The 49,263-nt window shown below is 36.2% G+C and carries 35 protein-coding genes and 2 pseudogenes; 34 read left to right on the top strand and 3 right to left on the bottom strand.

What is annotated here, in order from left to right:
• The 3 genes and pseudogenes from GZ996_RS07235 to GZ996_RS07245 form a co-directional block, all read left to right on the top strand.
• Positions 1-136 (top strand): annotated as a pseudogene (locus tag GZ996_RS07235) (phosphoketolase family protein); the annotation flags it as partial.
• A gap of 132 nt (positions 137-268) precedes the next feature.
• Entirely contained in the window at positions 269-2,209 is a 1,941-nt protein-coding gene (locus GZ996_RS07240; protein WP_162011703.1) for a glycoside hydrolase family 127 protein, read from the top strand.
• A gap of 9 nt (positions 2,210-2,218) precedes the next feature.
• Complete coding sequence (locus GZ996_RS07245; RefSeq protein ID WP_156806596.1) at positions 2,219-2,458, top strand: DUF6171 family protein; 240 nt, start codon at positions 2,219-2,221, stop codon at positions 2,456-2,458.
• A 40-nt stretch (positions 2,459-2,498) separates the two neighbouring features.
• Here the strand turns inward: GZ996_RS07245 and GZ996_RS07250 are convergent, their stop codons facing one another.
• Entirely contained in the window at positions 2,499-3,389 is an 891-nt protein-coding gene (locus GZ996_RS07250; RefSeq protein ID WP_156806597.1) for an ArsR/SmtB family transcription factor, read from the bottom strand.
• A gap of 306 nt (positions 3,390-3,695) precedes the next feature.
• Between GZ996_RS07250 and GZ996_RS07255 the strand changes: the two genes are divergently transcribed.
• The 11 genes from GZ996_RS07255 to GZ996_RS07305 all read left to right on the top strand — a co-directional run bounded on the left by GZ996_RS07255 (position 3,696) and on the right by GZ996_RS07305 (position 17,432).
• A complete protein-coding gene (locus GZ996_RS07255; RefSeq protein ID WP_156806598.1) occupies positions 3,696-5,030 on the top strand; it encodes an ABC transporter substrate-binding protein in 1,335 nt (444 codons plus the stop codon).
• A 117-nt stretch (positions 5,031-5,147) separates the two neighbouring features.
• A complete protein-coding gene (locus tag GZ996_RS07260; RefSeq protein ID WP_156806599.1) occupies positions 5,148-6,053 on the top strand; it encodes a carbohydrate ABC transporter permease in 906 nt (301 codons plus the stop codon).
• Positions 6,054-6,062: 9 nt separating this feature from the next.
• Positions 6,063-6,896, top strand: a complete 834-nt coding sequence (locus tag GZ996_RS07265; protein ID WP_156806600.1) for a carbohydrate ABC transporter permease — start codon at positions 6,063-6,065, stop codon at positions 6,894-6,896.
• A gap of 18 nt (positions 6,897-6,914) precedes the next feature.
• Positions 6,915-7,505, top strand: a complete 591-nt coding sequence (locus GZ996_RS07270; protein ID WP_162011704.1) for a DUF624 domain-containing protein — start codon at positions 6,915-6,917, stop codon at positions 7,503-7,505.
• A 77-nt stretch (positions 7,506-7,582) separates the two neighbouring features.
• The gene (locus tag GZ996_RS07275) at positions 7,583-8,929 is read left to right on the top strand and encodes a glycoside hydrolase family 43 protein (protein ID WP_238386415.1); all 1,347 of its coding nucleotides are present in this window, start codon (positions 7,583-7,585) and stop codon (positions 8,927-8,929) included.
• A gap of 3 nt (positions 8,930-8,932) precedes the next feature.
• Positions 8,933-9,892, top strand: coding sequence for a glycoside hydrolase family 43 protein (locus GZ996_RS07280; RefSeq protein ID WP_162011706.1), 960 nt, complete (start codon positions 8,933-8,935; stop codon positions 9,890-9,892).
• 76 nt (positions 9,893-9,968) lie between these two features.
• Positions 9,969-12,377, top strand: coding sequence for a glycoside hydrolase family 43 protein (locus GZ996_RS07285; RefSeq protein WP_162011707.1), 2,409 nt, complete (start codon positions 9,969-9,971; stop codon positions 12,375-12,377).
• Positions 12,378-12,404: 27 nt separating this feature from the next.
• Positions 12,405-13,598, top strand: a complete 1,194-nt coding sequence (locus GZ996_RS07290; RefSeq protein WP_162011708.1) for an arabinan endo-1,5-alpha-L-arabinosidase — start codon at positions 12,405-12,407, stop codon at positions 13,596-13,598.
• A 39-nt stretch (positions 13,599-13,637) separates the two neighbouring features.
• Complete coding sequence (arfA, locus tag GZ996_RS07295; RefSeq protein ID WP_161980538.1) at positions 13,638-15,149, top strand: arabinosylfuranosidase ArfA; 1,512 nt, start codon at positions 13,638-13,640, stop codon at positions 15,147-15,149.
• A 15-nt stretch (positions 15,150-15,164) separates the two neighbouring features.
• The gene (locus tag GZ996_RS07300) at positions 15,165-16,601 is read left to right on the top strand and encodes an alpha-N-arabinofuranosidase (protein WP_162011709.1); all 1,437 of its coding nucleotides are present in this window, start codon (positions 15,165-15,167) and stop codon (positions 16,599-16,601) included.
• Between the two features lie 12 nt (positions 16,602-16,613).
• Positions 16,614-17,432, top strand: coding sequence for an aldo/keto reductase (locus tag GZ996_RS07305; RefSeq protein WP_162011710.1), 819 nt, complete (start codon positions 16,614-16,616; stop codon positions 17,430-17,432).
• A gap of 72 nt (positions 17,433-17,504) precedes the next feature.
• Here the strand turns inward: GZ996_RS07305 and GZ996_RS07310 are convergent, their stop codons facing one another.
• On the bottom strand, positions 17,505-18,710 hold the full coding sequence (locus GZ996_RS07310; protein WP_162011711.1) for a helix-turn-helix transcriptional regulator: 1,206 nt from the start codon (positions 18,708-18,710) through the stop codon (positions 17,505-17,507).
• Positions 18,711-18,833: 123 nt separating this feature from the next.
• Here GZ996_RS07310 and GZ996_RS07315 point away from each other — a divergent pair, with 123 nt between their 5' ends.
• From GZ996_RS07315 to trxA, 5 genes are all read left to right on the top strand, one after another.
• Positions 18,834-20,291 carry a family 43 glycosylhydrolase gene (locus GZ996_RS07315; RefSeq protein ID WP_162011712.1) on the top strand — a complete coding sequence of 486 codons (1,458 nt, stop codon included), beginning with the start codon at positions 18,834-18,836 and terminating at the stop codon, positions 20,289-20,291.
• A 10-nt stretch (positions 20,292-20,301) separates the two neighbouring features.
• Positions 20,302-22,311 (top strand): beta-galactosidase, encoded by a 2,010-nt coding sequence (locus tag GZ996_RS07320; protein WP_162011713.1) that lies wholly within the window; start codon positions 20,302-20,304, stop codon positions 22,309-22,311.
• A 27-nt stretch (positions 22,312-22,338) separates the two neighbouring features.
• On the top strand, positions 22,339-23,736 hold the full coding sequence (locus GZ996_RS07325) for an MFS transporter (RefSeq protein ID WP_202913578.1): 1,398 nt from the start codon (positions 22,339-22,341) through the stop codon (positions 23,734-23,736).
• A gap of 90 nt (positions 23,737-23,826) precedes the next feature.
• Complete coding sequence (locus GZ996_RS07330) at positions 23,827-24,732, top strand: ROK family protein (protein ID WP_232323241.1); 906 nt, start codon at positions 23,827-23,829, stop codon at positions 24,730-24,732.
• A 292-nt stretch (positions 24,733-25,024) separates the two neighbouring features.
• Complete coding sequence (gene trxA / locus GZ996_RS07335; protein ID WP_121835710.1) at positions 25,025-25,342, top strand: thioredoxin; 318 nt, start codon at positions 25,025-25,027, stop codon at positions 25,340-25,342.
• Between the two features lie 1,056 nt (positions 25,343-26,398).
• Here trxA and GZ996_RS07340 read toward each other — a convergent pair.
• On the bottom strand, positions 26,399-27,562 hold the full coding sequence (locus tag GZ996_RS07340) for an ROK family protein (protein ID WP_161980542.1): 1,164 nt from the start codon (positions 27,560-27,562) through the stop codon (positions 26,399-26,401).
• A 174-nt stretch (positions 27,563-27,736) separates the two neighbouring features.
• Between GZ996_RS07340 and xylA the strand changes: the two genes are divergently transcribed.
• The 15 genes and pseudogenes from xylA to GZ996_RS07415 all read left to right on the top strand — a co-directional run.
• Positions 27,737-29,044, top strand: a complete 1,308-nt coding sequence (gene xylA, locus GZ996_RS07345; protein WP_156806613.1) for a xylose isomerase — start codon at positions 27,737-27,739, stop codon at positions 29,042-29,044.
• 77 nt (positions 29,045-29,121) lie between these two features.
• Positions 29,122-30,597 carry a xylulokinase gene (gene xylB, locus GZ996_RS07350; RefSeq protein WP_162011714.1) on the top strand — a complete coding sequence of 492 codons (1,476 nt, stop codon included), beginning with the start codon at positions 29,122-29,124 and terminating at the stop codon, positions 30,595-30,597.
• 92 nt (positions 30,598-30,689) lie between these two features.
• Positions 30,690-31,730 carry an NAD-dependent epimerase/dehydratase family protein gene (locus tag GZ996_RS07355; RefSeq protein WP_162011715.1) on the top strand — a complete coding sequence of 347 codons (1,041 nt, stop codon included), beginning with the start codon at positions 30,690-30,692 and terminating at the stop codon, positions 31,728-31,730.
• A gap of 236 nt (positions 31,731-31,966) precedes the next feature.
• Positions 31,967-33,916 (top strand): alpha-glucuronidase, encoded by a 1,950-nt coding sequence (locus GZ996_RS07360; RefSeq protein WP_162011716.1) that lies wholly within the window; start codon positions 31,967-31,969, stop codon positions 33,914-33,916.
• Positions 33,917-33,930: 14 nt separating this feature from the next.
• Positions 33,931-34,803 carry a carbohydrate ABC transporter permease gene (locus GZ996_RS07365; protein ID WP_161979302.1) on the top strand — a complete coding sequence of 291 codons (873 nt, stop codon included), beginning with the start codon at positions 33,931-33,933 and terminating at the stop codon, positions 34,801-34,803.
• Positions 34,803-35,666, top strand: a complete 864-nt coding sequence (locus tag GZ996_RS07370) for a carbohydrate ABC transporter permease (RefSeq protein WP_162011717.1) — start codon at positions 34,803-34,805, stop codon at positions 35,664-35,666. The genes GZ996_RS07365 and GZ996_RS07370 overlap by 1 nt, the downstream gene beginning before the upstream one ends.
• A 663-nt stretch (positions 35,667-36,329) precedes the next feature.
• Positions 36,330-39,686 (top strand): glycoside hydrolase family 2 TIM barrel-domain containing protein, encoded by a 3,357-nt coding sequence (locus GZ996_RS07375; protein WP_162011718.1) that lies wholly within the window; start codon positions 36,330-36,332, stop codon positions 39,684-39,686.
• A 27-nt stretch (positions 39,687-39,713) separates the two neighbouring features.
• Positions 39,714-41,051: an ABC transporter substrate-binding protein gene (locus GZ996_RS07380; RefSeq protein ID WP_162011719.1), complete on the top strand. Its 1,338-nt coding sequence runs from the start codon at positions 39,714-39,716 to the stop codon at positions 41,049-41,051.
• A gap of 63 nt (positions 41,052-41,114) precedes the next feature.
• Positions 41,115-42,728: a mannitol dehydrogenase family protein gene (locus tag GZ996_RS07385; protein ID WP_162011720.1), complete on the top strand. Its 1,614-nt coding sequence runs from the start codon at positions 41,115-41,117 to the stop codon at positions 42,726-42,728.
• On the top strand, positions 42,725-43,792 hold the full coding sequence (gene uxuA, locus GZ996_RS07390) for a mannonate dehydratase (protein WP_162011721.1): 1,068 nt from the start codon (positions 42,725-42,727) through the stop codon (positions 43,790-43,792). The genes GZ996_RS07385 and uxuA overlap by 4 nt, the downstream gene beginning before the upstream one ends.
• Before the next feature lie 3 nt (positions 43,793-43,795).
• Positions 43,796-44,587: a Nif3-like dinuclear metal center hexameric protein gene (locus GZ996_RS07395; protein ID WP_162011722.1), complete on the top strand. Its 792-nt coding sequence runs from the start codon at positions 43,796-43,798 to the stop codon at positions 44,585-44,587.
• 118 nt (positions 44,588-44,705) lie between these two features.
• Positions 44,706-45,407 (top strand): MIP/aquaporin family protein, encoded by a 702-nt coding sequence (locus tag GZ996_RS07400; RefSeq protein ID WP_161979309.1) that lies wholly within the window; start codon positions 44,706-44,708, stop codon positions 45,405-45,407.
• A gap of 83 nt (positions 45,408-45,490) precedes the next feature.
• A complete protein-coding gene (locus GZ996_RS07405) occupies positions 45,491-46,471 on the top strand; it encodes a Gfo/Idh/MocA family protein (protein ID WP_162011723.1) in 981 nt (326 codons plus the stop codon).
• Positions 46,468-48,510 (top strand): right-handed parallel beta-helix repeat-containing protein, encoded by a 2,043-nt coding sequence (locus tag GZ996_RS07410; protein WP_162011724.1) that lies wholly within the window; start codon positions 46,468-46,470, stop codon positions 48,508-48,510. Before GZ996_RS07405 ends, GZ996_RS07410 begins: the two co-directional genes overlap by 4 nt.
• Positions 48,511-48,608: 98 nt before the next feature.
• Positions 48,609-49,263 (top strand): annotated as a pseudogene (locus GZ996_RS07415) (phosphoketolase); the annotation flags it as partial.

A 49,263-nucleotide genomic window follows, 5' to 3' on the forward strand; every position in this document is an offset into this window, starting at 1 on the left:
TGCACTAGGAGACAGGGCGTCAGCCTTTGCCCAAGAAATGGACGAGAAGGTTGCTTACCATACCGCTTACATCCGAGAAAACGGAGATGACATCCCAGAAGTCCGGGATTGGAAGTGGGAGAATATTGGTAAATAGCAGATTGATGCTACTAAGCAAATTTATAATCTAATAAAGTGAGAGGAGAACGTTACTTGTTAATATTACCAAGTCTCCTCTTTCTTTATATTAATATTGGTATTCGTAGATGATCGTTAAGGAGAAAAGACGATGAGAGAGGTTCTATTAAAACAAGTAACCGTTGAATCTGAATTTTGGAAAAGCTACTTGAACCTCATTAAAGAGGAAACGATTCCGTATCAATTAAGTGTATTGAAAGATGAGATAGATGTAGATGTCCAAGCTGAGCGAAAAGATGAAGAATTACCATCTGGAAAGAGTCACGCTATTGAAAACTTCAAGATAGCAGCAGGAATATCACAGGGAGAGCATTTTGGATGGTTTTTCCAAGATAGCGATGTCTATAAATGGTTGGAGTCGGTAGGGCTATTGCTTCAGACTACTGAAGATCCTCAGTTAGAAGCTCATGCAGATGATGTCATTGCTATTATTGAGAAAGCTCAAGAAAAAGATGGTTATTTAAATACTTATTTTCAATTGAAATTTCCTCAGCTAAAATACCGGCAACTTTATTTTAGTCATGAATTGTATTGCGCAGGGCATTTAATAGAAGCTGGGATAGCTTATGATAAGGGAACTGGTAAATCTCAACTGCTAGACATTGCCAAACGTTTCGTGAAACATATTGAAGACCATTTTGGTTACGAAAATAGAAAGATTCAAGGTGCAGACGGGCATCAAGAAATTGAGTTGGCCTTGGTTAAGTTATATGATTACACAGGTGATGATACTTACCTTAAATTAGCTCAATTTTTTGTTAATGTACGCGGTGAGGATCCTAAGTTTTATCAGAAAGAAATAGAATCCAATCTTAAATTAGGACTCTCTGCAGACAATCCCCGTGTTGACTTAACTTATCTACAAGCTTTTACGCAACCAAAATATCAGACGAAAGCAGTTGGGCATGCTGTCAGAATGCTTTATATGGCTACTGGGATGGCAAAAATTGTAAATCGAGAATTTGATGATGAACTATATCAAGCCTGCTTGGCTATTTGGGACGATATTATTAAGTGTAAAATGTACATTACTGGTGGTGTGGGATCAACAGTTTTTGGAGAGTCTTTCACGGGTCCCTATGATTTGCCAAATGATACGATGTATTGTGAAACTTGTGCGGCAATTGCACTATTAAATTTTGCTTATGAATTATTCCAACTATCTCCAAAGGTAGAATATCTGGATGTAATTGATCGTTTAATTTACAATGGGATTCTATCGGGAGCCTCCTTAAATGGAAAGCAATTTTTCTATGTGAATCCTTTAGAAGTTGATGTTGATTCTTGCCATCATAATCCAGGGAAAGGCCATGTCAAAACGCAAAGACCAGACTGGTTGGGCTGTGCTTGTTGCCCGCCTAACTTTGCAAGGACAGTTGCATCAATAGGACGCTATGTTTATCTAGAAGATGACGGTAAACTATTTGTCAACCTTTTCATAGCAAGTCGATTATTAGGAGAAGGCTATATTATTGAACAAAAAACGGGATTTCCGTTTGAAAATAGTGTTGATATTAACTATCAGGGACCGGAAAAAATAATCATTATTCATGTGCCATATTGGGCTAAAGGGTTAGAAGTAACTTGTGATAAGGGTGAGGTTATTAAGAAAAATACGCAGCAAATTGACGTATTAGTTCGTGGTAATAGTTGTCTAAGGATAAGGTTTGAACAGCCTATCTACAGTGTAAGCTGCCATCCGGAAGTACGATCTAATATTGGGAAAGTAGCCATTCAAAGAGGCCCCTTCATTTTCTGTTCACAAGCTTTGCAAAATCCAGATATGAAAAAGTACCGAGTTGATCGTCAAAAGTTACCTCAAGCGACGTGTGAGATTCAAAATGATAACTTAGGAAAGTATATACAATTACATCTTCCTTGCCAAAAGATAAAAGGCTGGCCAAACGAGGCATTGTATTTGTTTGACTCGGAAAATCAATTTGTCTCTTCTGATATGACCTTAATACCATATTATCTTTGGGGTAACCAAGGTGAAACAGATATGCAAGTATGGTTTTCGGAAGTAATGTAGGAGGTTGAAATGGAGGCATGTCCGGGATGTTCTGTGAAAGAAGTGTTGTCAGAAGATGATATAGAGCTACTTATTCAAGAACAACTAGCCTTAGAATTTAATTTAGTCAGTGATGCAGAATGGGAAAAGCGTCAAAAAATCTGTCGGCAATGCCCGTTTAAGGTAGGGGCAACTTGTGGTAAGTGTGGTTGCTACTATAAGTTTAGAAGTGCATTACTTGTCAAATCTTGTCCTGTTGGAAAATGGTAAAAAACTCCTTGAGCCTATAGTGTTCAAGGAGTTTTTTAAATCAGCTATAAAATAATTTAATTTTAATGTCTTGATTATGGTTGCCAAATTCTCGACCGAATAAGGTACACCCACCGATATTTTCAGCATTGTCTTTAACTTCAATACGGAATTTCCAAGTTGTTGTTGAAGTGTCTAAATCAGAAATGTTAAATGTTGACAAAAAATCACCATCAATATTGGTTCCATGTTCAGTAATCCGGATTGTTTTTAATAGACCGTACTGATTGAGGTTGTCAGGATACCATTGAGGAGTGTATTTACCACGAGTATCTGCAAAATCACCAGGGCTAGTCCAAGCCCCTAATTCATGATCATTAAAGGAAAATGTAATATCAGATGGCCAATTATTGTTAGCAAACGGGAATTCAGATGAAATTTCAAAAGATATTTCAATCATTTTTAGAGTATCCGTCGATTTTAATAGATTTGGAGACTGGTATTCTAAGAATCCTTTGGTAAACCAAACAATCTGTGCACTCATACGTTCAGGAACCATAAAAAAGCGAGGTTCATCCACAGGGCCGATGAAATCTTCCCCACTTGCTAGGCCACAAGTTGGTTCTACCTTATAATCAGTGTAGTGCCCTACGGGAATAAAAGTTTCAATTGTAGAATACGCATTAAAAATTTTATGTGGAAAATTAATTTCAATTCGATCAACAGCCAGACGTGCAATTTTTTGATGACCGACACGCTCCGTTTTGATGATATGGGCTGTTTCGAGTTTTTTAATGTGTTGGGTGATGATGGCACTGCTCAAATTTAAAGCAGTAGCAATTTCTTTGACATTCATCTTTTCATTGGATAATAGTTGAATGATTTGTAATCTGACGTTACTAGCTAATGCTTCGTATACTGGCAGTGCACTTGTGTTAATTTCTAATTGCATAGGTTTGCTCCTTTTTTTAATGATAACATATTTATTAATATATGTAAACACTTTCTGTTAAAGATTAATGATTTTATGAATCTTAATTAAAAAGATGTTTTTTAAAATAATTATATAAAATGCTTGACATTAGGTTTTTGTAGGTATATAATTAAACCACAGAAACATGAAAGCGCTTCAAAAAAATAAAAACAAAAGGAGGAAGTTGTTAATAAAAATATAAATGATACATAGCCAACGTTTTATAAGATTAACTTTTTAGTAAATTGAAAAATATTTATAATTGACGCATAAGGAGAAAGCAAAATGAAGAAATGGTTTAAACTTGCTACAGTAGTAACAACTTTTAGTGCAATGGCCTTAACAGGATGTGGCAATAATTCAGAAAGTAGCGGTGGCTCGGATTCGGAAACTTTAACATTCATGTTCCGTGGAGGAGAAGATGAGAAAAAAGCTTATCAGGCTGCCATTAGTGAATTCGAGAAAAATGAAGACGTGAAAGTAAAAATTGTTGCGACTGATGCGGATCAGTATGCAACAAAATTACAAGCTGCCATTTCTGGTGGTAAAGTTCCAGATGTTTTTTATGTAGAACAAGGTAGTGTGATGGCTTATGTTGATAATGGTGTATTGCAAGACATTACTAAGTATGTAGAAAATTCTGATTTTGATTTAGATAATATTTGGGAATATGGGGTCAATAGCTATCGTTATGACGGTGAAAAAGTAGGATCTGGTCCAATTTACGGGCTTCCAAAAGATGTTGGTCCGTTTGCTCTAGGCTACAACAAAAAAATGTTTGAAGAAGCGGGAATTCCACTTCCAGATAAAGATAAACCATACACTTGGGATGAGTTTGTCGAAGTATCTAAAAAATTGACTAAGGACACAAATGGAGATGGTATTTTAGATCAATGGGCAACTGGTTTTAATGTTAACTGGAGCTTACAAGCATTTGTATGGAGTAATGGCGGTGATTGGGCTAATGAAGCTAAAGATAAGGTAACTATTGATACTCCAGAATTTGCAGAGGCTTTACAATATTTTGCAGATCTTCAAAATGTTCACAAAGTCACACCATCAATTGCAGATGCTCAAACATTAGATACCTACCAGCGTTGGATGAATGGTGAAATTGCTTTCTTCCCTGTGGGGCCGTGGGATATGAGTACGTACGCAAAACTTGATTTTGAGTATGATTTGATGCCATGGCCAGCAGGAAAAACTGGTAAATCTGCTACTTATATTGGGTCACTGGGTATTGGTGTATCAAGTACAACTAAGAATCCGGAGAAGGCAGCTAAATTAGTACAATATCTTGCGGCGTCTGAGGATGGTCAAAAACAATTAGTTGATGCGCAAATTCAGATTCCAAACCTTAAAGATATGGCAGCTGAATGGGCATCAGATACTTCTTCTGTACCAAGTAATAAACAAGAATTTATCGATGTTGTCGAAGATTATGGACGTGCACTCCCTGGTGCAAATACTTATAATCCTGAATGGTATGATGAATTCTTTATTAACATTCAATCAGTACTTGATGGGGATATGACTGCGAAAGAATATCTTAAAGAAACACAACCAAAAATGCAAGAAAAATTAGATGCTACAAATCAGCAAAAGGCTACAGCTAAATAATACGGTGAATAAACATAGAAGTAAAAATTTAAAGTAGTGTTTAATTCCTAAAGTATCAGTTAATGATAAAGTAGGCGGCTGAAAAGTCGCCTACAATTTTTACAAGGAGATGTTAGAATGGCGAGAATACATACAAAGAAAAAAAGCAATCTATATGCTCATGAGCATCGTGTAGCTTTCATGTTTGTTATATTACCAGTAATTGGATTTTTAGTATTTTCTTTACTACCATTTTTATATTCTGTCTATGCTTCGTTGACAGATTGGAATGGTTTAGGGAGAATGAACTTTATCGGATTAGAGAATTTTCAAAGGTTAGTACGAGACCCATACTTTTATCAAACGATGGGAAATACTATTTTTCTCATGATAGGTATTCCTATTGGTTTATTGGTCTCTTTTGCTTTAGCATCAGCATTGAGTAGAGGAATTAAGGGGACAACTATTTTTAGGACAGTGTACTATATACCAGTGATTTCATCTCTAGCAGCAATTTCTATATTGTGGCAATGGGCTTATAATGGTGATTTTGGTCTTATTAATCAAGTACTTGATATTTTTGGAATTGACGGTCCAAACTGGTTACAAAATCCTGTGACAGTAAAACCAGCCATTATTTTAATGACAATTTGGAAAGGTTTGGGATACTCAATGTTATTGTATTTAGCCGCTATCCAAAGTGTGCCTAAAACGTTTTATGAGGCAGCAGAATTAGACGGTGCCTCCCCGTTTCAAAAGTTTACCAATATTACGTGGCCAATGGTTCGTCCAGTAACGTTTTTCTTAATTGTGACTAATATTATAGGTGGAGCTCAAATCTTTACAGAGATTAATATTATGACACCTACTGGGGGTCCAAAATATAGTTCAGCAACTGTTGTATGGTACATCTGGCAAAAAGCTTTTAAAAATTGGCAAATGGGATACGCTAGTAGTATGGCTCTAGTTCTAGCAGTAATTGTATTTATTGTTACTGCTATCCAATTTTGGATGAATAGTCGTTCAGAATATACAATTGACTAGGAGGTTACCATGAAAAAAATAAAAATATCACATGTTTTGATTTTTGCGATCTTACTATTAGGATCAGTTGTCATGATTGGGCCTCTTCTTTGGATGGTGTCAACATCATTAAAAGATAAAACAGGCGTCTTTCAATTACCACCACAATGGATACCGAATCCAATAAAATGGGATGCTTATCAACGATTATTGGAATTAGATACTCTAGGATCAGGGATAAAAAATACAATTATTGTATCTTTGACGGTAACAATAATTGGTACTGTCACCTCAAGTATGGCTGCTTTTTCTTTTGCTAAATTGAAAATGCCATTCAAAAATCTATTGTTTTTAGTATTGTTAACAGCAATCATGATTCCTTATCCAGCTGTTATGATTCCACAGTTCATGCTATTCTCAAAAATTGGTTGGGTAGATACATTATTGCCATTGATTATTCCAGGTTTATTTGGAAACATTACAATGATATTTTTCTTGAGACAGTATCTATCAAATATTCCAGATTCTATTATTGAAGCAGCTAAAATTGATGGCGCAGGCTATTGGAAGATATTCTCTAATTTGATTTTTCCACTTATTCGACCAGCAGTTGCAGCACAGTTTATTTTATGGTTTATGGGAGCGTGGAATGATTATTTGGCACCATTGATTTATTTAAATTCACCAGAAAAACAAACACTGCAAGTTGTTATTGCTAATTTGAATGCGGCATATGCTATTCAGACAGACTATCCATTGATTATGGCCGCATCAGTGATTTCATTACTTCCAGTATTAACAGTGTTTATTATTTTCCAAAAACAAATTATCGAATCCGTTGCGATTTCAGGTATGAAAGGTTAAAAAATGTGGGAAAGAGCGATGAAGTGGCTACATGTAGCTGTATTATTTGTCTTTTTAAATGTTTTGTGGTTGTTGGGGACATTACTAGGAGGAGTGGTATTTAGTCTTATTCCAAGTACGATTGCTATATTGAAAGTACTTCAACTTCCAAGAATTTTTGATAATGATTATAGTTGCCGTGAAATTATAGGTAGTTACTACCGATTTTTTAAAGAAGCATATAAGCATAACAAGGTCTTCCTTTTTTTACCGATTATGATTGCCACTATTGCAGTGTTAGAGCTTCAAATGATCACTCAAAATGTTTTTCTTCAAGCGACTTTCCAAATTCCTTTAACGATTTTACTTGTCTACGTTGTTATAATAATATTCCATGTCAGTTATTTAGCAACGCAGTTGGAACTTATAACGTCTAAACAGTATAAATTACTATTATTAAGTCCGTTGATTTTTAATCGTTCCACTATATTGATACTAGTCGTAATTATGACTTTAACAATTATTGCATTGGTAAAAGGTTGGATACTGATGGTTTTCTTCTCGCTTGTTATTTATGCCGCGTCACAATTAGTTGGACATGATTATAAAAGTAAAGGGCTGATTCGATGAAGAAAAAGTATTGTCTATTATCTCTAATAGCTTTAGTTACTCTGACCGCCTGTCAAAATATAGCTGTGGACCAAGTTTTGAAAAAACCAAATTTTGAAAATGTCTCGGTACATGATCCATCAATCATCAAAACTAATGATTCTTATTATATTGTTGGTTCTCACGCAATGTTTGCTAAGTCTTATGATCTTATCCAATGGGAACAGTTAGCCTCCTCAATCAATACAGATATCATGTTTGAGAATGTTAGAGAAGAGCTAGTAGAAGATTTTAAATATGCCAAAACAAACACTATGTGGGCAAGTGATTTAGTCCAGTTAAAAGATGGTAAATATTATTTATATTATTGCCTTTGTGAAGGGAACTCCCCTCTTTCAGCACTAGGAGTTGCGGTCTCAGATTCAATAGAAGGGCCTTATAAAAAGGTTGAAACCTTCCTACATTCTGGAACCTCTCCGCAGTTTGGTAAAACTTACGATGCGACTAGACACCCCAATGTTATAGACCCTAATGTTTTTTATGATAAAGATGGTAAATTATGGATGGTTTATGGTTCTTATTCAGGTGGGATATATATTCTTGAAATGGATGAAACGACGGGCCTTCCCAAAGAACGTAATACTTACGGGAAACATTTACTGGGTGGGAATCATGCACGTATTGAAGCACCTTATATTCAATATCATTCAGAAACAGATTACTACTACTTATTTACATCTTTTGGAGGTTTAACAGCTGATGGTGGTTATAATTTGCGTGTGGCACGATCTAAAAATCCTGATGGACCTTATGAAGACATATCAGGCAATAAGATGGATAGTGTTAAGGGAAAAGCAGGAACCACATTTGATGATTTGAGTATTCAAGATTATGGTAATAAAGTAATTGGTAATTTTCTTTACGAACCAGATGATGGATTAACAAATGCTGGTTATGTTTCACCTGGTCATAATTCAACTTATTGTGATGAAAAGAGTGGTAAATATTTTGCGATTTTCCATACACGTTTTCCAAATTCTGGAGAAATACATGAGGTCAGAGTTCATCAATTACTCTTTACAGAGTCTGGTTGGCCAGTAATGGTACCGCTCCGCTATGGTGAAGAAACGATCGCAGACTATAAGAAGAATCAGATTGGTTTAGAGTTTAAGGCTATTCTCTTTGAAAAAGAAATTTCAGATGCTGTCTCAGAGCCCCAGATGATTCATTTAACATCAGATGGTAAAATTCAGGGAGAGCTAGAGGGGAACTGGCAATTATCGGATAAAAATACTAGTAAAGATTCTATAATTACTATCAATAATACAACTTACAAGGGTAGGTTTATATCGGCTTGGGATGAATACCAAGAACAGCAGGCTATGACATTTACAGGCCTATCTGATAATGGCTTGCCAATATATCTAATTGAAGTGAGGAAATAAATAATGTCAAAACAACTAATTTATCAAAACCCTATTGTATTGGAGCGGGCCGACCCGTGGGTCTACAAGCACACGGATGGTTATTATTATTTTACAGGATCTGTACCTGGATACCAGACGATTGAGTTACGCCGTGCTAAGTCATTAAATGATTTAGGTGAAAAAGCTGAAGTAGTAACCGTGTGGTATGCGCATGAAACAGGGCCTCTGAGCGAACTGGTTTGGGCGCCAGAAATTCACTATCTAAGAGGTAAGTGGTATATTTATTTTGCTGCAAGTGATGATGCAGTGGAACGCAATCAATATCATCATCACCGCATGTTTGTACTGGAGAATGAAAGCGCTAATCCGATGAAAGGTGAGTGGATTGAAAAAGGTCAAATTAGAACTCAGTATGAAAGTTTTAGCATTGATGCAACAGTCTTTGAATTAGAAGACGAGCTCTATTATATATGGGCACAACTTGACCCAAGGATTCCAGGTAATTCAAACCTTTACATTTCTAAAATGGTTAATCCTTGGACGTTGACAGGTCCTCAAAAATTATTGACCATTCCAGAATACGATTGGGAAAAAATTGGGTTCTTAGTTAATGAAGCGCCAGCAGTTATCATTCGTAATGGCAAAGTATTTGTGACTTATTCTGCCAGTGCGACTGATGAAAACTATGCTATGGGCTTATTGTGGGCTGATGCTAATTCGGACTTGTTGGATGGTTATTCTTGGCATAAGTCTGAAAAACCGGTCTTTGTTTCTTCAGAAAAAAATCGTCTTTTTGGTCCAGGTCATAATTCGTTTACACGAAATGAGGATGATACGAAAGATGTTTTGATTTTCCATGCACGTCCTGAAAAAAATAAAGAAGGCGATCCGCTAGATAATCCTAATCGCCATGCCAATGCTCAGGTGTTTTCATGGGATGAAAATGGATTCCCAGTATTTGGAGAACCGGGGGCAGGCTAAATCATCAAATATAAGAGTTTAGGAACAATATTTTTATACTTTTAACGATATCAGTGAGATATCTAGAGGAGTTTGAATGAAAGACAATCGTTATTTAAATGCAGAATGCCATCAGCGTTTTTCAATTAGGAAAAGTCATTTAGGAGCAAGTAGTGTCTTGCTCGGCGTATCGTTATTGTTACTTTTTGGTGCAGCACCTGCTGCAGCAAATGAATTAGAAAACTCATTAGAAAGTCCTCCATATACTGTTCTGACAACAGAGGCTGATTCAAATAGTGTGGTAGATAAAGTTACAGATCAAGAAAATGAAGCAGAACAGACAGTTACTCCAGAGGTAGAGGCAAACCAAGCTCTTGCTGAGGAAGTGAACGACCTAGAAACTATTCAGATGGTTGATGACAATATGACAGTAACATTACCAGATACAAGTGAGGAAGCTACTGAAACATCTATTGATGAAGAGTTTTCACGTGTTTCTGTTCATGACCCATCTATTTTTTATGATGAGGCTTCAGGAACTTATTATGCATTTGGTTCACACTTAGCTCAAGCAAAATCAGATGATTTACAGAATTGGGCACCATTGTTTAATCATGAATATGAAAATCCATCAAGTGTCCTAGGAAATCTCAATGAAAATCTTGCTAAACCTTTTGAATGGGCAGGTTATGATGATGCTGATACGGCTAACGGACGTTATTCGGTTTGGGCACCGGATGTTATCTGGAATCCGGCTTATCAATGGGATGATGGCACGACTGGTGCTTACATGTACTATTTCTCAAATTCATCGACTTGGCGCCGTTCGGTTATTAGTTATGCGGTTTCCAAGACTGTTGAAGGGCCTTATGATTATGTAGATAGCTTGATTTATTCAGGTTTTACTAAAGAAGATGCTACAGATGGAAGTAGTCGTAATGTTAATTATAAGAACACTAATGTAGATGATTTGATGGAAGCTGGCGTTATTGAATCTGGATTTAGCGATAAATGGAATAGAGATAATGGGCACACTTATAATAATGACTACGCCCCAAACGCTATTGATGCCAATGTTTTTTACGATAAAACTGGAAAACTTTACATGAGTTATGGTTCTTGGTCAGGTGGTATTTACCTTTTGGAAATCGATCCAACAACTGGTAAGGCAATCTATCCTGGTAAGGATAGCATGACACCAGATGGTAGACATATTGATAAATATTTTGGGACACACTTGATTGGTAGTTGGCATCAATCAGGTGAAGCCCCTTATATTACTTATGACCCATCAACAGACTTTTATTATCTTTTTGTAACTTATGGAGGCTTAGGCAGAGAAGGCGGTTATAACATGCGTCTTTTCCGTTCTAAAACTGTTGATGGCCTTTATGTGGATGCCAAAGGAGAACATCCTAAATATACAGGATGGACACCGAATCTCATTAATGCTGCTTACGGTGTTAAGGTGATGGGAAATTATAGTTTAGATTCATTAAAAACCTCATACATGTCACCTGGACATAATTCTGCACTTATTGACAAAGATGGGAATTGGTTCTTAGTTAATCATACTCGCTTCAATCAAGGAACGGAGTACCATGAAGTTCGTGTTCACCCAATGAAAATGACAGAAGATGGGTGGCCAGTCGCTTTACCTTTTGAATATCGACCAATCAATGTGGCCTTAACAGAGCGAAGTGTCAAACAATTTAGTGGTGATTACGAATTTGTTAATCATGGAACGGAAACGTCAGGTCAGCCCTTAGCGAAATCACGTTTACAATTGAATGATGATGGTTCAGTTTCAGGTGCTTTAACAGGAAATTGGACGGTTACTGAAAAAAGTGGTCATTTCTATGTGACGCTAATAACAGACAGTGGCACAACTTATCAAGGGATTTTTGAACTTCAAAAGGATGAGAGTCCTGGGAAAAAAGTAAGTCTCGTTTTCGCTTTGGTGGGGAACAATAATGAAGTTATCTGGGGAGTCAAACCTTATGAAGTAGAGACGAAATCTACTATTAAAATTCACTTTTTAAACGAAAAAAATGCTGAGATTTTACCTACTCAAACAATAGATGGTTTTGTAGGGGAAACTGTTGCTTTGCCAGAGGTTCCTTTTGTAGAAGGTTACCACTTTGAGACTATTTTGAAATTTGTTGATGGAACAAATAAAATCATTTACCGTTACCAATCGCCCAAAGAAACGTTAAACACTTTAGATATTAATCAGCCAGGGAAAAACTATGGTCAGACTTTAACTTCTGATGTTACTGGAAATGTGACAAACAATGTTCCTAAATCAACAGTGCAAATACTAGGTAATGAAGAGTTATCCGTTGTATTAAGTGGTCGGTCTGCTGATGTATCACATGATAGTGAAAAACCATTGCATACTGCACTTCCTAAAACAAGTAGTATGGATAGCATGCTAACAATGATAGGCAGCTTTTTATTATCAGGAGTGATGTTGCTATTAAAGAAAACGAAGCGATGGAGCTAGTCGTTCTGCATGAAAGGAGATTTCTTTATGAAAGAGAGTGCGTTAACATTCGGTGTTCATGATCCGACGATTATTGAGTCGGATGGGAAGTTTTATTTGTATTCAACAGATACGCGCCAGCCAGAAACGTCAGGAATTCCTATTAGAAAATCAGAAGATCTTATGACATGGGAATTTAAAGGCCAGGCAATGCCAGAGGTGCCTAATGATGCTAAGCGTTGGAGTCAAGCGGTAGGACTTTGGGCTCCGGAAATTATTAAATATGGTGATGAATATCGTATTTATTATTCTGCTTCAACCTTTGGTAGTACAATTTCTTATATTGGTTTAGCTACTGCAAAAACACCTATGGGCCCTTTTGAAGATAAAGGGGTTATTGTCAAAACAAACCCAGAGTTATGTGATCATAATGCCATTGATGCTAATGTGGTGATAGATAAAGAAGGTGAGCAGTGGTTTGTTTATGGTTCTTTCTTTGGTGGTATTTATATTTTGCCTCTAGATAAAGAAAGTGGGAAACCTAAAGAAGCTGGTTTTGGGAAGCGTATTGCGGTACGTCCAAAGAGTGTTGATACAGCGATTGAAGGTGGTTTTATTTACTACAATTCAGAAACGGATTATTATTATTTGTTTTGTTCATATGATTCATTGAACGATAGTTATAATATCCGTGTAGCGCGCTCTCGTCAAATTGATGGTCCTTATGTGGATAGTAAAGGTTTGGCAATGGATGACTTAGAGCATGAACCCAACGATATCGGTGTGAAGTTGCTAGGCAGTTATCAATTTATTGGTGAGAAACCTGTATTTGCACCCGGCCATAATTCTATTTTTAAGCGCTCAGATGATAGCTTATTTATGGTTCACCATGCTAGACGTCAGACTTTCTCTGACAAATTTTTCTTAAATATTAGACAATTGGATTGGCTATCAAGTGGTTGGCCTGTTGTATCTCCAGTTTTTTATGAAGGGGCTTGTGATGAGGAAGCGTTAGAACTGGAAGGAATTTGGAATATTGTCCGATTTGACTCCGATAGTGGTCTAAAAGAGAGTACTACAGAAAAGATTGTTGTTAGTGACTACGAACGAACTATCGGGAATGAATTTAACTGGAAAGACGTCTTAGTGAAAACAAGGTTAGTCGTTAAAGATGGGGGTAGCAGGCAAATTTTCTCTGGTTTAACTCCAGAGGGCTATGCATTGATTGCGATAAAAGAGTGAGTATTAAGCTTGTAGGAAAGTGTTCAGAAAAGGAGTATTATGCAAAAAGCTTCGTTAAGAATTGTCAGAGATATGGCAATTTCAACAGTTGATAAAAGGCTCTTTGGTTCATTTGTGGAACATATGGGTAGAGCTGTCTATGGTGGAATTTATCAGCCTGATCATGTGACTAGTGATGCTGATGGGTTCCGTAATGATGTGAAAGCGTTAGTTAAAGAGTTAGGAGTTACCTTAGTCCGTTATCCAGGAGGTAATTTTCTTTCAGGTTATAATTGGGAAGATGGTATCGGTCCAAAAGAAAAGCGCCCAGTACGAACAGATTTAGCCTGGCGCGCCATTGAAACGAATCAAGTAGGAATTCATGAATTTGCTAACTGGGCAAAGAATGTGGGTGTCGAAGTTAACATGGCGGTTAATATGGGGACACGTGGCATTGATGAAGCACGCCAGTTAGTCGAATACTGTAATTTTGATGGTGGAACTTACTGGAGTGACAAGCGGATTGAAAATGGTCAAAAAGAACCATTTGGTTTTAAAACCTGGTGCATTGGTAATGAAATGGATGGTCCGTGGCAAATTGGGCATAAGACAGCTGACGAATACGGACGTGCGGCCGCTGAAACGGCAAAAGCAATGAAGTTGGTAGATGACTCAATTGAATTAGTTGTTTGTGGAAGTTCTAACAGTCATATGCCAACTTTTGGAGATTGGGAATTAACCGTTCTGGATCATACCTATGATTATGTTGACTACTTATCGCTTCACCAATATTACGGAAATCCTGCAAATAATTTAGAAGACTATTTAGCTTGTTCTTTGGACATGGATGAGTTTATCAAAGGTGTAGTAGCCATTTGTGACACTGTTAAAGCTAAAAAGCACAGTAAGAAGCAAATGAATCTTTCCTTTGATGAATGGAATATTTGGTATCATTCTAATGAGCAGGATAAACAAATCAAACCATGGTTAATTGCACCACCACAGTTAGAAGATCAGTATAATTTTGAGGATGTTCTTGTTTTAGGGACGTTGCTGATGACATTATTGAAGCATGCGGATCGTATTAAGATTGCTTGTTTAGCTCAATTAGTTAATGTGATTGCGCCAATTTTTACAGAGCAAGATGATAATCAAAGCCCTGCTTGGCGTCAAACAACTTTCTATCCTTTTATGCAGGCTGCTAAATATGGTAAAGGAACAGTCCTAACACCGCTTATGTCGTGTGACAGTTACCAAACAGAAAGCTATGATCAAGTGCCATATCTTGAGACAATTGCAGTACTTAGTGAAGATGAGAGTGAAGTAACGATTTTTGCGGTTAATCGTTCCCGTGAAGAAATGGCTTTCGATGTAGATAGTTTGGGACTAACTTTTGGTGAAGTTCTTGAATTTAGCCATATGGCAGGTCATGACATTAAGGCTGTGAATAGTTTGAGTTCTGATGCTATTAAACCAATCGCTTCTGATAGCTATCAAGTGGCAGATGGTAGTCTTCAAGTCACACTTGCAGGCTTGTCTTGGAATGTTATTCGAGTAGCGGTTAAATCATGAGATAAGGAGAGTGACATGAAAATTACATTGACTCAAGAAAAAGGACCAAAAATTTCAAAATACATTTACGGCCATTTTGCTGAGCACTTAGGGCGTTGTATTTATGAAGGTCTTTATGTTGGAGAGGATTCTACGATTCCAAATATCAATGGTATGCGAACAGATGTCGTGGAAGCCTTGAAAAATATCCAAATTCCAGTGCTTCGCTGGCCAGGAGGCTGTTTTGCTGATGAGTATCATTGGAAAGATGGTATTGGCCTTAAAGAGAATCGTAAAAAAATTGTCAACACTCACTGGGGTGGGGTAACCGAAAATAATCATTTTGGGACACATGAATTTTTTGAACTGATTAAACAGCTTGGCTGTGAAGCATATATTAACGGTAATGTAGGTAGTGGTACTGTTCAAGAAATGCAAGAATGGGTCGAATACATGACGATGGGTGGTGAATCGCCAATGGCAAATCTTCGTCGTGAAAACGGTCAGGAAGAGCCTTGGAAAGTAGCCTTCTTCGGTGTCGGTAACGAAAGCTGGGGTTGCGGTGGTAACATGCGCCCAGATTACTATGCGGATGAGTATCGTCGTTATCAAACTTATGTGCGTCAATATGGACAAGAGAAAATTTACAAGATTGCTTGTGGTCCTAATATTGATGATTATCACTGGATGGATCGTGTCATGGCAATTGCTGCGCCTTTTATGGATGGTATCAGTCTGCACCATTATGCCTTAACAGGTGCTTGGGAGGATAAAGGTCCTGCTACTAATTTTGAAGAAGCTCACTGGTGGTCATTGATTAAAAGCGCTCAAAAAATGGATGAACTCATCACCAAGCACAGCACAATCATGGATAAGTATGACCCAGAAAAACGAGTTGGTTTAATCGTTGATGAATGGGGTTCATGGTTGGCAGTTGAACCAGGTACAAATCCAGGTTTCCTTTATCAGCAAAATACGATTCGTGATGCTATGGTAGCCGCAGTAACCTTAAATATTTTCCATAAACATGCCGAACGTGTTCATATGGCTAATATTGCTCAAACAGTCAATGTTTTGCAATCCATGATTTTAACAGAAGGCAGTCAAATGGTGAAAACACCTAGCTATCATGTTTTTGACTTGTATAAAGTTCACCAGGATGCAGAGCTTGTAGCTTCCTATGGCGACAGTGCAGAACCCCTTTCTTACACCGTATCGCAAAAAGATGGTATCGTGTCCGTGTCTTTGTGTAACTATGCTTTGACTGAAGAACAAACCGTAGAAGTAGATGGTATTCTAGGAGATATCATCAAGGAAGCACGATACATTACTGCAGAAAAGATGGATGACTATAATGACTTTGATCATCCGGAAACAATTGTTATTAAAGAGTTTGAGGGAGCTTCACTTCGCGATGGACGATTGACGGTGACCCTGCCTCCAATGTCCGTTGCAACAATTCAAATTGTTTAGAAGGAGAAAATAATGACTATTTTAGAAGAAACCTTTACATTGGCAAACGGTGTCAAGATTCACAAGGTTGGTCTTGGGACTTGGCAGTCGGAACCCAATGATGCCTATAAGGCGACTAAGTTTGCTCTTGAAAATGGTTATTTCCACATTGATACAGCCTATGTGTACGGTAACCAAGTAGAGGTTGGTCAAGGTCTCAAAGACAGTGGTGTCGCGCGTGATAAGATTTTTATCACTTCGAAAATTCCGGCAGAGTGGAAATCCTATGATGAGTCCATTAAGGCGATTGACGAAAGCTTAGAACAACTTGGTGTTGACTACATTGATTTGATGTTGATTCATGCTCCCAGACCATGGTCTGAAATGCATCAAAGACCGATTGGTGAGCGTTATTATGACGAAAATGCAGAGATGTGGCGTGCACTCGAAGATGCCTATGAATCTGGGAAATTAAGAGCTATTGGCGTTTCAAATTTTGATGTTGATGATTTGAAATACCTTGCTCAAAAGGCACGTATTCAACCTATGGTTAATCAAATTATCTACCATATTGGCAATACTAATGCAGAGGTTTTAGACTACTGTCAAAAACATGACATCTTAGTAGAAGGTTACTCACCGATTGCTACAGGCCGTTTACTTGGCAATGAGCGTGTACAGGAAATTGCAGATAAGTACGGAAAATCCATTCCACAAATCTGTATTCGATATTTGCTAGAGAAAGATATTTTACCATTGCCAAAATCGGTGCATGAAAACTATATTGTGCAAAACGCAGCTGTTGACTTTGTTATTGATGCTGTAGATATGGCTTATTTGGATAGCTTGTAATAATATATTTAGGAGATGGGGTGACCTTTTCTCCTTTTTTATTTGAATCATCAATACAGCTAGTATCAATTATTAAAATTTACCAAAATGCATCCGATAATATAGGGGGCTGTAGTTACTGAATTTTTTAAATACTTTTCCAAAATAACTTTGAGAACTATATCCTAAACTTGTTGTAATCTCTGAAAGGCTGAGCTCAGTATAGATCAAGAGTTGTTCAGCGTAAGTCATTTTTTCTTGATAAATATAGTTTTGTATACTTGTGTTAAGTTCTTTTTGAAATAATTGTGTTAAATAACTTGATGAACAGGGAATAGCTTGAGCAACTTCTTCTGATGTAATAGGTTGGTGTAAATGTTCTGTAATATATGTTTGAGCCTTAGTCACAAAAGGATGAAAAAATGCTGAATCAGATGGACTTATGAGTAAAGAATTTTGTTTTGTGTATTGTTTGACTAATAGGGTAAATTCAATTTCTGATTGGCGGATATGAGCTATAATCTCTTCAAGTGATGTTAATGTTTCGACAGCTGAAATAAATTGATCACTCATGGAGTAAGCAATTTCTGGCGGAACCCCACCTTTCATTGCAGAACGACTAGCTAAGGTTATGACAACAATTGCTAAATTTTTAAAGTTTCTCAATTCATTATCTGCTAAGATTCCTATCTCACCAGTGTAGACCTCTTCCCAGCTTTGTTTTAATTTAACAAGATCACCTTGAGCAATACTATTTTGTTCTCTTAATTCTTGTTGGTAAGAATTATGGTGTTGAGCATGTTCTCTATTGTTGAATAAAAGTGCTGTTGATTTACCCTTGATCTGCTCAAAGGTCATCCTAAAATTAGAAATCCAAATTTCTTCTTGATTGAGTTCGTAGTTATGCAGGCAATTATGAAGTAATAAAGAATATTCTACAATAATCATCAAAGTATTTGTGGGTAGTGTATTGACTAATTGTGAAAGGTCTAATGGTTGTGATTGAAATTGATGCTTAAGAGCTGTAGAGTTGAGTGCTTTCAATGGGCCGATAATATAGATATCTTGTTTATATTTGATGAGTGAAAAGACAATATTATTATTGTAGGTAATGATTTTGGGGCAAGAGTGATTTCCTAGTGTCAGTAGTGGATACTCTAGGATTTCTTGACAATTTTGATAATGAGCGATGATATCAAAATTGTCACAATAACTTTTTATCAAATTATGCTGATGGTAGTGTGTAACACATGTCTGTAGTTTTCTAGAAATATATTTTAAAAGATAATTTTCAGCCATGCGATGTAACCCCTTTCAGAATATGATTGTATTTTACCAAAAAGTAGTGAAAAATGATATAAAAAAGGATATTTAGACTTTATAATGATGTTTGTAAAAACGCATACAAAGGAGAGTTGTGTAATGAAAAAACAAGTATTTAATCCCTATTTACCAAATTATGAATATCTTCCGGATGGAGAACCAAGAGTGTTTGGGAATCGCCTTTATATTTATGGAAGTCACGATAGATTTGGAGCAGATTATTATTGTTTAAATGATTATGTTACTTATTCGGCTCCCTTAAATGATTTAAGCGACTGGAGATATGAGGGAGTTATCTACCGGAAAACTCAAGATCCTTTTAATGCCGAAGGGAAATTTAGTATGTTTGCACCAGATGTAGTACAAGGTCCAGATGGTCGATATTATTTGTACTATGGTATGGATTTTTATAGTCGAATTTCTGTAGCAGTTGCTGATAGACCTGTAGGTCCATTTGAATTTTATGGCAATGTTAAGCACGTAGACGGTGAATTGTATGGTTCTGATCCTATTTGTGATCCTTTCCAATTTGATCCCGCTGTATTAGTAGACGATGATAATCGAGTTTACCTCTATACAGGTTTTGGACCTGGTAGAGAAGTAGTTGAAAACGTTAAAAAAATGATGGGAATTACTCTGGGTGATACCGGTAATTACGTTGTGGAATTGGACCAAGATATGCTTACGATAAAGACAGAACCTAAACAAGTTATCCCAAATCAATGGGATAGTGAAGGAACTGGTTTTGAGGGACATGAGTTTTATGAAGCTAGTTCTATTCGCAAATTTAGTGGAAAATATTATTTCATTTATTCTTCTGTTTTGAGTCATGAGTTAGCCTTTGCGATGAGTGATAAGCCGACCGAAGGTTATGTTTATGGTGGCAGTTTACATTCTAATGCTGATTTGGGTGTAAACGGCAATCAAGTGGCGCAGGCTTACTGGGGGAATAATCATGGATCTATTGTAGATATCAATGGAATCTATTATATTTTTGGGCATCGTCAAACAAATTATAGTGAGTTTTCAAGGCAAGGCATTGCTGAAGTTATTCAAATGAATGAAAAAGGGTTATTTGAACAAGCAGAGTTAACCAGTTGTGGATTAAATGGTGGACCGCTTCGAGGTTTAGGGACTTATTCAGCAGCGATAGCTTGTAATCTCATTGGACCTAAAGGTGCTATGAAAAGTGTCGAAGTTAATTCAGAAGCTTTAAAAGCAATACATCCTTGTTTAACTCAATTTGAGGAAGATAATGAAAAACGTGAGTCCCAATATATCCATAACCTTTGTGATAGTGCTATCGTAGGCTATAAATATTTTGAATTTAGTTCTCCAAAATGTCTCTCAGTAGAGGTTCGTGGGGATGCGAATGGCTATTTTAGCTTTAGTACGGAAAGATTTGGGAAGGAAGTGGCAAGAATAGAGGTTTCTAATAGCTCAGAATGGGTAATTTTAAAGACTAATTTCTTAGTTGATTTACAGGGGCAGAAAGCTCTTTATGTCACTTATAAAGGACAGGGAAGTATTGATTTTAAATCAATTACATTTGCTTAAGGAGGATGGTATGAAAGAGATATTATACGGTGCTGCTTATTACGATGAGTATATGCCCTATGATCGCTTAAAAAAAGATATAGCAATGATGTTAAAGGCCGGTATCAATGTTGTTCGCATTGCTGAGTCAACTTGGTCCACCTATGAAAAAGAACCAGGAAAATTTGATTTTTCAAGTGTTATTCGGGTTATTGAAGCTATGAAAGAAGCCGGTATTAAAGTGATTATAGGAACACCAACTTATGCTGTTCCATCTTGGCTGATATCACTGGATCCGACAGTTATGGTTGAGCGAAAAGGAAGTGGTCGTGCCATTTACGGTATGCGACAATCAATGGATATTACCAACAAGACTTATCTTCATTATGCAGAGCGAATTATTAGAGAGCTGATGAAGGTATCTGCTAATTATGATAATGTGATTGGGTTTCAAATTGATAATGAGACAAAAGCATATGGAACATCTAGTAAAAATGTTCAAGTGGGTTTTGTTCAGTATCTGAAAAAACAATTTCATAATGATATTGAAGCCATGAATAAGGCGTTTGGGTTTGATTACTGGAGTAATCGAGTAGATTCTTGGGAGAATTTTCCTAATGTTAACGGAACTATCAATGGAAGTTTAGGTGCAGAGTTTGAAAAGTACCAGCGTTTATTAGTTGATGACTTTCTTCAGTGGCAGGCAGATATTGTGTCAGAATATGCTAGAGATGATCAATTTATTACCCAGAATTTTGATTTTGAGTGGCGAGGATACTCGTATGGTGTTCAACCTGAAGTGAATCACTTTAAAGCTTCTAAAGCTATTACGATAGCAGGATGCGATATCTATCATCCAGCACAGGATAAATTAACAGGATTAGAAATTGCCTTTTGTGGAGATAGTACGCGTCAGTTAAAGAAAACTAATTATCTCGTTCTAGAGACGCAAGCTCAAGGCTTTTCTAACATGATGCCTTATCGTAATCAACTTATTCTTAATGCTTATAGTCATTTAGCGAGTGGTGCAAATGCGGTTATGTATTGGCATTGGCACTCTATTCATAATTCTGCTGAGTCCTATTGGAGAGGCCTTTTAGCTCATGATTTTGCTGAAAACAAAACCTATCAAGAAGCAGTTGTTGTCGGTAATGAATTGAAACGTTTATCATCGAAGTTAGTTAATTTGAAAAAGACCAATCAAGTAGCCTTATTAATTAGTAACGAAGCTTTAACCGCTTTAAAATGGTTCCCGATTGATATTAAATCCGATTTTTCATCTACACTATCTTACAATGATATTGTTAGAGCTTATTATAGGGCTCTTTATAGTCTAAATATTGAATGTGATATAGTTTCAGTAGATTCAGATGACTGGCAAAATTATGAAGTGCTTGTTGTTCCATCACTATATGCAGCACCAGATGATGTTTATGAACGCTTATCATATTACGTAGAGTCAGGTGGGAAACTGTTGATGAGTTTCAAATCAGCTGTTGCTGATGAGTATGTAACCATTTCACATGAAGGAACACCTCATAAATTACAAGAGGTTTTAGGGTTATCTTATAACCAATTTGCATCTCCTACAGGCCAAACCCTATCTACGAGCTATTTTGAAAATGGTGGTGTAGTTGAAGGATTTTTAGAATTTCTACAACCAACAACTGCTCAGATATTAGCAGAGTATGAAGATAGTCAATGGTATGATAATGTAGCTATCACGGTTAATCATTTTGGTAAAGGGAAAGCAGTGTATGTAGGATGTCATGTTGATGAAAAATCTCTTATGAAGATTATTGAAAAAATTTTTGAAGATCAATTTAATTATGACTTATCAAAATATCAATTCCCTATTATTGTCAAAAAGGGAAAAAATGATTTTGGTAAATTAGTGACCTATTTGTTGAATTATTCCGATCATACCCAGCAGGTTGTTGCAGAACAATCAGGTTTAGACTTAAGAAATGGCCGACAGATTTTAGAGGGACAACTACTTAGTATTGCCTCTTGGGATGTTATTATTTTGGAAGAAAATTAATCAATATTATTAAAAGGAGTTTTAATGATGGCAACAAAGAAAGAGTTTGGAATGACTTATAATCCAGATCCGCAAAGTAAACTTAGTTTTCTAGAACGTTTTGCTTATGGGACAGGTGACTTTGCAGGAAATATTGTTTATTCTGCGATTTCGATATTTTTAGTTTTTTATTACACAGATGTTGTTCATGCGGATGCTGCAGCTGTGGGTACCATAATGTTAGTTTCACGGATATTTGATGGTATTAGTGATATTATCATGGGGATTATTGTCGATCGTACGAAGTCAAAATTTGGTAAAGCTCGTGTATGGTTAGCTCGACTAGCTATTCCTTACGCTCTCAGTGCCGTTATCTTGTTTTCAGTACCGACAAATGCTAGTAATACCTTTAAGCTGATTTATATCTTTTTAAGCTATAATTTAGTATCAACAGTTATTTTCACAGCTATTAACGTTCCTTACGCAACAATGAATGCAATGATGACGCAAAATCAGTATGAGAGAACGTTATTAGGAACCTTTCGGATGTTATTAGCAACTGCTGGAACATTATTTATTAATACCTTTACCTTAAAAGTTGTTAATGCCTTTGGCGGAGATGCGAAAGCTTGGACACTAACATTTGTTGTGTTCGGGGTTTTATCAATTGTTATTTTCCTATTTTCATTCTTTTTCACTCATGAACGTGTTATTGAGGAACAAAATAGTGACACACCGAAAGCTAATATAGCTCAAGAATTTGGAGCCTTATTAAAAAATAAATATTGGTTAATTGTAGCGCTTGTTGTTTTTATCATGTATTTTTCTCTAACTGTAGGTGGTGGAACGGCTATTTATTATGCTAAAGCAGTTCTCAATGATCAAAACCTAGTAGGACCACTTGGAAATGCGACAACAATAGCACAAATTGCAACAATGTTTGTGGCAGCTCCTCTATTTGTTAAACGCATGGGGAAAGGTAAAGCCATGGTTTTGGGAATGTCGATATCCGCAATTGGATATTTGATGACAGCCCTAGTTGGAGCAAATTACACATTGATTATGGTTTCAAATGTTATAAAGGGTATCGGTAACGGTTTTGCAGCTTCATGTATGTGGGGAATGCTTTCAGATACCATTGAGTATGGTGAATGGAAAACAGGAATTCGCAGTGCAGGGCTTGCAAATGCTGCCTCTTCATTTGGTTCAAAAGTGGGTTCAGGTGTAGCGGGAGCTGTTCTTGGTTGGGTAATGGCTGCCGGTGGATATGACGCGACGGCAGCAACGCAATCTGCAAGTGCAGTAGCGGCAGTAAGCACCTTATATATCTATCTTCCGCTTGCTATCAGTGTCATTTCGGCTGTCGTTCTTCTAGTATTCTACAAATTAGATAAGGAATATGATGGCATTATCGCAGATTTAGAAGTGCGTAAGGGCATTAAATAGTATAATAGATAATATAAAAAGAATACTCTCTCGTTACGTCTCACTAATGAAAGGGAGTAGCTTTTTAACATGATGAAGGAGATAATAATCATGAAAGATTATTTAAGCATTGATATTGGGGGAACTCAGATTAAGTATGCCCTTATTGATAGGTCTGGGAACATTATTGAAAAATCAAATAGGTCGACTCCTGATAACTTACCTCATTTTTTAGAGGCGATTGATTCTTTGGTTACGCATTATAAATCAAGGATCAGAGGTGTGGCTATCAGTTGTCCAGGTAAAGTTGATAGCAAAGAAGGGATTATTTATTTCGGGGGTTCGTTACCTTTTTTGCATGGTTTAAATTTACCAGAATACTTATTAGAACATTACGATTTACCTACCACGGTGATTAATGATGGCAAAGCAGCCGCTCTTTCAGAATTGTGGCGTGGAAATTTACAAGGGATTGAAAACGGCTTAGCCTTAATTCTTGGAACAGGAGTTGGTGGAGGTATTATTTCTAAGGGAGAATTGCTCCAAGGAACTCACTTTCAAGCGGGAGAGTTAAGCTTTACAGCTGTACCAGTAAGACCCTTCGATTTTCAAAATATTTATGGGGTAAAAGGCTCCGCTGTTAGAATGATTGAGACCTGTGCAGAGATTCTTGGTTTGGAAGATACTAAAGATGGGATGACTGTGTTTAAAGCGATCAGTCAGAAAGATGGACGTGTCTATCCTATTTTTAGAGATTACTGTCAGGGTATTGCTTATTTGATTTACAATGTTCAAGCTGTATTAGACATGGCGCGCGTTGTCGTAGGTGGAGGGATTAGTGTTCAAGAGATTGTTATTGAAGAAATTAGAAATCAATATCAGATCATTTTACAAAAACTAGGAGATTTTTCACAAATGATTACCCCAGTGGAGATTATGCCATGTGCTTTTCATAATGAAGCTAATCTATTAGGAGCTTTATATCAATTTTTATTAACTGTTGAAGGGAACCACTAGAGCACTTACATGACTATGGCTTTAAAAAAATTGCTGATATTATGAATGCCAAAAGTGATTATTTTGTTTTTAATGATAATGACTTTTGCTTTGACAGGGGGAGCTCTTTTAATATTATTGTGTATTACTATAAATGATCCGATATATAAATATAGAAAGATTTTACCTTTGATTCCTAGAAAATGATTTTCCGTATCAGAAATTTGTCATTCTAATGATTTTAGGTTATGATAAAGTCACAAAGTTAGGTCAGTAGCTCTGCTATTTTCCTAAAGAGAAAGGAACAAATAAAATGGCAAAAAATATTACAGATGCAACGTTTGAGGCAGAAACAAGTGAAGGTCTTGTTTTGGTTGACTTTTGGGCAACATGGTGTGGTCCATGTTTGATGCAAGCACCAATCTTGGAGCAGTTATCAAACGAATTGAGCGAAGATGAACTTAAAATCGTCAAAATTGATGTGGATGAAAATCCAGCAACAGCTCAAAAATTTGGCATCATGTCAATCCCAACACTCCTCTTCAAAAAAGATGGACAAGTGGTCAAACAAGTGGCAGGTGTGCATACAAAACAACAACTTCTAGCAATCGTAGAAGAATTGAGCGCTTAAAGTCTTAATAAGTTTATAAAAAAATCTTAGAGCGTGTGAGTTCTAAGATTTTTTGCGTACGACGGCATATCGTACATCTGAGGTGCAAGTCCTCCGTGGGCATCCGCTGAAGGTAGAACCCAATAGCGACTCTGCATCCTGACTATCGTGAGGTAGCGGATTGAGGTTGGGGAAAAACTCAAATTTCCGCCTTGCTATTGAAAATTGAACAAAATAAAATGGCTTAGAATCAACGTTTTTTGACGACGTTACTCTAAGCCATTTGCTATTTTTTAGACTTTTGCCCAGCCTCAAGTCTGACGTTAGAAATTGTAACCGTCAGAGGAAGGGATAGCGAAATCGTGGCTCTACGAACAGAAACGTGATATCAAGGCGTAAATAGGGGATGAGGAGGCCCAAAACTCTAAAGTCCAAAAAGGTGGTCGTAACCTATGTGCGTAAATCACGAGAGTAATTGAAGTCGGACTAAGTTCTGTGTGAAAAAGATAATTCTTTCTAGAGTCTCAGGACTCTTCGTCGGAATTCCTATTTTCACTTAGACCTTTTAACGTCCTCATATCTTGTGTAAACGAGGAAAGATGTACGACTTATCCCGTGAGGTCTCGTGAGCGTCAGTTAGACGTAGTAACAACGAACCATAAGATGTTATTCTAGGTCATAGTAGTGATGAAGCTCATGTAATAAGAACAGAGAGAAGGATCGAACGATTAAATGATTATCTATCTAATACTCAAAGAAAATCAAAATCAGACTAGGCGGTAAGCCGTAGATAGTACTGGAGTACAGCAAGGTGAAAGAAACGACGTATTATTTTGATTTTCAAAGAGTATAACTGATTTTGTTTGCCTGACACCTAGTCTGAAACGATCATATTCGCGGAACGTATATCGAAAGAGGTTGTTCATAAATATAGGACGGTATAGGAAGAACAGAACCTTATACAGATAGATGTGGGAACGAGTAGAGTTCTCGCTGAAGTTTAATTGAACCGCTGTGTGCCGAATGGCACGAACGATGGTGTGAGAGAGCCTAGAGAATAGCCTATACTCGATTTATCTAATCTAAAATGCCTAGTCTGGCATTTTCAATTCCCAAGAAAGTTGAAATAACTTTGGCGGCACCACCATAAAGTGTGGCCATTTCACCTAATTCACTGTTAGAAATGGTAAGATGTTGTGCAAATCTACTAGGGACTTCTGCTTTTAAAACAGCGATTAGTTCGGGATTTTTTTGGAAGATAGAACTATTGATAATGATTAAATTAGGGTCGTAAAGCATGGTTAGATCATTCACACCAATAGATAACTCCCAAATTTTTTTATGAACAATACTTCTCACGACAGGATTGTCATTGTTGAGTTCATGAGTGATTAAGTCAGAATCAACGTTTTGAATATCTGTTTCTGCTGTGAAAAGTTCATAGATTGCTTTATTAGAGGCATATTTTTCTAAACATCCTCGATTGCCACATGGGCAACGGTGCCCGTTAGGGTAAAGAATAGAGTGACCAATTTCACCAGCTTGACCGTGGGAGCCTGTCTGTAATTCACCTTTTTGGATAATACCTGCCCCTATACCTGAGTGGATACTGATGCTAATCATGTTGTCTTGGCTATTTTTTGAAAAAGTATATTCACCCAGAGCAGCTAAGTTAGCTTCGTTTTCCAAATAGATAGGGTATGAAATAAATTTTTCGAGTTCTTCTTTTAAATTGATTTTATCTAAATCATAGGATGGCGTAAACTGTATTTGATCATCAAGAACGATACCATGGATACCGAGGCAAATCCCAACAATCCCATGAGTCGTTTTTGGCAAGGACAGTGTTGTTAGTTTATTGATGACATTTAAAGTGGCAGAGATGACATTTTCTGTGCTTATAGGAGCCTTTTCTTTGACCTGATGTATGGAATGCCCATTGAGATAGGAGAGCATGCCATGAACATAATTACTTCCAATATCTACAGACAGAGCAAGCCCAGCTTGGGGGTTGAATGAAAGATTGATTGGTTTACGTCCACCACTTGTTCCAGCATCTCCAATACTACTTTCGAAAATAAGCTGTCGCTCGATAAGTGCCGATGTAATAGAAGACACGCTGGCTTTATTTAAGCCAGAGTGGTTAGCAATATTCGCACGTGAAATAGGTTGGTAATTGATAATTGTTTTTAAAACGAGAGCTTCATTTTGCTCTCGAATGAGGTATTTATCTGCGATCATAAGCAAAGATCTCCTTAATGTTACTATTAGTTTATACCAAAGCTAAAAAAAAAACAAGATTTTTCAATGAAAGCGCTTGACAAAAATAGCATGAGGCGTTATACTGCTATTGTAAGTTAGTTCATCGAACAAACAAACTAAATTTAAATCATTTTAATAAAAAGGAGAAACTTTATGACTTATTTTCCAAATGTAGAAAAAGTTCAATTTGAAGGACCTAAAACTACAAATCCCTACGCTTTTCGTCATTACAATCCAGAAGAAGTAGTGGAAGGGAAGACCATGCGTGAGCATTTGCGCTTTGCCCTTGCTTATTGGCATACCATGACTCAAGATGGATCTGATCCATTCGGCTATCCAGTGAACCAGCGTACATGGTTTGGTGCTACTCCAATGGAAACTGCTCATAATCGTGTTGATGCTTTCTTTGAAATCCTTGAAAAATTAGATGTTGATTATTTCTGTTTCCACGATATTGACATCGCACCAGCTGGTGACTCTTTGGAAGAATTCTTTGCTAACCTTGATGAAATCACTGATCACATCAAAGTAAAAATGGAAGAAACAGGCAAAAAATTGCTTTGGAACACTGCAAATATGTTCTCACATCCTCGTTTCAATAACGGTGCCGCTTCTTCAAATAACGCAGAAGTCTTTGCTTACGCAGCTGCTCAAGTTAAAAAAGGTCTTGACCTTTCTAAAAAACTTGGTGGTGAAAACTATGTTTTCTGGGGTGGACGTGAAGGTTATGAAACTCTTCTTAACACAGATATGAAATTTGAACAAGATAATATCGCGCGTCTATTTAAAATGGCAGTAGCTTACGGTGAGAAAATTGGTCACAAACCACAATTCCTGATTGAACCAAAACCAAAAGAACCATCAAAACATCAATACGACTTTGATGCTGCAACAACTATGGCTTTCATTCAAAAACATGGTCTTGAAGGTGACTTCAAACTTAACTTAGAAGCAAACCACGCAACACTTGCAGGACATACATTTGAACATGAATTAAACGTAGCGCGTGATTACGATGCACTTGGTTCAATTGACGCTAACCAAGGTGATGTTCTTCTTGGATGGGATACAGATGAATTCCCAACAAATATCTATGATACAACATTTGCAATGCTTCAAATCCTTGATAATGGTGGTCTAGCACCTGGTGGTATCAATTTTGATGCTAAGGTTCGTCGTTCTTCGCATGAAATGGATGACCTTCTCTTTGCCCACATTGCAGGTATGGATACTTTTGCACGTGGTTTGAAAGCAGCAGCTAAACTTCGTGAAGATCGTTTCTTTGAAGACCTTAAAGAAAAACGCTACGCTTCTTATAAAGAAGGTGTTGGTGCTCGTATTCTTGCTGATCAAGAAGATCTTGAAAGCTTAACTGCATACGCTCTTGAACATGACAATCCTGTTCTTGAATCTAGCCACATTGAATTAGTGAAATCTCAATTGAACGATTATCTTGTTTAATCTTAATTATTAATGCTGAAGGAGCATGTCGTTGTAAGGTCAGCGATATGCTCTTTTTATGAAAAAAGGAGGAACACATGTCTTACGTATTAGGAATTGATCTTGGCACAAGCTCCTTAAAGGGACTCTTGGTTGATCAATCAGGAAAAGTTGTGGCTTCAGCGTCTGCTGATTATGGTTTAATCCATTTACAACCTGGTTATAGCGAACAATATCCCAGTGATTGGGTAGTCGCTTGTGATAAGGTATTTGAAGAATTGGTTGAAACGGTCTCTGATTTTACGACTGGGCTCGAAGGAATTAGCTTTTCTGGTCAAATGCACAGTTTAGTGCTTTTAGATGAAAATAGTGAGGTTTTACGTCCAGCGATTCTTTGGAATGATACACGTACAACGGCTCAATGTCGTACGATTGAAGAAAAACTAGGTGATAAACTTCTTGGAATTACTCGTAACCTTGCATTAGAAGGATTTACCCTTCCTAAAATTCTTTGGGTTCAAGAAAATAAGCCAGAAGTTTGGTCTAAGGTGCGTCAGCTCATGTTGCCAAAAGATTACTTGGGATTTTATTTAACTGGAAATTATCATACCGATTTATCTGATGCTGCAGGTACTCTTCTTTTAGATGTTGAGAAGGCAGAATGGTCAGAAGAAGTGGCTAATATCTTTGATATCCCGCTCAGCTATTTGCCAAAAGCAGTGGGAGCTTCAGAACAGGTAGGTACTGTGCGTGCTGAGTTGAAAGAACGTTTTGGCTTGCAAAAAGAGGTTAAAGTTTTTGCTGGTGGGGCAGATAATGCTTGTGCAGCAGTCGGTGCTGGAATTCTCTCAAGTGAAGTCGGTATGGCAAGTATTGGAACTTCTGGTGTTTTCCTTTCTTATGAAGGAAAAGAGACGCCTGATTATGAAGGAAAATTGCATTTCTTTAATCATGCTCTCAGTGAGAGTTACTACTCTATGGGGGTAACTTTGGCGGCTGGTCATAGCCTTAACTGGTTCCGCGATACCTTTGCAAAAGAGCAGAGCTTCTCAGACTTACTAGCACCAATTAGCCAAATCCCAGCAGGTAGTGATGGCTTGTTGTTTACACCATATATCGTTGGGGAACGTACTCCTCATGTTGACAGCAGTATTCGTGGTAGTTTTATTGGAATTGATACCAGCCATACTTTAGCGCATTTTTCTCGCAGTGTTCTTGAAGGGATTACCTTCTCTTTAAAAGATTCTCAACGTCTCATGTCTGAGGTGGCAGGAAAAACATTTACACGCATCGTTTCCGTTGGTGGAGGCGCTAAAAATAAAGATTGGCTTCAAATGCAGGCAGATATTTTCAATGCGGAAATTGTTGCTTTGACAGCTGAACAAGGTCCAGGCCTCGGTGCAGCCATGCTTGCAGCTCTTGGATGTGGATGGTTTAAAGACATTGAAAGTTGTGCAGAAACCTTTGTGGAGTATACAGAAGCAGTCAAACCAATTCCGGAAAATGTCGCTGTCTATGCTGACGTTTATGAAGATTACAAACGCATTTACCCAAATGTCAAAAAGATAAAATAGTACTAAAGGAATAGTGAGAGAAAGACTAAGAAATTTCTTTTTGAAATAGATTTGTTAGTCTATCTCTTTTTGGTAATAAGGGAGTAAAAGAGATGAAAGCATTATTTATTGGTGGAACCGGAGTTATTAGTACAGCAGTTGTTGAAAGATTAGCAAAGGATCCTCTCTGGGAAATTTGGGTGTTAAATAGAGGGAATAGGGAAAATGAACTTCCAACTAATGTTCATCAAATCATAGCAGATATTAATGATGAACAAGACGTTGCTTTAAAAATTTTGGATTTTGAGTTCGATACCGTTTGTCAATTTATTGCTTTTAGTGTTGAAGATGTCGAACGTGATTATCGTTTATTTAAAAATAAAACAAAGCAGTATATCTATATTAGTTCGGCTTCCGTTTATCATAAGCCTGTTCCTCATTATTGCATTACTGAAGGAACAACTTTAGCGAATCCTTACTGGCAATATTCACGTAATAAAATAGCTTCAGAAGAATTTTTGATGAATAAATATCGCACAGAAGGTTTTCCAGTAACTATTGTAAGACCTGGTCATACATATAGCGAACGTTATATTCCATTAGGTGTGAGAGGTAAGAATGGTGTTTGGCAAATTGTTAAAAGAATGCTTGAAGGAAAGCCTGTCATTATTCATGGGGATGGTATGTCAATTTGGCCAATGACTTTTAGTTCAGATTTTGCCACTGGTTTCTGTGGTTTAATGGGGAATCCAAAGGCTATCGGGGAAGATTTCCATGTTACTGGGGATGAGATTTTAACATGGAATCAAATTTATCAAACTGTTGCAGACGCGTTAGGAGTTTCTTTAAAAGCCTATCACATTTCTTCAGAGTTTTTATCTGCTACAGGGGATCATCTAGGTTATGATTTTAATGGAAGTCTATTGGGGGATAAGGCGGCTTCTGTTATTTATGATACAACTAAGTTGAAAAGAATTGTTCCAGAAATGAAAACTTTAGTTCCTTTTCATAAAGGCATCCGCATAGCTGTGGAATATGTACTGTCACATCCAGAAGAGTGTCAGAAAGAAGACCCTGAATTTGATAAATGGTGTGATGATTTAATCAGTGAGCTAGAGATAGTAAAAGAGAATATGCGGAAGTGGCAACGGTAGATAGCGATTGTTATCTAATAAATTCCAAATTGTCTTGAGTAGGATAATGGATTCGTTAGTAAATATCAATTTTATAGTAGAGATAAGAAATGTCTTTGTAAGTAATAATATTTTATAAAAAAACAAAAATGAAAGCGTTGACATTTCAAGGTTGGTTTGCTATAATTTAAGCAAACGAAAGTTAATTTAGCAAACAAACTAACCTTGATATATCATTTTGAGAAAGAGGATTCGCAATGACTAGAGATAAGGCTTGGTTATCAAAAAAAATTAAAACATCTCTCAGAACTGTTCAATTAAAAAATTTGAATGATAATTTAGTGAAGCAAACAATTATTGATGAAGTAGGCTATCTTTTCGATGGTATATCTGTTATCAGCTCGCAAGCAGACTTGGTTTTAGAGGTGGATGTTCGTCTTGGTTTAGCCGAATCATATAGTATTGATGCTTCTGAGTCTAAAATTCGAATCATTGCTAGTGACAATATAGGATTACTTTATGGGATTTATAGGTTGCACAGAGACTTTATAGTATATGGTGAATTTCGAAGTATTGTTGAATTTCCAAAACAAGCTATTAGAATGATTAATCATTGGGATAATATGGACGGTAGCATTGAACGGGGATACGCTGGAGAATCTATATTTTTTAAAGACAATCACTTTAGAAGAGATTTTACAGTTATTCAAGAGTACGCTCGGTTGTTGGCTTCTGTTGGTATAAATGCCCTGTCTATTAATAATGTGAATGTTCATAAAGTGGAAACTGAGTTAATTACAGAAAAATTTTTACCTGAGCTTAAGTATGTAGCTTCATTATTTGAATCCTATGGAATCAAGATATTTTTATCAATTAACTTTGCTTCACCTAAAATCATTGGAGGTCTTGAAACAGCTGACCCCCTAGATGAGGGTGTTGTGATGTTTTGGAAAGAACGGGTTGAACAATTATATAAAGCAATTCCAAGCTTTGGAGGTTTTATTGTGAAAGCGGATTCAGAAGGAGAGCCGGGTCCGTTTGCCTATGGAAGAACTCATAAAGATGGAGCTAATATGTTTGGAAAACTTTTAGCTCCGTATAATGGTTTATGTGTATGGAGGTGTTTTGTCTACAACTCTACACAGGATTGGAGGGATCGCTCTACAGATAGGGCCAGAGCTGCCTATGATCATTTTATGGCATATGATGGTGAATTTTTAGATAATGTTATTCTTCAAATAAAGCTTGGACCGCTAGATTTTCAAGTCAAAGAACCGGTATCTCCTTTGTTTGGAGGACTTAGAAAGACAAATCAAATCATAGAGTTTCAATTAACTCAAGAATATACTGGGCAACAAAAAGCGATTTATTATCAAGTCCCTGTGTGGAAAGAAGCACTTGATTTTGATACACGATATGATGAATTAGATGTAACCTTGGTTAAGGATGTTATCAAGCAATATTCTCAAGTAAAACAACACTCAGGGATCTGCGCTGTCGGTGTCGTAGGTATGGATGATAATTGGACTGGGCTTAAACTGATGCAAATCAATCTATATGCGTATGGTATGTTAGCGTGGAATTCAGATTATACAACAGAAGACCTTGCGAAACAATGGATTGCGTTAACATTTGATTTGGATAAAGAGAAGCAACATATTTTATCTGACATTCTTTGTACGTCACGAGAAACCTACCAATTGTATAATGCTCCATTTGGTGTTGGATTTATGTGTCGTCCAAATCATCACTATGGTCCAGATGTTAATGGATATGAATTTGATCGTTGGGGAACTTATCATTTTGCTGACCGAAATGGTGTCGGAGTTGATCGTACAATTAATGGTACAGGATATGTCACACAATATTCTCAGAAAAACATGGAACTTTATAATCATGTAAAGACTTGTCCAGAAGATTTGTTACTTTGGTTCCACCATGTTTCTTATGAATATGTGATGGAGAATGGTAAGACATTGATTCAGAATATCTATGATAATCATTTTGAAGGTGTTAATCGAGTTGAAGCATATATAGAACAGTGGGAAAAGTTTAAAGGTTTTGTTTCTGAGAGTGATTTTTCTAATGTTAGAGAACGACTACTTGAACAATATCGTGTAGCTATTGAGTGGCGAGATCAAATTAATACCTATTTTTATAGATTATCAGGTATTGAGGACGACCAACAGCGTTTAATCTATAGATAGTTAAGGAGGAAATTATGAAAAATCAGAAAGTCGGTTATCTGTACATTTTACCCTGGGTTATTGGCTTTTGTTTATTGACGATATGGCCATTCTTGAGTTCCTTTTATTATAGTTTTACAGATTATAATATGATTTCAGATCCCAATATGTTAGGAATTGGTAACTATTTAAGATTGTTAAAAGATCAAGAATTTATCAATTCGATTATAGCAACACTGAAATATACTGTGTGGACAGTGCCTCTACAGTTAGGTTTTGCTCTATTTATTGCTTTTATTTTAAACTTTAAATTGAAAGCGATTAATTTATATAGAACAGCTTATTATATTCCATCACTTCTAGGTGGAAATGTTGCGATTGCAATTTTATGGCGTTTTATGTTCCAACCTACTGGCTTTATTAATGTCTTACTTTCTAAGGTAGGGATTAGTCCAGTTTCTTGGCTATCAACTGCTACTGGGGCAATGGCAGTTGTAGTTTTGCTAAAGGTATGGCAGTTTGGATCATCGATGTTGCTGTTTTTGGCAGCATTAAAGGAAATTCCGCAAGATTTATATGAAGCGGCAGCAATTGATGGAGCTTCAAAATTTAAAACTTTTTTCAAAATTACTGTACCTATGATTACTCCGACCATTTTCTTTAACTTAATTATGCAGTTAAATAATGCATTACAAGAATTCAATGGACCATACTTAGTTACAGGAAAAGGACCATTGAACTCTACATATTTGACATCAATGTTTATTTATGACAAAGCGTTTAAATCATTTGAAATGGGATATGCTAGTGCTGCTTCATGGGTCTTGTTCTCTTTGATTGTAGTGGTTACATTGGTAGTGTTTGGAACACAAAGTAAGTGGGTTTATTATTCTGATGGAGGGAAATAATGGCTTCAAAAGTGATAAATAAAAATAATCAGATATATTCTGCTGTTTTAAGATATGTTGTACTGACTATTGTTGCTATTATTATGATTTATCCAATTCTATGGCTAATTGGAGCTTCTTTTAAATCAAATACAGAGATATTTACAGAAGTAGGTTTTATACCTAAACGTATTGATTTCACACCGTATATTGAAGGGTGGAAAACTAGAACGGAATATAGTTTTACTACCTATTTTATGAATACATTTAAAATTGTTATTCCTAAAATAGTTTTTTGTTTAATCTCTTCCACATTGGTGGCTTATGGTTTTGCTCGTTTTAACTTTAGAGGAAAAAAACTTCTATTTTCATTGTTGATGGCAACAATGTTTTTGCCAGCAGTAGTTACTCGTATTCCACTATACTTACTATGGAAAGATTTTGGAATGCTTGATACCTATGTTCCGCTTATTGCACCAACAGTATTTGCACAAGAACCTTTCTTTGTTTATATGTTAATTCAATTTTTAAGATCAATTCCTAGAGATTTGGATGAAGCAGCTATTATTGATGGGTGCAATTCATTTAGTGTTTTGTGGAGAGTTTTGCTTCCTGCGTTGAAACCTGCTTTGATTTCATGTATCATTTTTCAATTTGTATGGAGTTTTAATGATTTCTTGGGACCATTAATTTATGTGTCATCTGTTGAAAAATATCCTGTAGCGATGGCTTTGAAGATGAGCATCGACACTTCTTCAGGTGTTGTTGAATGGAATCAAATTTTGGCAATGTCGCTAATCTCTTTACTTCCTGCTTTGCTACTTTTCTTCGGAGCTCAAAAATATTTTGTTGAGGGAGTTACATCATCGGGAATTAAGGGGTAGCCGGTATGAGATTGTTTGATTTTCAAAAAATAACAGTTGCGATTATTTATAGTGTAGATTCGTTTGCAACTAAAATATTTTGGTTTATTATACTCAATTTACCAAGTATATTGCTCTCCTTATTGTTGGAGCCAACTATAAATAATAGTATTTTCTTTATTATTCCTTTATATTTTCATTTGCTTTCCGTAATAATACTATTCAATCTTTTTTGTGAAACAAAACAAATTTGGAGTAGAACAGTAGAATTTTTGAAAAAATATAGTCTATATTTAATTACGATATGCATGATTATATATATTTTTTTTATAGATTTTATCATTGTTTGGTTTCATTTGAGACAACATGCTTTCGGAATTGCTCTGTTGATACTTTTAGGAGTATTTATAAATTCACTTTTCTATTTTATGTATGCGCTATCAAGGCAAATACCATCCAAGATAGAACTTCGTTCATTGATAGTTAGCTGTTTTTGGATTACCTTTAGGTACCCCTCTAGGAGTTGTATAGTTATTGCTCTGATATGTTTAAATGCAGTAATAGCATTTTTTATACCTGTTATTTATTATATAGGATTGGGAGTGATGATATTGAAAATTTGTTATGGAATTATTGAGAAATGTTATGTAAGACACTTACAAGCATTTCAGGAGGGTCGGAAAAATGAGGAAAGAAACTCAATTAATTGATGATTGGGAGTTTTCCGAAAGGCCGTTAACCTTAAAAGATACGATAGAGTTTTGTGATGATTTTGAATGGTCAAAAATATCAATACCTCATGATTGGTTAATATTTGATACCAATCAACTATATCGTAATAGTGAGGGATGGTATAAAAGGAAATTTTACATAGATGATATTAGGCAAGTAAGTTTAATGTTCGAAGGGGTGTATCCCGAATCAGATATTTATGTTAATCGAAGTAAAGTTGCTACTCATAAGAATGGTTATACGTCGTTTGATGTGGATATTACTCCTTTTTGTAATATTGGAGGAAATGAATTAATTGTACATGTGGTACATCGTTCGCCTAATTCACGATGGTACTCGGGTGCGGGAATTTATAGAAAAGTTTGGTTAATCGAAAAAGATGCTATTCACATAATTCCTAATGGTATTTATTTATATGCAGTACCCTTATCAGAAAATGAATGGGAATTAAATGTGGAAATTAAATTATCGCAAGAGGCAGATAGTATTTATATTAGTTGCTATCTAGATGATTTAGTTCATAAAGGGAAATATTCAACAAATAATTTTTGTATTAATATTTCTTGGAAAATAATCAATCCTAACTTATGGAGCCCTGAGACCCCTTACTTGTACCAGTTTGGAATCACATTGGATGGTGAGAGGTTTAGTGATTCTTACTTTTGTCAGTTTGGTTTTAAATCAATACTTTTTGATTCAGATATAGGTATGTTATTGAATGGGAAACCTATCAAAATTAAAGGAATTTGTCTCCATCATGATTTAGGATTGTTAGGTTCAGCAGTACATCGCTCAGCAATTAGGCGCCAATTAATGTTGATGAAAGAAATGGGGGCAAACGCTATTAGAACTGCTCACAATCCTGCTGCTACAGAACTATTGGAGTTAGCAGATGAATTAGGATTTCTTGTTCAATCAGAGTTTACCGATGTTTGGAAACATTCTAAAACCCCATATGATTATTCAATATATTTCGACAAATACTTTAAAAAAGATGTTAAAGACTGGATTTGTCGTGATCGTAATCATGTTAGTGTTTTTATGTGGTCTATTGGAAATGAAATCTATGATACACATGGACGTGAGGACGGATTGAATACAGCTCTAGAATTAATTGATTTAGTAAAACAATATGATTCTCACGAAAATGCAAAAATAACATTTGGTTCTAACTATCTCCTTTGGGAGAACACGCAGAAAGTGGCGGATTATTTAAAGTTAGTTGGCTATAATTATGGAGAGGAGTTGTATGAGGAACATCATAAGAGATATCCTGACTGGATTATTTATGGTAGTGAGACAATCTCTATAGTTTCTAGTAGAGGGGTTTATCATTTTCCTGTTGAGGAAAAAATACTTTCTGATGATGATTTACAGACGTCCTCTTTAGGAAATAGTACAACTAGTTGGGGCTCTAAAGATTTAGAAAAATCATTGTTAACAGATATTAAAACGCCTTATTCGTTGGGACAGTTCATCTGGGCGGGAATTGATTATTTAGGTGAACCTACACCATATCATACGAAAAATTCGTATTTAGGTCAGGTTGATACAGCAGGTTTCCCTAAAGATGCTTATTTCCTTATTAAATCAATTTGGAATTCTGAACCTATGATTCACTTATACCCTTATTGGGATTTTTCGAAAGGACAGAAAATTGATGTTGGAGTTGTTAGTAACCTTCATAGGGTAGAAGTAAGGTTGGATGATCAATTAATGTTTGAACAAGTATTGGATGAAGAGGATGGTTCACGTCGTTTCCAAGCTATGGGGAAAATTAAATATCAAAAAGGAAAACTTAGTGCTTACGGATACGATAAGACAAATCAACTAATATGTGAACAGCATCAAGAGAGTTTTACGGAACCTATAAAATTGCTTGCTAGAGTGGAGCCGGTTAGTTTTCTTTTTAAAGATGATGAATCAGTCATACTTTATATAGATTTAGAAGTCATAGATGAATTGGGGCGTGTAGTAGCTAATGCCAATAATACAGTCCATGTATCGGATATCAGTAATGTGAAGATATTAGGTCTTGATAATGGTGATGCTACGGATTTTACACAGTATGTTACATTACAAAAGAGGTTATTTAATGGTAAATTGTTGTGTATGGCTCAAGTGATAGACATGACTCAGCCCGTGAGAATTATTTTTGAATCTGAGGGGCTATATGGAATAAAACTTTTAATAGATATATTTACACGAACGGTTGAAACCTGTGAATTAAAACAATTAAACGTTGTACAGCCTAAACTAATAAGAAAAATTGAACTTGTAAGTCAAGATATTTCTCAAAATGATCAATCATTTGAGGTTGAAGCAAGTGTTTTACCTTCTGACGCAAGAACTCAAGTTATTGAATGGCGTGTAACAGATAGTAAAGGAATTGATTCTAACATTGTTGATTATTCTATTAAAGATAATAAAATGAGAATTACTCCAATTGCTGACGGCACCTTCTACGTCCGAGCAGGAATTAAAAATGATAAAAATCATATTGATCGCTACTCTATGTTAGACTTTGAACTATCAGGATACGGTTCTTATCTTTTGAATCCCTATCAACCAATATCTGGTGGTTTATATTCAAGAAGTAATGTCGAATTGACAAGTGGAAATGAAAGGGGTGTTGCAACACTTAGAGACGAAACTTGTTACGTAATATTTGATAATGTTAATTTTGGTTTGGCGGGAGCTGATCGATTAACGTTGTCATTATTTCCTTTAGAGGGGAATCGTTTCCCAATTGAAGTATGGAAAGGAGTACCAACTACTGAAGATGCACAGTTAATTGAAATTATTTTTTATGATAAAGGTAGTATTTGGAATACTTATCAGGAGCAGACCTATCAATTAAGTAAAAGATTATATGGGGTTCAAACTATTTCATTTGTCTTTAAACAAAAAGTGCATATGAAAGAGTTCTTATTCCATAGATGCAGACGTCAATCGGAAGTTATTAGAGCGATAGAATATGATAGTCTGTATGGAGATAGTTATGAAGTTATTGCAGATGCTATTGTAAATATAGGTAATAATGTTACTCTTGCCTTTGATGAATTTGACTTCAAGGATACTACAAATTCGGTTATTAAAATTAATGGTAAAACCTCGAACCATTCTAACAGTATTTTAATTAAGCGATTATCTAAAGATAAAGAGTATCGAGATTTCATTGAAATTACTCAATCAGATGAATATCAATGGACAGAACATCATTTAGTACCTATAAATGATTTAATGAAAATAGAATTAATATTTTTACCTGGATCCAACTTTAACCTGAAAAGTTTTATCTTAGAATAATATATGATTATACGATGGAGAAAAAACATGAAAAAAATGCGTAAATTTGGTTTAACGTTAATGACATTGTTATCAGCTGGAACACTTTTAGCAGCTTGTGGAAGTAATAAAGAAGCAAAAACGGGAGAGACCGGCAAATCTGACGAAAATGTGACACTTCGAGTATGGTGGTGGGGAAATGATGATAGGCATCAAGCAACACTAAGTATGATTGATAATTTTGAAAAAAATAATTCAGATATCAAAGTTAAAGCTGAGTATGTTGGTTTTGGTTCTTTAGATGAAAAAATTACAACAATGATTACTGGGGGAGCTGCAACAACACCAGATATTATTCAGATGGATAGAGGACAAGTTGCACGTTTTTCTCCTGACGGGAAAGGATTTTATGATCTTTCTAAACTTGAGGGTGTAGATTTGTCTGGATATGATGAAGAGTTTTTGAAGACTGGTCAATTTAATGGTATTCAAAACGGTGTTCCTCTGGGAAAAAATGTTGTTACTGTATTGTTTAATAAAACAGCATTCGATAAAGTAGGTGCAAAGATTCCTACATCTTGGGATGAGCTAAAAGAAGAAGCCAAGAAATTTCCAGAGGGTTCATTCCCATTGGTATTACCAACACCACGATTTGGTACAGGGATTTACTTGCAACAAAAAACTGGTAAAACAGAGTTTGATGAAAAAGGTAATATGAACTATACTAAAAAAGATTATAAAGAAGCTTTAGCATGGTATATGGAAATGATTGAAGCTAAAGCGTTTAACTCACGTAAAGATTATTTAGAAAATGTAGGCAATGAACCAGTTTCGCTCGCTCAAAATTCAAAATTTATTAGTGGTGAATATGCTGGAGTTCTTGAGTGGACTGGTGGTATTGCAGGTAATGAACAAGCACTTAAAGACAGTGGTCAAGAATTGATTGTTGTTAAGGACATGCTAAAAAACAAAGATGCCAAAGGTTCATACACAATTGCAAAACCAACATTCTTATTTGTGATTAGTAAAGATGAGAAAAATCCTGAACAAGCTGGAAAATTCTTGAATGATTTTATAAATGGGGAAGAAGCTAATAAAATTCTTGGAGTAACACGGGGTGTACCAGCAAACTCTAAGACAGCTCAACTTTTGATTGATGAAGGAAAAGTGACTGGCGCAATTGAAGCTGGTTATGAGTATTCTAAGAATGTTCAAACGTTAAATCAAACGGTCTTTTATGAGGATTCAACGCTTCAAACTATTTTATCTGATGCTTTGGAAAATATGGAATTAAATGGATTAAGTTTAGATGATGCTGCAGAGTATGTTTATAGCAATACGAAAACTCAATCTGAAAAGTTAAAAGATACTTATAAGTTGAAGTAACAATATTAAAAAGTCGCCTAGTCGTTTGTACTAGAAGGCTTTTTTTAAAGTAGAGGGAAAAATATGTTAAATAAAGAGCTACTACTAGATTTAGAGAATTTAGCTAAAAAAGGTTATCAGGTGCCAAAATTTGATGTTACAAACATGAGGGTAAGAACACAGCAACATCCTGAATGGATTCATTTTGGAGCTGGAAATATTTTTAGAGCTTTCCTAGCTTCAGCTCATCAATCTCTACTTAATCAGAATTTAGTAGACACTGGAATAATTGTGGTCGAAGGTTACGATTATGAAATTATTGATTATTTAGTAGCTAATGATGATCTTACAATTAATGTTACCCTAAAGCAAGACGGTACTGTAGATAAAGCATTACTTGCTAGCGTTGCAGAAAATATAAAAATGGAACAAGGCACAAAGAAATTTGAAGATTTACTTGTTTATTCTCAATCACCATCGTTGAAAATGATGACATTTACGATAACAGAAAAAGGATACCAGCTTTTTGATAGGGACGGTAAATTGCTGAGTGACATTGCTCAGGATATAGAGAAGGGCCCTTTACTAGCAGTAAGTTATCTTGGTAAGATACTGACTCTACTTATAAAGAGATTTGAGGCAGGAAGATTACCTATCGCACTTGTGAGTATGGATAACATGTCTAAAAATGGAGAAAAGTTGCGTGATGCAATTCTTTACATTGCCAATGAATGGGTACTGAATAAATTTATTTCATATGATTTTATAAATTATTTATTAGATTCTTCTAAAGTTACTTTTCCATGGACGATGATTGACAAAATTACACCTCGCCCCAATGAACAAATTGGGAAACTTTTAGAAAAAGATGGTTTTTATTTGGAAAATAACCAGACTGGTAAGGGAAGTTTCATCGCTTCATATGTTAACGGAGAAGAGACACAGTATCTAATTATTGAAGATTCATTTCCCAATGGTCGCCTTCCCCTAGATAAAGTTGGAATTGTTTACACTGATAGAGGGACAGTTAATTTAGTAGAGACAATGAAAGTAACAACGTGTCTGAATCCTTTACATACTGCTCTTGCGCTTACAGGAGTACTGTTGGGATATGATTTAATTTCTGAGGAAATGAAGGATATTGATTTAGTTAAGATGATTACCCAACTCGGCTATAAAGAAGGTATGCCAGTTGTTCAAAATCCTAATATTATTGATCCGTATAATTTTATACGTGAAGTTATTGAAGTACGCTTGCCAAATCCTTTTATGCCGGACACACCGCAACGTATAGCAACTGATACATCGCAAAAATTATCCATTCGTTTTGGGCATACTATACAGGGATATCTAGACAGCAAGTCGTTAAGTCCTCGTAATCTAACAATAATTCCATTTATATATGCTGTTTGGTACAGATACTTGTTAGGAATTGATGATGCAGGAAATATTTTTGAGAAAAGTCAAGATTCAGTTAGCGAACGTTACTTAAACTTCTTTAATACGAGCCTTTGGGGGAAGCATATTACGCTTGAAGAATTAACTCCATTTTTAACAGATGAGATAATAAATGGAGTAGACTTGATTGAAGCTGGGCTAGCAGATAAAATTTGCGCATATCTTAATAGAATGCTTGAGGGACCAGGAAAGGTAAGGGAATTATTACAAGAAATTACGTCACAGGAGAATAATATATGAAAATGTCATTCAGATGGTTTGGGAGTGATAATGATACTATTCCAATAGAGTATATAAAACAAATTCCTCGAGTTAATCAAGTTGTGTGGAGTCTCCATCAAAAGGTAGCTGGAGATGAATGGACGGAAGAAGAAATTGCAAAGGAGGTAGCGTATATTAAACATCATGGCTATGAGATTGATGTAGTAGAAAGCGTGAATATTCATGATGATATCAAGTTAGGCTTACCAACAAGGGACTTTTATATTGAATGTTATAAAAAAACGCTTATAAATCTAGCTAAGCATGGTGTAAAAGTAGTTTGTTATAATTTTATGCCAATTTTCGATTGGGCTAGGACAGAATTATTTAGACCGTCAGAAGATGGATCTACATCAATGTATTTTGAAAAAAGTAAGATTTTGTCTATGTCGCCTGAAAAATTAGTAGAATTTTTTAGCAATAATAAACAAGGAGGAACATTACCTGGCTGGGAGCCAGAGAGATTGAAAAACATTCAGTTACTGTTTGAAAAATATAAGGGACTGACAGAAGAAAAATTGTACGCTAATTTTAAATATTTTATTGATGCAATTATTCCCACCTGTGAAAAATACGATATCAAAATGGCGATTCATCCGGATGACCCACCTTTTGAAATTTATGGCTTACCGCGCTTAGTCAATAACGTTCAAAACATTAGAAAAATTTTGGCAGCAAATTCAAGTTATTATAATGGTTTGACATTTTGCACAGGCTCATTAGGATCGGTGAAAGATAATGATCTTGTTGAACTACTAGAAGAATTTATTGACAGGGTTCATTTTATGCATATCAGAAATGTACTCTTGGACAGTAAAGGGAATTTTTCAGAGGTGTCTCATTTAGATGAAGATGGTTCAGTTCCAATTATCCAAATTATTAAAGTTCTTATGGAGCATGATTATCAAGGCTATATACGACCAGATCATGGTAGGCATATTTTTGGAGAAAATGAGACTAATGTAAGGCCAGGTTATGGCCTGTACGACCGTGCAATGGGAATTATGTATTTAAATGGTATTATTGATGGTTTAAGAGGTTAGAACATGGTTACAATTGGAGAAGTTGTTCAGCTACTTGAAAATGATCGGAAGGGTATAACACCTAGCGATGGTATTATTCATAGGTATAATCTCGAAGCTGAGTGTACTGGGATAATGGTCAGTTTTTCAGCCTCTATAAAAGATATTGAAAGAGCGTATCAACAAAAATGCAATTTGTTGATAAGCCATGAAGGTATCTATTATTCTCATAACAATAGTCACTTTCTCGATACGCCAATATCAATTTATAAAAAAGAATTACTAGAAAAATATGGTATTGTAGTTTATCGCAATCATGATAGTGTTCATAGAAGTTTTGGCGATTATATTACGAAGGGGCTGGTAGAGCAGTTGAACTGGAATTCACTGGTTACTAAGGAAGGCCAATATTATAGCATTATAGAGAACACTTACAGTGTTGGGGAGTTACTAACCCATTTATCAGAAAGTTTACGTTTGAATGGATGTAGGTATTTTGGAGATATAAATGCTACTGTCAATAAACTAGCTGTACTTGTTGGATACAGAGGAAGTGCTGCAAATATTATTGACTTGATAGCAGCTGAAAATCCTAATGCTATCATTATTGGTGAAGGACCTGAATGGGAGTACATAGAGTTTGTAAAAGATATTCTTCAGGTGCCGTATAAATCTAATTTAAAAGCACTGATTATTATCGGCCATGCTGAGAGTGAGAAGTACGGTATGGATTATTATGCTACTAACTATTTAAGCAAACGACTGTCAATACCAATATATTTTAGTGAAGATACGATTTCTCTTCAATTTTTTTAAGGTAAATTAAGGAGGTAAACTTAGTTCAATAAGCTAATTATGTTGCTAACCTAAATTAGTAGATTACTTTCTGTCTGGGATAGTATGATTTTTTGATGGAAGTGAAGGAGAATAAATGTTGAATTTTATTGGTGAATTTTTAGGAACTTTTATATTAATTTTATTAGTTAATGGTGTTTCTGCAGGTGTGTCCTTAAATAAAACTAAAACTCAATACACAGGGTGGGTAATGATTGCCTTGGGTTGTGGCCTGGCAGTAACGGTAGCAGCTTATGTATCGAGTGGGCTCAGTGGAGCTCATCTTAACCCTGCAGTAACTATTGCAAGAGCTATTATTGGAGATTTAGCTTGGTCACAAGTACCAATTTATTTAGTAGCTCAAGTATGCGGTGCTTTGTTAGGAGCAGTAGCGACATATTTTCATTACTATCCACACTGGAAAGAAACATCGGATCCTAGTGCAATTTTAGGATGTTTTGCAACAAGTCCCGCAATAAGGCATATGTGGTCAAATTTATTTAGCGAGGTTATTGGAACAGCAGTATTAATGATATCAATACTAGCTGTAGACGTTAATAAGATTAGTTCGAATTTTGGACCACTCATTATAGGAGTGGTTGTTATATCAATAGGATTTTCATTAGGAGGAACAACAGGATATGCTATTAATCCTGCTAGGGATTTTGGTCCTAGGTTAGCTCATCAAATTTTACCTATTCCAAATAAAGGGGGTTCAGATTGGTCATATGCTTGGATACCAGTTGTAGGCCCCATTATAGGGGGAGCTTTGGGAGCTTTATTTTATCAATGTATATTGTAATCCCATGTTCCTAAATTGATTTCACCTAATTTCTACATAACATAAAAATAGTATTTATATATCAGTCATAGAAAAGGTAATGTATGACAAAATTATTCAAATGGGGCTTTATTGGCTGTGGTGGTGTTGCTGAAAGTGTCGCAAAAGAACTTAAACAGTCGGATAAACACCAAATTGTAGCACTTTGGAATAGAACTTTGTCAAGAGCTGAGCGTTTTTCAGAACGTTTTGGCGGTACGGTGTACGAACGGGTTGAAGATCTTCTTAATGATTCTAATGTTGATGGGGTTTACATTGCAGTTACAGCTGATCGTCACGCTGAATTTATGAAGCTCTGCATTGCCCATAAAAAACCAGTGCTTTGTGAAAAGCCATTTACGGTTAATGCGAAAGAAGCTCAAGAAGTGATAGAGTATGCTCGTCAAGAAGGAGTCTATGTTTCTGAAGCCATGTGGACATGGCATAATGATGTGGCTAAACAAGTCAAGAATTGGATAAAAGAAGATCGTTTTGGACAAGTTCAAGATGTAGAGGTTTCTTATTCTCTTCCTATGATTTGGAATTATGGGAACCCGCGCTTAACTTCAATTGAATTAATTGGTGGAGCGGTTATGGATATTGGAGTTTACTCTCTTCGTTATTGTTATGAGCTATTTGGTTATCCTCAAAACATCACCTGTACAGGAGAACTGAAAGACGGTGTTGATTTAAATGAGGAAATTATTCTTGATTATGGCGATTTCAAAGCTAGATTGTATGTCGGTATTAATGGTTCACGTGGAGAACATTTTCTACTGTTTGGAGAAAATGGAACACTTCATATTAAAGATTTTCACATGGCAAGAAGTGCCAGTATTTTTGGAAAAGAAGAGGAAATTTATCAAGCAGAACATCAGTTATTATTCTTAAGACAAGCTGATATCGTTACTGATGAGATCTTATCTGGTCAGCTAGAGAGTGAAATCAGTCTTGGAAGTACACTAGATGTTATGAATATGTTAGATGATTGTCGACGACAATTGGGAGTTATCTATCTTTCTGAAAAAGAAAAGGAGACAAAATGAAATATTACGTTAATCAACAAGCGCCACGTAGTGGGCAAGGGACGAAGGAGTATCCTTTCAAATCAATTCAAGAAGCAGCTAATTTAGCTAAACCAGGTGACGAAGTCTTAGTCTATCCTGGGGTTTACCGTGAAAATGTTAATCCGGTTAATGGCGGTACAGCAGATGCACGGATTACCTATACATCTGTTGAAAAAGAAGCAGCTATTATCACAGGAGCGGAATCTGTTAAAACTTGGGAACAGTATGATGGTAATGTATGGGTAGCACGCATTTCTAACGGCCTTTTTGGTGATTTTAATCCTTATATCGAACGTGTCTATGGTGACTGGTTTGTACAGACGATGGTCGCTCATCTAGGAGATGTTTTCCTTAATGATAAATCACTTTATGAAGTGTTGAGTTTGGAAAAAGTTCTTAAACCTGAAGTTTATGAAGAATCATGGGATCCAGAATTTACAGTGTATACTTGGTATACGGAGCAAGATGAAACAGCTGATGAGACTATTATCTATGCTAACTTCCAGGGATTGAATCCAAATGAGGAAAATGTTGAAATCAGTGTTCGTAAGAATTGTTTCTATCCAGTAGAAGAAGGTCGTGGTTATATTACTGTGTCAGGATTCACCATCTGTAAGGCTGCTGTTCAATGGGCTCCACCAACAGCTCTTCAAGAAGGGATGATTGGTCCACACTGGTCTAAGGGCTGGATTATTGAAGATTGTGATATCTACGAGGCAAAATGTAGCGGAATCTCACTTGGTAAGTACTATCAACCTGAAAATGATAATAAATGGAGCAAGTGGAAATATAAAGACGGTACTCAGACAGAACGTGATGCTATTTTACAGGCTCAACGTGAAGGATGGACGAAAGAACGCATTGGTTCACATATTATCCGTCGTAATAACATCCACGACTGTGGACAAACAGGTATTGTGGGTCATTTAGGCTGTGTCTTCTCTATCATTGAGGACAATCATATTCACCATATCAATAACAAGAAAAATCTTGATGGAGCTGAAATTGGTGGGATTAAATTACATGCGGCTATTGATGCACAAATTCGTCGAAACCATATCCATCACTGCACGCGTGGCCTTTGGCTAGACTGGCAAGTACAAGGGACTCGCGTTAGTCAGAACCTTTTCCACGATAATAGTATTCCTCGTGTTGTTGATGCGGAAGCTTTGAAATCATCAGCAGCCATTTCTATGGGGGAAGATGTCTTTATCGAGGTGTCTCACGGTCCATCATTGCTAGATAATAATATTTTCCTTACGGATCGTGCGGTTAAAATTGCAGGGCAAGGTGTTGCTATGGTACATAATATTGTGGCAGGTGGTCTCCTTGCGGTTGGTAAAGGAACTAACAATGGAGCTAAGACTTTGATGAGTCCTCGTTACACACCATATCATGTGCCTCATCAAACTGAAGTGGCTGGTTTCATGACCTTCCTGCATGGTGATGATCGTTTCTATAACAACATTTTCATCCAACAAGATCTTCGTCCTGAAATGGTTGAAATCATGAATTATCTTAAAGAAATGAATGATGATTGGGATGATAATAACCTTGAAGCGGGAACTTTCCCATTCAGTTCATATCCAACCTTTGAAGAATGGGATAAGGAATTTGAAGGTTATTGTGGAATGGGTTCTGCACCAAGTGATCGTTATTACAATCCGCTTCCAGTATGGACAGGTGGTAATATCTTCATGAATGGCGCAAAACCATCAGCTAAAGAAGTTAACTATGCGGAAAATACCACAGATAAAGTGTCTATTTCTGTTGTTGAAAAAGCAGATGGCTGGTACTTAGAAACCAACCTTTATGATGTATTACCTGAACTTAAAACAGGGGTTATCAGTACCGAAACACTAGGTATGGCCTTTGAACCAGAACAAAAATTTGAAAATCCAGATGGTTCACCAATTGTCTTCGATACAGATTATTTTGATAATCGCCATAGCCTAGTACCGTTAGCTGGACCATTTATTAATAAAGTAGTGGCATTGGAAAAATTAGCTAATAAGTAAAATTACCTTAAACTAGGGAGAACTGGCTGAGCAAAATCAGCCAATTTCTTTAGAAAGACACGTGATAAAAATCACAAAAAATAAAAAGGAAGACAAACATGACAGATTTTAATGCAACAGAATACCTTTCAAAAGTAGATGCCTGGTGGCGTGCAGCCAACTACATCTCAGTTGCCCAGATGTACTTGAAAGACAATCCCTTACTTCGCCGTGAAGTCACAACAGAAGATGTTAAGGTACACCCAATTGGACACTGGGGAACAATCTCAGGACAAAACTTCATCTATGCCCATCTTAACCGTGTCATCAATAAATATGACCTCGACATGTTCTATATCGAAGGTCCGGGACATGGTGGGCAAGTTATGGTGTCGAACTCATACATTGATGGTTCTTACACTGAGCGTTATCCACAGATTACTCAAGATGAAGAAGGCTTGAAACAACTTTGTAAAATCTTCTCTTTCCCAGGAGGAATCGCTTCGCACGCTGCACCTGAAACACCAGGCTCTATCCACGAAGGTGGTGAGTTGGGTTATGCCCTCTCGCATGCAACAGGTGCAATCTTAGATAACCCTGATGTCATTGCGGCAACAGTTATTGGTGACGGGGAAGCTGAAACAGGACCTTTAACGGCTGGCTGGTTCTCAAATACCTTTATCAACCCAGTAAATGATGGGGCTGTTCTCCCAATTCTTTACCTCAATGGTGGTAAAATTCACAACCCAACTATCATGGCTCGTAAGACAGATG

The organism is Streptococcus sp. S784/96/1, assembly GCF_902729355.1.
GTDB classification, from domain to species: domain Bacteria; phylum Bacillota; class Bacilli; order Lactobacillales; family Streptococcaceae; genus Streptococcus; species Streptococcus caledonicus.

Bases quoted from the DNA above. Each gene is read 5' to 3' on its own strand.
- GZ996_RS07310 (WP_162011711.1), bottom strand. From the start codon at position 18,710: ATGGCTGAAAATTATCTTTTAAAATATATTTCTAGAAAACTACAGACA.
- GZ996_RS07305 (WP_162011710.1), top strand. From the start codon at position 16,614: ATGACTATTTTAGAAGAAACCTTTACATTGGCAAACGGTGTCAAGATT.
- GZ996_RS07245 (WP_156806596.1), top strand. From the start codon at position 2,219: ATGGAGGCATGTCCGGGATGTTCTGTGAAAGAAGTGTTGTCAGAAGAT.
- GZ996_RS07320 (WP_162011713.1), top strand. From the start codon at position 20,302: ATGAAAGAGATATTATACGGTGCTGCTTATTACGATGAGTATATGCCC.
- uxuA (WP_162011721.1), top strand. From the start codon at position 42,725: ATGAAAATGTCATTCAGATGGTTTGGGAGTGATAATGATACTATTCCA.
- GZ996_RS07260 (WP_156806599.1), top strand. From the start codon at position 5,148: ATGGCGAGAATACATACAAAGAAAAAAAGCAATCTATATGCTCATGAG.
- GZ996_RS07240 (WP_162011703.1), top strand. From the start codon at position 269: ATGAGAGAGGTTCTATTAAAACAAGTAACCGTTGAATCTGAATTTTGG.
- GZ996_RS07330 (WP_232323241.1), top strand. From the start codon at position 23,827: ATGAAAGATTATTTAAGCATTGATATTGGGGGAACTCAGATTAAGTAT.
- arfA (WP_161980538.1), top strand. From the start codon at position 13,638: ATGCAAAAAGCTTCGTTAAGAATTGTCAGAGATATGGCAATTTCAACA.
- GZ996_RS07255 (WP_156806598.1), top strand. From the start codon at position 3,696: ATGAAGAAATGGTTTAAACTTGCTACAGTAGTAACAACTTTTAGTGCA.
- GZ996_RS07340 (WP_161980542.1), bottom strand. From the start codon at position 27,562: ATGATCGCAGATAAATACCTCATTCGAGAGCAAAATGAAGCTCTCGTT.
- trxA (WP_121835710.1), top strand. From the start codon at position 25,025: ATGGCAAAAAATATTACAGATGCAACGTTTGAGGCAGAAACAAGTGAA.
- GZ996_RS07375 (WP_162011718.1), top strand. From the start codon at position 36,330: ATGAGGAAAGAAACTCAATTAATTGATGATTGGGAGTTTTCCGAAAGG.
- GZ996_RS07265 (WP_156806600.1), top strand. From the start codon at position 6,063: ATGAAAAAAATAAAAATATCACATGTTTTGATTTTTGCGATCTTACTA.
- GZ996_RS07360 (WP_162011716.1), top strand. From the start codon at position 31,967: ATGACTAGAGATAAGGCTTGGTTATCAAAAAAAATTAAAACATCTCTC.
- GZ996_RS07365 (WP_161979302.1), top strand. From the start codon at position 33,931: ATGAAAAATCAGAAAGTCGGTTATCTGTACATTTTACCCTGGGTTATT.
- GZ996_RS07385 (WP_162011720.1), top strand. From the start codon at position 41,115: ATGTTAAATAAAGAGCTACTACTAGATTTAGAGAATTTAGCTAAAAAA.
- GZ996_RS07280 (WP_162011706.1), top strand. From the start codon at position 8,933: ATGTCAAAACAACTAATTTATCAAAACCCTATTGTATTGGAGCGGGCC.
- xylA (WP_156806613.1), top strand. From the start codon at position 27,737: ATGACTTATTTTCCAAATGTAGAAAAAGTTCAATTTGAAGGACCTAAA.
- GZ996_RS07285 (WP_162011707.1), top strand. From the start codon at position 9,969: ATGAAAGACAATCGTTATTTAAATGCAGAATGCCATCAGCGTTTTTCA.
- GZ996_RS07270 (WP_162011704.1), top strand. From the start codon at position 6,915: ATGAAGTGGCTACATGTAGCTGTATTATTTGTCTTTTTAAATGTTTTG.
- GZ996_RS07405 (WP_162011723.1), top strand. From the start codon at position 45,491: ATGACAAAATTATTCAAATGGGGCTTTATTGGCTGTGGTGGTGTTGCT.
- GZ996_RS07250 (WP_156806597.1), bottom strand. From the start codon at position 3,389: ATGCAATTAGAAATTAACACAAGTGCACTGCCAGTATACGAAGCATTA.
- GZ996_RS07395 (WP_162011722.1), top strand. From the start codon at position 43,796: ATGGTTACAATTGGAGAAGTTGTTCAGCTACTTGAAAATGATCGGAAG.
- GZ996_RS07300 (WP_162011709.1), top strand. From the start codon at position 15,165: ATGAAAATTACATTGACTCAAGAAAAAGGACCAAAAATTTCAAAATAC.
- xylB (WP_162011714.1), top strand. From the start codon at position 29,122: ATGTCTTACGTATTAGGAATTGATCTTGGCACAAGCTCCTTAAAGGGA.
- GZ996_RS07355 (WP_162011715.1), top strand. From the start codon at position 30,690: ATGAAAGCATTATTTATTGGTGGAACCGGAGTTATTAGTACAGCAGTT.
- GZ996_RS07380 (WP_162011719.1), top strand. From the start codon at position 39,714: ATGAAAAAAATGCGTAAATTTGGTTTAACGTTAATGACATTGTTATCA.
- GZ996_RS07290 (WP_162011708.1), top strand. From the start codon at position 12,405: ATGAAAGAGAGTGCGTTAACATTCGGTGTTCATGATCCGACGATTATT.
- GZ996_RS07410 (WP_162011724.1), top strand. From the start codon at position 46,468: ATGAAATATTACGTTAATCAACAAGCGCCACGTAGTGGGCAAGGGACG.
- GZ996_RS07315 (WP_162011712.1), top strand. From the start codon at position 18,834: ATGAAAAAACAAGTATTTAATCCCTATTTACCAAATTATGAATATCTT.
- GZ996_RS07325 (WP_202913578.1), top strand. From the start codon at position 22,339: ATGGCAACAAAGAAAGAGTTTGGAATGACTTATAATCCAGATCCGCAA.
- GZ996_RS07370 (WP_162011717.1), top strand. From the start codon at position 34,803: ATGGCTTCAAAAGTGATAAATAAAAATAATCAGATATATTCTGCTGTT.